Origin of the sequence: Robertmurraya kyonggiensis (assembly GCF_005116465.1) — a bacterium.
GTDB classification, from domain to species: Bacteria; Bacillota; Bacilli; order Bacillales; family Cytobacillaceae; genus Robertmurraya; species Robertmurraya kyonggiensis.
The window spans coordinates 1,669,784-1,727,327 of sequence record NZ_SWBM01000001.1 but is presented as its reverse complement, the minus strand read 5'-3'; the positions used below and the strand labels follow the sequence as shown (position 1 = coordinate 1,727,327).

At 37.6% G+C, this 57,544-nt stretch carries 65 protein-coding genes, 1 pseudogene and 1 riboswitch (2 of these 67 cut by a window edge); of the genes and pseudogenes, 54 read left to right on the top strand and 12 right to left on the bottom strand.

Going from position 1 to position 57,544, the window contains the following annotated elements:
* From FA727_RS08635 to FA727_RS08555, 17 genes are all read left to right on the top strand, one after another.
* Positions 1–168, top strand: partial view of an SCO family protein gene (locus tag FA727_RS08635; RefSeq protein WP_281280872.1) — the 3' portion only. Its footprint begins 438 nt before the window's first position; only the last 168 of its 606 coding nucleotides appear in the window; the start codon falls outside the window, past its left edge; its stop codon occupies positions 166–168.
* A 211-nt stretch (positions 169–379) separates the two neighbouring features.
* Positions 380–1,105: an SGNH/GDSL hydrolase family protein gene (locus FA727_RS08630; RefSeq protein WP_246041756.1), complete on the top strand. Its 726-nt coding sequence runs from the start codon at positions 380–382 to the stop codon at positions 1,103–1,105.
* Positions 1,098–1,676 carry a YpmS family protein gene (locus FA727_RS08625; RefSeq protein ID WP_136830495.1) on the top strand — a complete coding sequence of 193 codons (579 nt, stop codon included), beginning with the start codon at positions 1,098–1,100 and terminating at the stop codon, positions 1,674–1,676. Before FA727_RS08630 ends, FA727_RS08625 begins: the two co-directional genes overlap by 8 nt.
* A gap of 23 nt (positions 1,677–1,699) precedes the next feature.
* The gene (gene msrA / locus FA727_RS08620) at positions 1,700–2,242 is read left to right on the top strand and encodes a peptide-methionine (S)-S-oxide reductase MsrA (RefSeq protein WP_136830494.1); all 543 of its coding nucleotides are present in this window, start codon (positions 1,700–1,702) and stop codon (positions 2,240–2,242) included.
* A complete protein-coding gene (msrB, locus tag FA727_RS08615; protein WP_136830493.1) occupies positions 2,235–2,663 on the top strand; it encodes a peptide-methionine (R)-S-oxide reductase MsrB in 429 nt (142 codons plus the stop codon). The genes msrA and msrB overlap by 8 nt, the downstream gene beginning before the upstream one ends.
* A gap of 211 nt (positions 2,664–2,874) precedes the next feature.
* On the top strand, positions 2,875–2,991 hold the full coding sequence (locus FA727_RS25430; protein WP_136831048.1) for a YjcZ family sporulation protein: 117 nt from the start codon (positions 2,875–2,877) through the stop codon (positions 2,989–2,991).
* Between the two features lie 167 nt (positions 2,992–3,158).
* On the top strand, positions 3,159–3,995 hold the full coding sequence (gene ablB, locus FA727_RS08605) for a putative beta-lysine N-acetyltransferase (protein WP_194138507.1): 837 nt from the start codon (positions 3,159–3,161) through the stop codon (positions 3,993–3,995).
* A gap of 65 nt (positions 3,996–4,060) precedes the next feature.
* Positions 4,061–5,473 (top strand): sigma-54 interaction domain-containing protein, encoded by a 1,413-nt coding sequence (locus FA727_RS08600; protein WP_136830492.1) that lies wholly within the window; start codon positions 4,061–4,063, stop codon positions 5,471–5,473.
* A 375-nt stretch (positions 5,474–5,848) separates the two neighbouring features.
* A complete protein-coding gene (gene kamA / locus FA727_RS08595; protein WP_136830491.1) occupies positions 5,849–7,264 on the top strand; it encodes a lysine 2,3-aminomutase in 1,416 nt (471 codons plus the stop codon).
* Between the two features lie 2 nt (positions 7,265–7,266).
* A complete protein-coding gene (locus FA727_RS08590) occupies positions 7,267–7,545 on the top strand; it encodes a YokU family protein (RefSeq protein WP_136830490.1) in 279 nt (92 codons plus the stop codon).
* A gap of 92 nt (positions 7,546–7,637) precedes the next feature.
* Positions 7,638–7,862: a YozE family protein gene (locus FA727_RS08585; protein WP_136830489.1), complete on the top strand. Its 225-nt coding sequence runs from the start codon at positions 7,638–7,640 to the stop codon at positions 7,860–7,862.
* Between the two features lie 108 nt (positions 7,863–7,970).
* The gene (gene rpmG, locus FA727_RS08580; protein WP_136830488.1) at positions 7,971–8,120 is read left to right on the top strand and encodes a 50S ribosomal protein L33; all 150 of its coding nucleotides are present in this window, start codon (positions 7,971–7,973) and stop codon (positions 8,118–8,120) included.
* Between the two features lie 70 nt (positions 8,121–8,190).
* A complete protein-coding gene (locus FA727_RS08575; protein ID WP_136830487.1) occupies positions 8,191–9,390 on the top strand; it encodes a GTP-binding protein in 1,200 nt (399 codons plus the stop codon).
* Between the two features lie 209 nt (positions 9,391–9,599).
* Positions 9,600–10,310, top strand: a complete 711-nt coding sequence (gene yodN, locus FA727_RS08570) for a germination protein YodN (RefSeq protein WP_136830486.1) — start codon at positions 9,600–9,602, stop codon at positions 10,308–10,310.
* Between the two features lie 349 nt (positions 10,311–10,659).
* Complete coding sequence (locus FA727_RS08565) at positions 10,660–10,833, top strand: YozD family protein (protein WP_136830485.1); 174 nt, start codon at positions 10,660–10,662, stop codon at positions 10,831–10,833.
* 111 nt (positions 10,834–10,944) lie between these two features.
* On the top strand, positions 10,945–11,715 hold the full coding sequence (locus FA727_RS08560; RefSeq protein WP_136830484.1) for a sporulation protein: 771 nt from the start codon (positions 10,945–10,947) through the stop codon (positions 11,713–11,715).
* Between the two features lie 202 nt (positions 11,716–11,917).
* Positions 11,918–12,226 carry a YodL domain-containing protein gene (locus FA727_RS08555; RefSeq protein WP_136830483.1) on the top strand — a complete coding sequence of 103 codons (309 nt, stop codon included), beginning with the start codon at positions 11,918–11,920 and terminating at the stop codon, positions 12,224–12,226.
* Positions 12,227–12,256: 30 nt separating this feature from the next.
* On the opposite strand, the gene yoyE is transcribed toward FA727_RS08555, so the two are convergent.
* Both yoyE and FA727_RS24915 read right to left on the bottom strand, forming a co-directional pair.
* On the bottom strand, positions 12,257–12,385 hold the full coding sequence (gene yoyE, locus FA727_RS24920) for a protein YoyE (protein WP_281280870.1): 129 nt from the start codon (positions 12,383–12,385) through the stop codon (positions 12,257–12,259).
* A 15-nt stretch (positions 12,386–12,400) separates the two neighbouring features.
* The gene (locus tag FA727_RS24915; RefSeq protein ID WP_281280869.1) at positions 12,401–12,529 is read right to left on the bottom strand and encodes a hypothetical protein; all 129 of its coding nucleotides are present in this window, start codon (positions 12,527–12,529) and stop codon (positions 12,401–12,403) included.
* 140 nt (positions 12,530–12,669) lie between these two features.
* Between FA727_RS24915 and deoD the strand changes: the two genes are divergently transcribed.
* The 5 genes from deoD to FA727_RS08530 all read left to right on the top strand — a co-directional run bounded on the left by deoD (position 12,670) and on the right by FA727_RS08530 (position 17,493).
* Positions 12,670–13,371, top strand: coding sequence for a purine-nucleoside phosphorylase (gene deoD, locus FA727_RS08550; RefSeq protein ID WP_136830482.1), 702 nt, complete (start codon positions 12,670–12,672; stop codon positions 13,369–13,371).
* A 174-nt stretch (positions 13,372–13,545) separates the two neighbouring features.
* Entirely contained in the window at positions 13,546–14,388 is an 843-nt protein-coding gene (locus FA727_RS08545; protein ID WP_438646612.1) for a M15 family metallopeptidase, read from the top strand.
* Positions 14,389–14,517: 129 nt separating this feature from the next.
* Positions 14,518–15,999 (top strand): lmo1851 family serine protease, encoded by a 1,482-nt coding sequence (locus FA727_RS08540; RefSeq protein WP_136830480.1) that lies wholly within the window; start codon positions 14,518–14,520, stop codon positions 15,997–15,999.
* 144 nt (positions 16,000–16,143) lie between these two features.
* Positions 16,144–16,542, top strand: coding sequence for a hypothetical protein (locus FA727_RS08535; protein WP_136830479.1), 399 nt, complete (start codon positions 16,144–16,146; stop codon positions 16,540–16,542).
* Between the two features lie 123 nt (positions 16,543–16,665).
* Entirely contained in the window at positions 16,666–17,493 is an 828-nt protein-coding gene (locus FA727_RS08530; protein ID WP_136830478.1) for a hypothetical protein, read from the top strand.
* Positions 17,494–17,512: 19 nt separating this feature from the next.
* Here FA727_RS08530 and FA727_RS08525 read toward each other — a convergent pair whose 3' ends face one another.
* Positions 17,513–17,761 carry a DNA alkylation repair protein gene (locus tag FA727_RS08525; protein ID WP_136830477.1) on the bottom strand — a complete coding sequence of 83 codons (249 nt, stop codon included), beginning with the start codon at positions 17,759–17,761 and terminating at the stop codon, positions 17,513–17,515.
* Between the two features lie 181 nt (positions 17,762–17,942).
* On the opposite strand from FA727_RS08525, the gene FA727_RS08520 reads away from it, so the two are divergent.
* Positions 17,943–18,401 carry a FixH family protein gene (locus FA727_RS08520; protein WP_136830476.1) on the top strand — a complete coding sequence of 153 codons (459 nt, stop codon included), beginning with the start codon at positions 17,943–17,945 and terminating at the stop codon, positions 18,399–18,401.
* Positions 18,402–18,450: 49 nt separating this feature from the next.
* On the opposite strand, the gene FA727_RS08515 is transcribed toward FA727_RS08520, so the two are convergent.
* Together FA727_RS08515 and FA727_RS08510 are read right to left on the bottom strand one after the other, a co-directional pair.
* Positions 18,451–18,906 (bottom strand): Hsp20/alpha crystallin family protein, encoded by a 456-nt coding sequence (locus FA727_RS08515; RefSeq protein ID WP_136830475.1) that lies wholly within the window; start codon positions 18,904–18,906, stop codon positions 18,451–18,453.
* A gap of 108 nt (positions 18,907–19,014) precedes the next feature.
* A complete protein-coding gene (locus tag FA727_RS08510; protein WP_136830474.1) occupies positions 19,015–20,376 on the bottom strand; it encodes an MATE family efflux transporter in 1,362 nt (453 codons plus the stop codon).
* A 113-nt stretch (positions 20,377–20,489) separates the two neighbouring features.
* On the opposite strand from FA727_RS08510, the gene FA727_RS08505 reads away from it, so the two are divergent.
* Positions 20,490–20,642 (top strand): DUF2639 domain-containing protein, encoded by a 153-nt coding sequence (locus FA727_RS08505; RefSeq protein WP_136830473.1) that lies wholly within the window; start codon positions 20,490–20,492, stop codon positions 20,640–20,642.
* 48 nt (positions 20,643–20,690) lie between these two features.
* On the opposite strand, the gene FA727_RS08500 is transcribed toward FA727_RS08505, so the two are convergent.
* The gene (locus tag FA727_RS08500) at positions 20,691–21,251 is read right to left on the bottom strand and encodes a GNAT family N-acetyltransferase (protein WP_136830472.1); all 561 of its coding nucleotides are present in this window, start codon (positions 21,249–21,251) and stop codon (positions 20,691–20,693) included.
* Between the two features lie 363 nt (positions 21,252–21,614).
* Positions 21,615–22,394, bottom strand: coding sequence for an undecaprenyl-diphosphate phosphatase (locus tag FA727_RS08495; RefSeq protein WP_136831047.1), 780 nt, complete (start codon positions 22,392–22,394; stop codon positions 21,615–21,617).
* Positions 22,395–22,557: 163 nt separating this feature from the next.
* Between FA727_RS08495 and FA727_RS08490 the strand changes: the two genes are divergently transcribed.
* The 6 genes from FA727_RS08490 to dapF all read left to right on the top strand — a co-directional run bounded on the left by FA727_RS08490 (position 22,558) and on the right by dapF (position 27,311).
* On the top strand, positions 22,558–22,878 hold the full coding sequence (locus FA727_RS08490) for a DUF4870 domain-containing protein (RefSeq protein ID WP_136830471.1): 321 nt from the start codon (positions 22,558–22,560) through the stop codon (positions 22,876–22,878).
* A gap of 136 nt (positions 22,879–23,014) precedes the next feature.
* Complete coding sequence (locus tag FA727_RS24010) at positions 23,015–23,179, top strand: hypothetical protein (protein WP_158318823.1); 165 nt, start codon at positions 23,015–23,017, stop codon at positions 23,177–23,179.
* Positions 23,180–23,227: 48 nt separating this feature from the next.
* Positions 23,228–24,001: a hypothetical protein gene (locus tag FA727_RS08485; protein ID WP_136830470.1), complete on the top strand. Its 774-nt coding sequence runs from the start codon at positions 23,228–23,230 to the stop codon at positions 23,999–24,001.
* Positions 24,002–24,126: 125 nt separating this feature from the next.
* Entirely contained in the window at positions 24,127–24,702 is a 576-nt protein-coding gene (locus tag FA727_RS08480; RefSeq protein ID WP_136830469.1) for a TlpA disulfide reductase family protein, read from the top strand.
* Positions 24,703–24,812: 110 nt separating this feature from the next.
* The gene (locus FA727_RS08475) at positions 24,813–26,087 is read left to right on the top strand and encodes an EAL and HDOD domain-containing protein (RefSeq protein WP_246041754.1); all 1,275 of its coding nucleotides are present in this window, start codon (positions 24,813–24,815) and stop codon (positions 26,085–26,087) included.
* 234 nt (positions 26,088–26,321) lie between these two features.
* Positions 26,322–27,311: a diaminopimelate epimerase gene (dapF, locus tag FA727_RS08470; RefSeq protein WP_136830467.1), complete on the top strand. Its 990-nt coding sequence runs from the start codon at positions 26,322–26,324 to the stop codon at positions 27,309–27,311.
* 31 nt (positions 27,312–27,342) lie between these two features.
* On the opposite strand, the gene FA727_RS08465 is transcribed toward dapF, so the two are convergent.
* Positions 27,343–29,172 carry a DNA ligase D gene (locus tag FA727_RS08465; protein WP_136830466.1) on the bottom strand — a complete coding sequence of 610 codons (1,830 nt, stop codon included), beginning with the start codon at positions 29,170–29,172 and terminating at the stop codon, positions 27,343–27,345.
* Positions 29,173–29,319: 147 nt separating this feature from the next.
* Here FA727_RS08465 and ku point away from each other — a divergent pair, with 147 nt between their 5' ends.
* The 8 genes and pseudogenes from ku to FA727_RS08425 all read left to right on the top strand — a co-directional run bounded on the left by ku (position 29,320) and on the right by FA727_RS08425 (position 38,384).
* Entirely contained in the window at positions 29,320–30,171 is an 852-nt protein-coding gene (gene ku, locus FA727_RS08460; protein WP_136830465.1) for a non-homologous end joining protein Ku, read from the top strand.
* 86 nt (positions 30,172–30,257) lie between these two features.
* The gene (locus FA727_RS08455; protein ID WP_136830464.1) at positions 30,258–31,178 is read left to right on the top strand and encodes a ketopantoate reductase family protein; all 921 of its coding nucleotides are present in this window, start codon (positions 30,258–30,260) and stop codon (positions 31,176–31,178) included.
* Between the two features lie 40 nt (positions 31,179–31,218).
* Positions 31,219–32,706: pseudogene (gene glpK, locus FA727_RS08450) on the top strand (glycerol kinase GlpK).
* Positions 32,707–32,815: 109 nt separating this feature from the next.
* Positions 32,816–33,709 (top strand): nucleotidyltransferase domain-containing protein, encoded by an 894-nt coding sequence (locus FA727_RS08445; protein WP_246041752.1) that lies wholly within the window; start codon positions 32,816–32,818, stop codon positions 33,707–33,709.
* 171 nt (positions 33,710–33,880) lie between these two features.
* Complete coding sequence (locus FA727_RS08440; RefSeq protein WP_281280868.1) at positions 33,881–35,479, top strand: glycerol-3-phosphate dehydrogenase/oxidase; 1,599 nt, start codon at positions 33,881–33,883, stop codon at positions 35,477–35,479.
* Between the two features lie 874 nt (positions 35,480–36,353).
* A riboswitch (ZMP/ZTP riboswitch) is annotated at positions 36,354–36,437 on the top strand.
* 35 nt (positions 36,438–36,472) lie between these two features.
* A complete protein-coding gene (locus FA727_RS08435; RefSeq protein WP_136830461.1) occupies positions 36,473–37,315 on the top strand; it encodes a bifunctional 5,10-methylenetetrahydrofolate dehydrogenase/5,10-methenyltetrahydrofolate cyclohydrolase in 843 nt (280 codons plus the stop codon).
* A 331-nt stretch (positions 37,316–37,646) separates the two neighbouring features.
* A complete protein-coding gene (locus tag FA727_RS08430; protein ID WP_126408926.1) occupies positions 37,647–37,847 on the top strand; it encodes a cold-shock protein in 201 nt (66 codons plus the stop codon).
* Between the two features lie 135 nt (positions 37,848–37,982).
* The gene (locus FA727_RS08425) at positions 37,983–38,384 is read left to right on the top strand and encodes a cytosolic protein (protein ID WP_136830460.1); all 402 of its coding nucleotides are present in this window, start codon (positions 37,983–37,985) and stop codon (positions 38,382–38,384) included.
* 16 nt (positions 38,385–38,400) lie between these two features.
* Here FA727_RS08425 and FA727_RS08420 read toward each other — a convergent pair whose 3' ends face one another.
* Positions 38,401–38,694: a DUF6509 family protein gene (locus tag FA727_RS08420; protein ID WP_136830459.1), complete on the bottom strand. Its 294-nt coding sequence runs from the start codon at positions 38,692–38,694 to the stop codon at positions 38,401–38,403.
* A gap of 74 nt (positions 38,695–38,768) precedes the next feature.
* Positions 38,769–39,392 (bottom strand): LysE family translocator, encoded by a 624-nt coding sequence (locus FA727_RS08415; RefSeq protein WP_136830458.1) that lies wholly within the window; start codon positions 39,390–39,392, stop codon positions 38,769–38,771.
* Between the two features lie 319 nt (positions 39,393–39,711).
* On the opposite strand from FA727_RS08415, the gene FA727_RS08410 reads away from it, so the two are divergent.
* From FA727_RS08410 to FA727_RS08350, 13 genes are all read left to right on the top strand, one after another.
* Positions 39,712–39,912, top strand: a complete 201-nt coding sequence (locus FA727_RS08410; RefSeq protein WP_136830457.1) for a cold-shock protein — start codon at positions 39,712–39,714, stop codon at positions 39,910–39,912.
* Positions 39,913–40,041: 129 nt separating this feature from the next.
* Complete coding sequence (locus FA727_RS08405; protein ID WP_136830456.1) at positions 40,042–40,890, top strand: metallophosphoesterase; 849 nt, start codon at positions 40,042–40,044, stop codon at positions 40,888–40,890.
* A 198-nt stretch (positions 40,891–41,088) separates the two neighbouring features.
* The gene (locus FA727_RS08400; protein ID WP_136830455.1) at positions 41,089–41,463 is read left to right on the top strand and encodes a hypothetical protein; all 375 of its coding nucleotides are present in this window, start codon (positions 41,089–41,091) and stop codon (positions 41,461–41,463) included.
* Positions 41,464–41,526: 63 nt separating this feature from the next.
* A complete protein-coding gene (locus FA727_RS08395) occupies positions 41,527–41,838 on the top strand; it encodes a hypothetical protein (RefSeq protein WP_158318822.1) in 312 nt (103 codons plus the stop codon).
* 235 nt (positions 41,839–42,073) lie between these two features.
* Entirely contained in the window at positions 42,074–42,295 is a 222-nt protein-coding gene (locus tag FA727_RS08390) for a hypothetical protein (RefSeq protein WP_136830453.1), read from the top strand.
* A 161-nt stretch (positions 42,296–42,456) separates the two neighbouring features.
* Positions 42,457–43,509, top strand: a complete 1,053-nt coding sequence (locus FA727_RS08385) for a zinc-dependent alcohol dehydrogenase family protein (protein ID WP_136830452.1) — start codon at positions 42,457–42,459, stop codon at positions 43,507–43,509.
* A gap of 196 nt (positions 43,510–43,705) precedes the next feature.
* A complete protein-coding gene (locus FA727_RS08380; RefSeq protein WP_136830451.1) occupies positions 43,706–44,044 on the top strand; it encodes an SCP2 sterol-binding domain-containing protein in 339 nt (112 codons plus the stop codon).
* 74 nt (positions 44,045–44,118) lie between these two features.
* Positions 44,119–45,258, top strand: coding sequence for an acyl-CoA dehydrogenase family protein (locus tag FA727_RS08375; RefSeq protein ID WP_136830450.1), 1,140 nt, complete (start codon positions 44,119–44,121; stop codon positions 45,256–45,258).
* A complete protein-coding gene (locus FA727_RS08370) occupies positions 45,255–46,457 on the top strand; it encodes an acyl-CoA dehydrogenase family protein (RefSeq protein ID WP_136830449.1) in 1,203 nt (400 codons plus the stop codon). Before FA727_RS08375 ends, FA727_RS08370 begins: the two co-directional genes overlap by 4 nt.
* Before the next feature lie 34 nt (positions 46,458–46,491).
* Complete coding sequence (locus FA727_RS08365) at positions 46,492–47,280, top strand: enoyl-CoA hydratase/isomerase family protein (protein WP_136830448.1); 789 nt, start codon at positions 46,492–46,494, stop codon at positions 47,278–47,280.
* 131 nt (positions 47,281–47,411) lie between these two features.
* A complete protein-coding gene (locus FA727_RS08360; RefSeq protein ID WP_136830447.1) occupies positions 47,412–48,254 on the top strand; it encodes an SDR family NAD(P)-dependent oxidoreductase in 843 nt (280 codons plus the stop codon).
* Between the two features lie 318 nt (positions 48,255–48,572).
* Positions 48,573–49,715: a thiolase family protein gene (locus tag FA727_RS08355; protein WP_136830446.1), complete on the top strand. Its 1,143-nt coding sequence runs from the start codon at positions 48,573–48,575 to the stop codon at positions 49,713–49,715.
* 58 nt (positions 49,716–49,773) lie between these two features.
* The gene (locus FA727_RS08350) at positions 49,774–51,612 is read left to right on the top strand and encodes an AMP-dependent synthetase/ligase (protein ID WP_136830445.1); all 1,839 of its coding nucleotides are present in this window, start codon (positions 49,774–49,776) and stop codon (positions 51,610–51,612) included.
* Positions 51,613–51,658: 46 nt separating this feature from the next.
* Here the strand turns inward: FA727_RS08350 and FA727_RS08345 are convergent, their stop codons facing one another.
* Positions 51,659–53,137: a response regulator transcription factor gene (locus FA727_RS08345; protein WP_158318821.1), complete on the bottom strand. Its 1,479-nt coding sequence runs from the start codon at positions 53,135–53,137 to the stop codon at positions 51,659–51,661.
* A gap of 487 nt (positions 53,138–53,624) precedes the next feature.
* Between FA727_RS08345 and FA727_RS08340 the strand changes: the two genes are divergently transcribed.
* Genes FA727_RS08340 through FA727_RS08330 form a run of 3 tightly spaced genes read left to right on the top strand, consistent with a single transcriptional unit; the run spans position 53,625 to position 56,350 of the window.
* Positions 53,625–54,209 (top strand): DUF6230 family protein, encoded by a 585-nt coding sequence (locus FA727_RS08340; protein WP_136830443.1) that lies wholly within the window; start codon positions 53,625–53,627, stop codon positions 54,207–54,209.
* A 27-nt stretch (positions 54,210–54,236) separates the two neighbouring features.
* Positions 54,237–54,704, top strand: coding sequence for a DUF6114 domain-containing protein (locus FA727_RS08335; RefSeq protein WP_136830442.1), 468 nt, complete (start codon positions 54,237–54,239; stop codon positions 54,702–54,704).
* A gap of 26 nt (positions 54,705–54,730) precedes the next feature.
* On the top strand, positions 54,731–56,350 hold the full coding sequence (locus FA727_RS08330) for a hypothetical protein (protein ID WP_136830441.1): 1,620 nt from the start codon (positions 54,731–54,733) through the stop codon (positions 56,348–56,350).
* 63 nt (positions 56,351–56,413) lie between these two features.
* Here the strand turns inward: FA727_RS08330 and FA727_RS08325 are convergent, their stop codons facing one another.
* Positions 56,414–57,544: the 3' portion of an NCS2 family permease gene (locus FA727_RS08325; protein ID WP_136830440.1), read on the bottom strand. The gene runs 165 nt beyond the window's last position; the window shows 1,131 of its 1,296 coding nt (coding positions 166–1,296); its start codon lies off the right edge, out of view — the gene reads right to left on this strand; its stop codon occupies positions 56,414–56,416.

Below are 57,544 nucleotides of genomic sequence, written 5' to 3'. Positions count from 1 at the left end.
TTAGACAATTTTAAAACGTTAGTAAAAAAGCCAGAAAATCAAGATCAAGTTATCCATCAATCCTATTTTTTCTTAGTTGATAAGGAAGGAACCATCATGCAGTCTTATTCAGGGGCTAGTGATACTCCTTATGCGGAAATTATTGATGATATAAGATCACTGCAGTAAGTGGACCCTATTTTTTAGGGTCTATTTTTGTTTTTACGCTTCGATGACTTTGTGTATATTTCTATCCTTGTTATAATTAAAGAAAGCTAAAAAAGGGAAGGTGAAAAATATGAAGAGAATATTCACCTCTTTTTTTCTTTGTTTATTCCTTTTAGTTGCTTGCAGTCAGACTAGATCCGCAGAAACTTATTTATCGAATAGGGAACTAAGTGTGGACAAAAAGGAACAAATCCCAGCCGATTTTCTTCCGAAGTCTTATACAATCGTATCTGTAGGTGATTCTCTTACACAAGGCGTTGGAGATAGTACGAAAAGAGGTGGCTACCTTCCATATTTGGAAGAACGACTAGAACAAGAAAAGGGTATTAAGGACGCCACTATATATAACTATGGTGTGAGCGGAAATCGTACATCTCAGGTATTGAATCGTTTAAAGAATCAAGAAGTTAAGGGTGCGATTCAAAAGGCCGATATTGTATTGATTACAACGGGTGGTAACGATGTGATGAAAGTAGTGAAAGAGAATTTTCCAGAACTTAATCTAAGGGATTTTGATCGGGAACTCATTAGCTATGAAAAGAACTTAACTTCCGTTTTCGATACAATAAGAAAAGAGAATCCTGATGTAACAATCGGATTGATCGGACTGTACAATCCATTCTATACTCTCTTTGCAGATGTGAAGGAAATGGAACTCGTTACGGCTAAATGGAATCAAGTGAGCCAAAATGTTTTGGCGAGGTATGACAATTCTCTATTTGTTGGGATTGCAGAAATCTTTAAGGAAAGCGAAGAAAATTTACTTTATACGGATTATTTTCATCCGAATGATAAGGGCTATCAGCTGATGGCGGATAAGGCATTTTCCGTACTTCAAAATGAAGCTCTTGAAAATTTATATGTGGCTGCGCAAAAGGAGAACGAACTAGATGACTAAAAAATGGAAAACTTTATTTTTTCTCCTTTTAGGTATTAATCTTCTAATCCTGTTGCTATTTTTTACTTTAATCAATATTCCGATTAAAGAAGAAGACAATCAGAGTAGAGACAAAGTAAATCAAGAAGACGTTCAATTTCAAATTAATGCAACCAAATCTGATTTAAACCGAATTATCAACCATTATATTGAACAAGAAGGGCTGAAAAGTCCGATTGCATATGAAGTCTTTTTAAAAGATGAAGTTGAGCTTTATGGGACGATGAAAATCTTTACAGAGAATATTGAAATGAAGCTGACCTTTGAACCTGAGGCATTATCGAATGGCGACCTTATTTTAAGGCAAAAATCGATTCAAATCGGAAAAATACAGCTTCCTGTTGCTTATGTAATGAAATTTATTAGTGAACAATATGATTTTCCAGAATGGGTCAACATTCAACCGAATGATGAGATCGTATACGTCGCCCTTCAAAAAATGAAGTTAAAAAGCGATATTAAGGTAAAGGTTAATAAATTTGACTTAAAAAATGACGATATCCGTTTTTCTCTACTAGTTCCAACGAAATAACAAATATTTGGGTGGTGTAAGGAATGGAGAACAAAGAGTACGAACTGGCTACCTTTGCCGGTGGTTGTTTCTGGTGTATGGTGAAACCGTTTGATGAGCAGCCCGGCATCATAAAAGTTTTATCAGGCTATACAGGGGGACATAAAGAGAATCCAACCTATGAAGAGGTATGTAGTGAAACAACTGGTCATTATGAAACGGTGCAAATTACGTTCGATCCCAATGTCTTTCCATATGCAAAATTGTTGGAGTTCTATTGGCAACAAATTGATCCGACTGACCCAGGAGGTCAATTCTATGACCGAGGTCAATCCTATCAAACAGCGATCTTTTACCATACAGAAGAGCAAAAGGCTTTAGCAGAGAAGTCTAAGCAACAGTTGCAAGAGACCGGACCTTTTAATAAACCGATTGCGACAAAAATACTTCCTGCGAAACGTTTTTACGAAGCGGAAGAGTATCATCAACATTTTTATAAGAAAAATCCAACCCGATACAACGCTTATAGCCAAGGGTCTGGAAGGGTAGCATTTATCAAAAATCACTGGGGTGAGAAAAATGAATAAAGAGGATCTGAAGAAAAAACTGACACCGATTCAATACGAGGTAACGCAAAACAATGGGACGGAAAGGCCTTTTCAAAACGAATATTGGAATGAGTTCTCTGATGGGATTTATGTAGATATCGTTTCTGGCAAACCATTATTTAGCTCAAAGGATAAGTTTGATGCAGGATGTGGCTGGCCAAGTTTTACGAAGCCGATTGAAGAAGAAGAGGTTATCGAGAAAGAGGACAGGAGTCATTTTATGGTACGTACAGAGGTTCGAAGCAAAACTGCTGACTCCCACCTTGGTCATGTTTTTGATGATGGACCTGGACCAACTGGTTTACGTTATTGTATCAATTCTGCTGCAACCCGTTTTATTCCGAAGGATAAGCTGGAGGAAGAAGGGTACGGGGAGTATTTGAAATTGTTTGAGGAATAATCAAAAAGGCGCTGCCAAAAGGAATTCAATCCAACCTTTAGGCAGCGTTTTTATATTTATGGGCATATACACATACAGGTCAAGTACCCATCGCATATATTGGCAGTGTTAAGAACCTAATATATGTTTGAGGGAGGAAGCTATTATGGAACAAATTAAAGGCGGCTATGGTGGCCAACATTATGGCTGTGATACTTGCTATGAACAACCAATGTATGGATATGCTTATCCTAGTTATGTAGGTGGAGTTGGTACAGGTGGCGGTTTCGCTTTAATCGTTGTGTTGTTCATCTTATTAATCATTATCGGCGCTAGCTATTGTAAATAAGTCAGTAAAAAGAAATTATCCTTTTAAAAAGGGTAATTTCTTTTTATATTGGACATCGTGCGCGACTCTAATTAATTGTCGATTGGAATTTCTTTTCAAAGAGTGGGAACTTCCTTTAGAATTTAAGTGAATGGTTAAAAAAATATATGAACGGGGAGGAGTAAAATTTGAAATCATTCATAGATGAAAAAAATTATTTTATAGAAGTATACAATGACCCGTTTAATAAAAGAATTCGTATTGATGATCTACGTGGGAATTTGCAGGAGGCTATTCATAAGGCAGAGGAACTTGCCGTCCACTCACAGGTGGAAAAATTGATTATAAAGGGAAGAAGAGAACAGTATATAGCTTTACTTGAAAAAGGATTTCAATGTGAAGCGATGATTGACGACTACTTTTTAGGCTCAGATGGGTATTTTTTTTGCAAGTACTTCACTGCTGAACGTAGAAATAGCGAATATATTTTAAAAGAAAACGAGATAGTCAAAAATGTTCAAGACCTTCCGCAAAACAGCGGGTCCATTTCTCCACCTAAGGAGTATGAGTTAATGCTAGTCTCAGAGGCAGAAGCTTTGATGCTTGCTCGTTTATATAAACAGGTATTTGAAGTATATCCAGCGCCGTTACATGATCCGGAGTATATAAAAAAGACAATGGCGGATGGCACAATTTATTATGCTTTTACATACGGAGATGAAATCGTTAGTGCTGCGTCTGCAGAGATAAGTTTTGTTTATAAAAATGCTGAGCTAACAGACTGCGCCACACTTCCAGAACACCGGAAATTTGGATTGATGAAAATTCTATTAGAAAAGCTAGAAGAACAATTGAAAGCAAAAGGAATCTTCTGTTCTTACTCGATTGCCCGTGGCCTTTCTTTTGGAATGAACGCAGCATTGCATCAGCTTTGCTATCGTTATCGAGGCAGATTAATCAACAATTGCTATATCTTTGATAAGATTGAAGATATGAATGTTTGGGTGAAGAATTTAGCTGAATAATATGAAGCGCCGAATTCTCGCAGAAGAGTGCCGATTTTTCGGCGCAATGGTTGGAGGTGATAAGATTGACGAAAGAAATTGCTATCTCGAACGAAGTCTTGAAAGCAATTTTATCAAGAATAGACGAAGGTATTCATGTCGTTGATACGGAAGGAACGACTATTTATTACAATGAGGTCGCTGCGAGACACGATGGAATGAATGTTCAAGATGTGATTGGAAAACCATTACTCCATGCATTTCCTTCTCTAAACAAAAGCACGAGTACACTTCTACTTGTGATGGAAACGAAAAAAGCCATTTATAATCAAGCGCAGAGCTACACCAACGTTTACGGGAAAAAGATTGAAACAATGAATACAACGCTCCCAATCTTTGTGGATGGGAAGTTAGTCGGAGCCATGGAAATTGCCAAAGACTACAGTTCAATGAAAAGATTATCAGAGCAACTAGTTGACCTACAAAAAAAGCTTCTTTCCAAAAAGAAGTCCTCAAACTCCAAGAGTACAGTTACCTACACCTTAAATGATCTACTCACGAAGAATCCATATTTTATTCAAATAAAAAAAGAAGCTGAAAAATTAGCACTCTCTCGCTCTCCTATTCTTGTTTTTGGGGAAAGTGGTACGGGGAAGGAACTTTTTGTACAAGGGATCCATCACGCATCCACTCGACGAGCTTATCCGTTTATTGCTCAAAATTGTGCGGCTATTCCAGAAAATCTTCTTGAAAGCATTCTATTTGGTACATCGAAGGGAAGTTATACCGGGGCTGTTGACAGACCGGGACTATTTGAACTTGCTGATGGTGGAACGCTATTCTTAGATGAGCTTCATACTATGCCTATTGATCTTCAGGCGAAGCTTTTAAGAGTATTAGAGGATGGAATCGTTCGAAGAGTAGGAGCTACGAAGGATATTCAGGTTGATGTTAGAGTGATTACAGCTATGAACGTTCATCCTAAGAAAGCATTGGAGCACAACCAAATTCGGTCAGATTTATTTTATCGTTTAAATGTGCTGACATTTGAATTAGTCCCATTGCGAGAACGAAAGGAAGATATTCTCTATTTAACAAAAGTTTTTATTGAGCAGTTTAATAACCAAATAGATAAAGATGATGTGTGGATTACAGATGAAGTTCGAGAGTTATTCTTCAACTATACATGGCCTGGAAATGTACGAGAATTAAAGCATACAATCGAGTATATGATGAATGTATATGATGGGACGAAACTTACGATAGAGGATTTGCCGATGATGCTAAAGGAATATATCCATAAACAGAAAAGCCCCCGTAAGGAAGCTCGGAAGTCTATATCTTTTCGAGACAAAGTAGAGGAGTTAGAGATGAAATTGATTGAAGATGCACTCACGACTACGGGTGGAAATATACAACAAGCAGCCCAAATGCTACAAATTCCACGACAAACGCTTCAATACAAGTTGCAAAAATACAAATTCCTGAATGCCGAATAATCGGCATTTTTTTGTTGGAATAGCTCTGTTAAAAGTGGGAGTTGAATTACATTTGCATTGAAAAATAGGCTGAAAAAATCCGGCTAAATCAAGAAATTTACCTATTTCTCTATGAATAACCGGAAATTTTCCGGTTAAGCTATACATTTTCATGATTTTAAGGCTTTTTAGATCAATTAGCGGAAAATCTCCGCCTAATTGACCTAATAAACTATAATTCTTCAAAATTAACGGAATTTCTCCGGTTAAGTAGGTGCAACTTTCGAAAATCTAAAAATCAACATTGAGGGCCAAAACCCGTTCTTACCTTCTCCCATCTACATTGGCACGATACTTGCATAAATTACTACAAATGAGAGTGTAGGGGGATTTGTAGTGAAACAAACCTTATATAAACCGAAGCGCCATTGGAAAGAAATTGAGTTATGGAAGGATGTAACTGAGGAGCAATGGAATGATTGGCTCTGGCAGTTAACAAATACAATTCGAACATTAGAGGATTTGAAAAAAGTCATTAATCTAACACAAGAGGAAGAAGAAGGGGTAAAGATATCCACAAAAACAATTCCACTAAACATCACGCCCTATTATGCTTCATTGATGAATCCAGATGATCCACGTTGCCCTGTTCGGATGCAGTCTGTCCCAGTTTCGAAGGAAATTCACAAAACAAAGTATGATCTAGAAGATCCGTTACATGAGGACGAAGACTCGCCAGTACCAGGACTTACTCATCGCTATCCTGACCGGGTTCTTTTTCTCGTGACTAATCAATGCTCCATGTATTGTCGTTATTGTACTCGGAGGAGATTTTCAGGACAGATTGGGATGGGAGTTCCAAAAAAGCAGCTTGATGAAGCGATAGGGTATATTCGAAACACCCCTGAAGTCAGAGATGTTCTTATTTCAGGCGGAGATGGCCTATTAATAAATGACACCATTTTAGAATATATATTGAAAAATTTACGAGAAATTGACCATGTAGAGATTATCCGCATCGGAACACGTGCGCCTGTTGTTTTTCCACAACGAATTACGGAAAATCTCTGCAATATTTTAAAAAAATATCATCCAATTTGGCTCAACACGCATTTTAACACTTCGATTGAGATCACAGAGGATTCGAAAAGAGCATGCGAAATGCTTGCAAACAGTGGTGTACCAGTTGGGAATCAGTCTGTTATCCTTGCGGGTATTAATGACAGCGTGCCGATCATGAAAAAGCTAATGCATGATTTAGTTAAAATTCGCGTTCGGCCATATTATATTTACCAATGTGACCTTTCAGAGGGAATTGGTCATTTTCGCGCTCCAGTTTCAAAAGGTCTTGAAATCATCGAAGGTCTTAGAGGACACACTTCCGGCTATGCTGTGCCAACATTCGTCGTTGATGCACCTGGTGGTGGCGGAAAGATTGCGTTACAACCGAATTATTTAATTTCACAAAGTGCAGATAAAGTCGTGTTGAGGAACTTTGAAGGGGTCATTACTACTTATCCGGAGCCAGAAGGCTATGTTGCGGGTACGGCAGAAGGTTATTTCCAAAAGGTTTATCCAGATATGGAGGAGAAGCGGTCTAACATTGGTATCTCAGCTTTAATGAATGATAAGAAGTTCAATTTAGTTCCGGAAGGGATTGAGCGTTTGAATCGTCGTGAACAGTACGATAGTGATCCGAACCATCATTCTTTAAAAGACAAACGAGATAAGAGAGATCAGTTAAAGGAGAAGAAGTTCAAATCTCAACAGGAAAAATATGAAAAGTCTTCTTCAGAAACGAAGGAGGCATAAGGATGAGCAAATACTGTGCATGGTGCAATAGTGGTGAAATCCGTCGAGAAGAACAATCAGTCTATTGGGAGTTGCCAGATGGTACAAAGGCTATTGAGATTATTGAGACGCCGACCATCGTTTGTTTGGAGTGTGGAATGATTTATCAAGAAGACTCCATTGTGAAGGAAATTGAGGATCAACTTTTTTTAATCAATACAAAGGATTTGGAAAAAGTCATCTCTTATCGAGAATTGATGGAAAAACCAAGACTCTTAAAAAGGAATTACTTTGATTTCTAGTAGCTTCAATTGGTGGGTGTTGCTAGTAGACGTTTAGTCGGTAGATGGGTTATAGTAATAGTCAAAACATGAGCAAAGGGAGAAATGTTTGAATGCTCAAATCCTTCTACCATTTTCTAATGAAATATAGACATCCAAAACCACAAAATCCTATTAATCATTTCGCCAATTCTGCCTATGAGGATCATAGTTTTCCAAAGAACAGTGAAGATTATGAAGAGTTGAGTAATTACTTGGAATTAAATGGACAGTATTTACCGAGCATGATTGTGTTTGATGATGCATGGGAAATTTATATCGTGACAGAACAAAGATGACGCCTTTTGGCGTTTTTTTTTGTTTTTGGTTCCTTGACAAACGTATTAATTAAAGATAAATTATAAATCGTAATAATTTCGATTTATAATTTTGAGGAGGTGATGTTAATGCGTGTAAAAATAACTCTACAATGTACAGAAACAGGTGATCGGAATTATATTACTACAAAGAATAAGCGCAATAATCCGGAAAGGCTTGAGCTAAGGAAATACTCTCCTCGGCTGAAACGGTATACGATACATCTCGAGACAAGATAATATGAGATTCTATTTTTTTATTGGTTAAATCGTAATGATTTTGATTTATGGACGAAAAGGAGATTTAAATATGACGGACAAACGAATTCCAGTAACAGTATTAAGTGGTTATTTAGGGGCAGGTAAAACAACATTGATGAATCATATCCTTCAAAATCGTGAAGGTTTAAGAGTGGCAGTTATTGTTAATGACATGAGCGAAATTAATGTGGATGCTGAGTTAGTAAAACAAGGAGGAGGCTTAAATAGAACTGAGGAAAAGCTTGTAGAACTCTCAAATGGGTGTATTTGTTGCACATTGAGAGAAGACCTATTGATAGAAGTAGAACGACTTGTGGAGTTAGGGAATATCGATTACATAGTCATTGAATCTACAGGGATTAGTGAACCAGTGCCTGTTGCCCAAACTTTTTCCTATATCGATGAAGAGCTAGGGATTGATCTCACCAAACATTGTAGACTGGACACGATGGTGACAGTTGTAGATGCAAATAGATTTTGGCATGATTTAGCCTCAGGAGATCTTCTTCTTGAAAGAAGCCAAGCTGCTGGAGAAGGAGATGAGCGAACAGTAGCCGATCTGTTAATTGATCAAATTGAATTCTGTGATGTGTTGATTCTTAATAAATGTGATTTGTTGGAGGAAGATGAATTAAAACAGCTTGAGGTATTGTTAAGAAAACTTCAACCAACCGCAAAATTTTACCGTTCAATACAGGGCAAGATTGAGTCTTCAGCGATTCTCAATACTCGCCTTTTCGATTTCGAAATAGCGAGTGAATCAGCTGGGTGGTTACAAGAATTGGAGGCTCCCGAGCATACACCAGAAACGGAAGAGTATGGGATCAGTTCCTTTGTTTATAGAAGTCAATTCCCTTTTCACTCTGAAAGATTTAATACTTGGGTGGGGGAAATGCTTGAGATGGTTGTTAGAGCAAAAGGAATCGTGTGGTGTGCAACTAGGAATGAGCTAGCATTATTATTTTCACAGGCGGGTCCATCTGTGCAATTAGAGCCTGTTTCCTATTGGGTAGCGGCTTTGCCAACAGCTCAACAAGAGCAGTATTTAAAAGAAGAGCCTACATTGAAAGAGGATTGGGATGAGACATTTGGTGATCGTAAGAACGAAATCGTCTTGATCGGAATTGATATGGATAAAGAGTTAGTAAAATCATCTCTGGACCGCTGTTTGCTAACTGAGGACGAGATGCTGCAAAATTGGAAGGATATGCGTGATCCTTTTAATTGGAATATAACATCTGCAGTATGAATTGATAGAGCCTACATCATTTTGTGTGGGCTCTAATTTTTAGTTTTGCTATTAAAATTTTTATACATGAGATTCATAAATAGCCTTATAAACACCATTAAGCAAGAATTGTTGCCAAAGAATGGGAGCGACATATAACGTACGGATTTTCTTGATCGAGCATATAATATCGTATAAATTTCACGACTCATCATTAGGAGCTGGAGGCAATGAAAGAAAGGAAAAAACCTAAATTTAAAATCGGTGATACAGTCGTGATCACAATTTATGGTACGGTAGGAAAGGTAACCGATGTTAAATGGCTAGATGGGATGCATGTGTATGGGGTTAATGGCAGTGAAGGACTATTCATGGAATCCAGTCTTCAGGATATAGAAGAATATGAAGGAAGCATCACGGAAAAAGAGCAAATTGATATTGAATATCGTTACTTTATAGGAGACCTTGTTCAGGTAAGAGGATATGGTGCAGATTTATTTAAAATCGTTGGGTTTCGCACTGAGATTTGGAGATATAAAGAGGATGCATGGGAAGATGTAATTTACGAGCTTGCAAGGGTAAAAGATGGAGAGTGGCTTGAAGCTGGCGATGAGGAGCTAACACTCGTAGCTGATGCAGATAGCGCGGATACCTTTATCCAAAAGCTAGGACTCTTGTATTTGGCCAATAAAAAACAAAACACAGTTGAAGTTCAGGAACCGATGCTTGCTCATCGAAAAGCAGAAAAACAAATTTTAGATGAGAAAAAAGAATTAAGGCAGACGATTGATACGCTGCTTGATATATATAATGATTATTCGGTGTTATATGAACTATTTCAAGATGAAGAATATAAACATATTATGAGAGTTGTTGTAAGGAAACTCCAAATTCTAGTTGGCAATAATCGTTCCCTCAATCAAAGGAAAAGCAACATATAGGTTAGCAAAGGAATACCTAGTATCAAAACCCCTTTAAAAAGTAGCGAGGTTATTTTTTCAAAAATCGCTAGCGTGTGACTTTCTTCAAGCTGTAGATCTTCTCGAATTGTTTTGAATGTCTTTGAATTGGTTATCATCTATATATCCTCCTATTTATCTTATAAATTCATTTCTTGAGAATTGTCTGGTAGATGAGTCTACGCGGTATCTTGATGAATCGCGTGTTTCTTACTATCCATTTCTATGCTTGTCCATCACATAAATATGACTATAAGGAAACATAAAATTTGTCTGTAGAAGAATGAAAATAAGTTCGCCATCATACATTCTGTACAAAGGGGGCGATGCTGTGAGAGAAATTGAAGTATTTATTGATACGGATGAAATTGCAGATTTTTTCTTCCAGGAATTATTACGAAGAGGATACGCACCTTCTGAGGGTGAAGTAGAGGAGCTCGCAGACATTACTTTTGAATATTTATTGGCAAAATGCATTATTGATGAAGAAATGGAAGATAGATAAAAAAATGTTCGCCATCAGGCGAGCATTTTTCATGTTAAATGAAACTATTTCTTTTGGCATTCGTATATTTTTACATAGAAAAATAAAATTTGATTATTGGGAGGAAATGGGATGTCGTTTTTTAATAAGGTGTTTGCTAGTGTAGGAATTGGTGCAGCTAAAGTAGATACAAAGCTTGAAAGAGAAACCGTTGCACCAGGTGAAGAAATTAGAGGTGTAGTTGAGATTCAAGGTGGAAATATTGAGCAAACGATTGATTCGATCTATTTGACGATCCATACAACATACATAAAGGAACGGGATGACAAGAAATATACGAATGTAGGTCAAGTTGATAAATTCAAACTAACAGAACCGTTTACTATACATGCGAATGAACGAAAGGAAATTCCGATTGCGTTTCGAATTCCAAGTGACACACCTTTAACGATTGGAAGAACAAAAGTATGGGTGACAACTGGGTTAGATATTAAAAACGCTGTTGATCCATCAGATAAAGATTTTATAAAAGTCGTTCCTAATCGCTTAATGGAGGCAGTGTTAAATGGAGTGAGTGATTTAGGATTCCGTTTACGCGAAGCGGATTGTGAAGAGGCACCTTATCGTCTCCGCCGACGTCTGCCTTTTGTACAAGAATTTGAATTTGTACCAGTTTCAGGTCTATATCGTGGACGTCTAGATGAACTTGAGCTTGTCTTTTTCCCTACTTCAAGTGATGATATGGAAATCCTGCTACAGGTAGATAGAAGAGCACGAGGGTTAGCTAGCCTATTTGCTGAAGCGTTAGAAATGGATGAAACTAACGTACGTTTTAGAGTATCTTCAGCTGATATTCCGGCTATTAAACAAAAGATACAAAGTGTGATAAATCAATATTCTTAAAAGTTAGACTTTCAGGCTGAGGAAGTGTGGAAAACTTATTTAGATAATCTATTACGATGAAGCCCAAATCAATGTGGCTTCATCGTTTTTTTTGTCAAATTAAAAAGTTACCTTCGACAATAATAGTGAAGTTTTGATGAAGGAATCGACAACAGTAATCTTTAATGTAATAAAGCAAGAAACTTTTAGGAGGGTGAGGTAAATGATTTATGAGTTATATCGAGTAAAGAAGAAAACATACGATGTTACCATTTTTCAAACTCCTGAATTTAGACAAGCGAAGGGATATAAGAAGGTTTATAGAATCGAAGTCGAAGGAAATACACACGACGAGTGCTTAGAAAACGTCTTCCGTCAATTTAATATTGTGGATTGCATGCCAATAGACTATGAAGGAAGGTTTATGTGTACAGGAGATATCGTGTTTATTGATGAAGGGAGATTAGGACAATCCTATTACAAACTCGTCCCTGGTGGTTGGATGAAGATTAATCGCATTCATATTAGATGAGAAAAACCGGGAACATTTCCCGGCTTTTCTTTACGTATTTTTTCGATCCTTAGATGTATTTTCTTTTGCATGAGCTTCATGCTCAGCAACGATTGCTTCAGGTGGAATATGATTATTTTTCTTTGGTTGATTTACTCGATTTCGATGCTTTTTGCCCATGGGAACCTCCAGTGTTTATTGTTTGTGTTGTCTTCTCACAGTTAAAGAAGTGTGCGGTTCTGTATTTCTCCTTGAAGATGGATTAGTTTCATTTGCATGCTGGACAGCCTGCTTAAGCTTCTTGCTCATTTTTTCCTTTGGCATCTTTGTTCCTCCTTTAAAAATGCTACAGATAGTTTTCCCGGATAAAATAAAAAAATCCCTCATGAAAATCCTTCACTCTACAAACAATATATTTCGAGGTATAATAGGACAGAGCTCTAATTTTAAGGAGGAAATACATAATGAGTATACATATTGGTGCAAAGGAAAATGAAATCGCAGAAACGGTATTACTTCCAGGTGATCCGTTACGCGCAAAATATATTGCGGAAACTTTTTTAGAGAATGTAGAGTGTTATAACGAAGTACGTAATATGTTTGGGTTTACTGGTACATATAAAGGAAATAGAATTTCGGTTCAAGGAACAGGGATGGGAGTTCCTTCTATCTCCATTTATGTAAACGAACTCATGCAAAGCTATAATGTTCAAAACTTGATTCGTGTTGGTACTTGCGGAGCTATTCAAAAGGATGTAAAGGTTCGTGATGTAATATTGGCAATGACTGCTTCAACTGATTCGCAAATGAACCGCTTAACTTTTAATGGAATCGATTACGCACCAACAGCAAATTTTGAACTATTGAAAAAAGCTTATGATGTTGGTCAGGAAAAAGGACTTAACCTAAAGGTAGGAAATGTTTTTACAGCAGATATGTTCTACAATGACAATGCTGAACATGAAAAATGGGCACAATACCAAATTCTTGCGATTGAAATGGAAACTGCAGCTCTGTATACCTTAGCTGCTAAGTTTGGACGCAATGCTCTATCTGTTTTAACAGTAAGTGATCACTTAATCACTGGAGAAGAAACAACAGCTGAAGAAAGACAAACAACTTTCAATGAAATGATTGAAGTTTCATTAGAAGCTGCGATTAAATAGGGGTCAAAAGCTTCACTTTTAAAAGTGGAGCTTTTTTCTAATCTTAAGAAACAGTCCAATCCTACCAATTAATTTCCCTGTTATTATAGAAAAAGATATTGTAGAATAAGTTAGTAATTCTATATTGGAATTTAACTGTTAAATATACATGCTACTAATTCTTAGAAAAATTTGGTGGAAAAAATGAAAAAAACTATTGTACTAATCAGCGGAATAAGTTTAACACTGTTTTTAGGTGGATGCAGCGAGTTCGATGGAATTGTAAGCAAAATTCCATTTGTCAATCAAAATGACAATCAAGCGGGGCCAAAGGATACTGTACCTGTAGAAGAAGAGCAAAAGCCAACAGAAGTAACTCAGGAATCACCTGAACCTAAGCTTGAGTCACAATTCTTTAATGAAATTGTAGAAGTGGATGGGAGAAGCATAATTCAAAATCCCTTAAATATCTTATCACTTGTGAATAAGCAATTTGCGTTACCAGACTTTTATGCGCCCGAAGATCTTGTACGTCCAAATGTACCTTTCTCTTTTGGGAATTTGGATATTGAAAAAAGCTATATGCGAAAGGAAGCAGCGAAGCATTTAGAAATTATGCTAGCAGCTGCAAAAAAAGAAAATCTAGAGATTTTCGCAGTGTCAGGCTATCGTTCTTACGAAAGACAGAAGAGTGTCTTTGATGCGAAAGTAAGTCAAGCGGGAGTAGCGGCAGCGTCAGAAGTCGTTGCTGTTCCTGGAAATAGTGAACATCAGACTGGTTTAGCGATGGATGTTTCGAGCCATAGTGTGAACTTAGAATTAATCGAAGAGTTCGGTGAAACGGTAGAAGGCAAATGGTTAGCAAACAATGCTCATAAATTCGGCTTTATCGTAAGATATCCAAAAGGTAAAGAAGATATTACAGGCTACCAGTACGAACCGTGGCATTTTCGCTATGTAGGTGTGCAAGCGGCAACTGTAATTTTCGAAAAGGAACTAACCCTTGAAGAATATTTCGATATCGTGGAAAAAATATAAGTCTCTTCATACTTTGTTAATATTTTGTTAATGGATTGTACATTTTTCTTTGTTAATTTATTTGTAAAAATGTTATTCTAATTAATAAAGGATTTTTCTGAAATCAACAACAAAGTTTTCTCTACGGAAATGAAAGTGGTGACAGGATTGGAAAATGAAGAATTAAATAAGGAGCCGAATGACAAACAATCTGGCTTCGTTCACATGAAAAAATTTCACTTTATCATGCTATTGTTTTTCGTTGTGTTTCTTTCTGCAGGAATCACAACCTTTGCACTAGCATTTGGAGATGAAAAGGCAGTTCCTGTGATCAGTGAAAGAAATGAATTTGACAAGCTGTATACTGCTTTTGATACGATAACAAAAGGCTATTACAAAGAAGTAGATGAAAATAAGCTTGTAAATGGAGCGATTAATGGAATGATCGAATCGCTCGATGATCCGTATTCAGATTATATGAATGAGGATGAAGCGGCTAGCTTCCATCAAAGCATCTCTTCTTCTTTTGAAGGGATTGGAGCAGAAATCCAAGAAAGAGATGGCTTTATTGTGATCGTGTCTCCTCTTAAAGGTTCTCCAGCAGAAAAGGCAGGAATAAAACCAGAGGATAAAGTCTTAACAGTTGATGGAAAAAGTATTCAAGGAATGAGCTCAACAGAAGCTGTAATGCTAATCAGAGGAGAAAAGGGTACAAAGGTTGAACTTGAAATTGAGCGACCTGGTACTGAGTCACCGCTTAAAATTACAGTTGTCCGTGATACTATCCCATTGGAAACAGTATATGGAGAAATGATTGATGAAGGGATTGCAAAAATCCAAATCACATCATTTTCAGAAAACACATCAAAAGAGTTAATTGAAAAATTGAATGAGCTACAAAATCAAGGAATGAAGGGCCTTGTTCTTGATTTAAGACAAAATCCAGGTGGATTATTGGATCAAGCAATTGCAATTTCTAGTCTTTTCGTACCTGAAGGAGACATCCTTTTCCAAATCGAAGACCGAGATGGAAATGTGGAGAAAGTGAATTCCAATAACAAAGATAACCCTAGTCTTCCGCTCGTAGTTGTAATTGACAAAGGGAGTGCTAGCGCATCAGAGATACTTGCTGCTGCCGTTAGTGAATCTGCGAATGTACCTTTAGTTGGTGAAAAGTCTTTTGGAAAAGGGACTGTTCAAAGGGCTCAGGATTTTGAAGATGGCTCAAATATCAAGTTCACTACTGAAAAATGGCTAACTCCAAAAGGAAACTGGATTCATGAAAAAGGAATTACGCCAAATTATGAGGTTGCACTTCCGGACTATTCAACGTTAACTCTTGTTAATCCAGAAGAGGAGTTTAAGCTTTCAAGCTCGTCAACAGAGGTTAAATCGGCACAAGGTATGCTAAAAGCTTTAGGGTATGACCCTGGTAGAGTAGATGGCTTCTTTGATGAAAAAACTGAACAGGCTGTAATCAAGTTTCAAAAAGCAGAAAAGCTTGAAGCAAATGGAATCCTTAAAGGTGAAACGACGTTAAAGTTAATGGAAAAGCTTAGAGAGCTCATTAATAATAATGACACACAAATCCAAAAGGCTGTTGAAGTACTAAAAGAACAAATTAAATCTTAACCTTTAACCCCTCCTAACTGGAGGGGTTTTCATTTGGTTTTGAAGGAGAAAAGGTTATGGTGGTTTGTAAGAAAATTGGAAATGAGATAAAATGACTCCTTAGAGATAGCTTAGTTTTGTTGATGCAGTACTAGAGGTGATAGATTGTTACAGGTGATTGATTTTAATAAACAGCTTAAAGATCAAATTTGGAATTTAGAAAATAGATGTAGCGAAATGTGCAAACAAATGGAAGAAAAATATAGCAGTGCTTTTCAAAATTTAGATGCTCATTTAACGATTGATTGTTTGAGAACTTTAAAAGGTAAAGTCGCAGAACAAACGAATGTATTTGATCCTTCTTATGAATCCTTTATCGAAATCGGATTAGAGAAGGATGACGAGTACTACCCAAATGCATATATTCCAATTTGGAGATGTAAAAGTGAATTATTTCATGAAGTTGGCTATATGACCAAGAATAATCTGTCAGAACTTGAGAGAAAAGTCGACCAAATGCTGAAGGAAATGCTTCAAGAAAGACTGGAAGAAATCGACGAGTAGGGTCGATTTCTTTGCGTTGTGTGTTTTGTACTTGACTTATAGGAAATTGGTTGCATGTTCTCATAAATGTGGGGGAAACTTTTCATATGTAAATTTCGAAAAATATGGAAGTGTACTTAGATTATGAGAATGGTTATCTTGTTCCTTGTTTCTTTATTATTTGTCGGAACTACATCCAATGTATCGGCTGGAAAAAAAAATAATGTCAAAATTAAGACAGAGATGCTCGAATGGGATGAAGTGAATCTTCTCTTACCTAAGTATTCAAAGTTTACCGTCAAAGATGTCATAACAGGTAAGGAATTTCGAGTCCAAAGAAGAGCAGGGAGTAGGCACGCTGATGTTCAGCCCCTTACTAAAGAAGATACGGCGATTATGAAGGGAATCTATGATGGAACATGGAGTTGGAAGCGAAGGGCGATTATTGTTTTACATGAGGATAAAAAAATCGCTGCGTCCATGCATGGTATGCCTCATGGTGCTGGTGCATTAAAAAATAATTTTCCTGGTCATTTTTGTATTCATTTTTACGGTAGTACAACCCATCGACGAAATTTCATGGACTTGTCGCATAAGCTTATGATTCTAAAAGCTGCGGGAAAATTAGATGCTCAGCTACAAAAGGCAAACCCATATGAATTGATTAGTGCTTTAATTGCGGGTTTTAAGGAAGACGATGAGACAATTATTGATGATGTAGGTCTCCAGGATTTAAAATGGGCAAAGGTTCTCAAGAAAGTGGATAATGTTGCGATCACGAATATGCCTCAATTGCCTGACGAGGATTTAGTTGGGAAATTAACGCTTGCAGTTCCAATTGAAGTGGATTGGCAAATGCAAGGGGGAAGATGGCAAAAATATCGAGGTGAAATCCAGTTGGTGAGATATACACCTTTTGATAGTTGGAAAATAGATGTAGAGAAATTTAGAAATGAGAACTTTAGTGAATAATGCTTGAGAGGATATCCTCTCAAGCATTACTTTTTTCTCCAAATTTAATAAATGTCCGTTCATCTTCGATTAATCCACAAACAGCACATTGGACACGTATCTCTGGTCCGTTATAGGCCATATGAAAAGGACTTAATTGGTCATTTGTATATTCTTCCATAATTTCACCCGTTTGAGGATTCATTTTTACGGAATGTGGTTCCTGATTAATCACATTGAAACGGGTTCGATTCGTTTTGCAATTGGGGCAACAATAAGGTCCACTCATTTTCATTCTCCTTTCGAATAGACTTTCTCAAATTATTTTTTGCATATATCCTTTTAAATATGTAATGTGAAAAAAGTAAGGAATTTGTGAGCATTTCGTTAAATCATGGGACCTATTATCAACTATTTGAAAATCTGTGATAAGATAGCTTTGGACCGAAAGTCAAAGGAGAATACATAAAATGAAAAAAAATTTACTTATTCTATTAATTACTTTTATAGGTGCGGTGTCCATTACTGGTTGCGCACAACAAGATGAAAAGTCAGAAGAACCTTTTTTTACGGAAGTAAATCTTTCAGTGAATCCTCAAAAAGGAGAGGTGAATGAACCTGTAATCATTGAAGCAAAAGTAACCTATGGAGATGAAGAAGTAACTGATGCAGACGAGGTATTATTTGAAATATGGCGTGCTCATGATGAAGAGCATGAAAAAATGGAAATCAAGCATGCTGAAAATGGCATCTATCGTTTAGAAAAAAGCTTTGAGCAAGAAGGGACCTATTATGTTATTTCGCATGTAACGGCAAGAGAAATGCATAATATGCCAAAGACGGAGTTTGTGATTGGAGAAGCAAGTGAACCTGAGGAAGATTCCACTTCTCAAATGAACATGGAAGAGCATGAAGAAGGAGAGCATTAATCTAATTCTTGAATATAATGAGCATCCGGATGAATTCGAATGCTCATTTTTAATACTTCTCTGTGATATCAATCTCAGAGTATTGCATATCGATATTTTTCGGTATTTTAATTTCGAGAATCCCATCCTTATAGGTAGCTCTAGAACCTTTTTTCCGAACAATAGCGGGAAGGGTGATAGTTTGTTTATCCTCAGATTTTGGAATATGTTCTATAATTAGTTGATTGGACGTATAATACAACTTCATCTTTTGTAACCAATCTTCGTCGTCAATTGGTATCATCACATATACATAGTCAAGAGTTTCGAACACTTTTGCAGATAGTGCATTCGTTGAGTCTTCTGATGAAGAGTTAAAGCCCTTCGCAAAATTCATTCCTTGCATCTCTGGTGGGAACATTTTTCCCATTACTTCGTTTACATAGTTTTGGACTTCTTCAGGTTGCATCCGTTTAAGCTTTTGCATCGTCTCTTTATTAAATGGTGAGAAATTCCATGGGGACATAATGTTCATCCTTTCAAGCCGTACGATAAGGATATTCGCATGATAAAAATGGATAGTAGAATTCAATGATATTCTATGCGAAAAAAGGATGAATGGTTAAATGCAAACTTAAGCTTTGCTGTCTTGTAACTTCTGTCTTTTTTGAACAGAAACCAGCCTTGATGCTAAGCTTGTCGCGCCAACAGCTAGCCCACTAATCAAGCCGATCCAGTATCCATATGGACCCCAATCTGTATAAGTAGCTAAATAGTAACCGAGCGGGAGTCCGATAATCCAGTAGGAGACCAGGCACATCACAAACGTAACATTTACATCCTTATAGCCTCTTAAAGCACCTTGAATAGGAGCCTGTATGGCATCAGAGAGCTGGAAGAAAATTGCGTACAATAAAAAATGTGCAGTCAGCTCTAACACACGGTTATCTGTTGTATAAAGTCCAGCGATTTCGTGTCGGAATAACAATAAAATAACCCCGCATACAAACGCCATAAATACGCCCATTGCTACCCCGATCCAGCTATATTCCTTGGCATCTTTTAGTCGATTTGCCCCAACTTCAAATCCCACTAAAATCGTTAAGGCCATGGAAATGCTAAGTGGGATCATATACATGAATGATGCGAAATTGATCGCAGCCTGATAAGAAGCAATGGTAATCGTATCAAACACACTCATTAAAAGTGTTACCGCTGAAAAAATACTCGTTTCAAAGAATATCGCTAGTCCAATTGGGACCCCGATAACCATTATTTCTTTCCATTTTGAGAAAGAAAAACGATAAATCTTCGAAAACAAATCGTAGGAGGCAAAAGGCTCCTGTTTTAGGATAATAAAAGCGGCAATTCCTAAGATTATCCAGTAAGTAATCGCAGTTGCGTATCCTGCTCCTACTCCACCGAAGCTAGGGAATCCAAATTTACCATAGATCAGGATATAATTAAAAATCACATTAATTGGAAGTGCTGATATGGTAATGAACATGGATACTCTTGTTTTGCCTAGTGCGTCGATAAAGGAGCGAAGAACATTATAAAGAAACAATGGAATTACACCGAATCCTAATGCGTACAAATAATCATGAGCAATCTCTTCGACAATTGGTACTAAGCTCATGACATTCAATAAAGGATCAAGAAAAAATACGCCGGCGAGGATGATTATAACAGCCATTAAGATGCTTAAGTACACGGCTTGAATAACGTGAAATGCCACTTCATTCTTCTTTTTAGCTCCAATTAATTGAGCAACGATCGGGATGACTGCCATTAATATCCCGCTAAGTCCTGTAAATATAGCCACCCAAATAGAGGAGCCAATTGCAACTCCAGCTAAATCATTTGGGCTATATTTTCCTGACATCATTGTGTCAAAGAAATTCATTGAAAACATCCCAAATTGTGTGACAAGGATAGGAAGTAATACGTAAAGAAGTTGTTTGATTTTCTGCTTTTTTCCGTAAGTCTGGTCCATATATTACCTCTTCAAAAATTTTGCAATTGAATGCATTATACCACAGGAAACCGTCATAATGTCAGCATTCATGCATATAGTGTACGGACATGCATTTTGAGAGGAGAATGAAGGTGGCTTATCAAGGTTCTAAAGGTTGGTATGTTCAAAAATTAAAAGAGCTAGGGGTCCATTATCATCCGGTAGAAAGAAAAAAATTAGAAACCTATAAATCATATGTACTGCGTAATCTTTACTTAGAAATAATCGAAAAGAAAAATAATTAGAAAAGCAAAAAAAAAACACACCAACTTCAGCGATTGGTGTGTTTTTACTTAAGCTTCTAACAAGTGACTTTCTTCTTGTTGCTCGTGTCCATTGCGTAATACATGTAAAGTATATAAATCTTTTGGGATTTCATATAAGTTATAGATTTTTTCTGTAGGATTGAGTCGAGCGAATAAATCTTTTCTTGTTTCATTGGCTTGGATAACGTAGGGGAGTTTTTCAGCAGCTTTTTGAGAGCGAATGTTTACCGTGCGGATACGCATGAAGACTGTTTCAATACCTAATGTATAGAATAATTCTTCAAAAAAAGCATCCTTCGCTATCTTGTTGTAGCCTTTCCCATGATACGGCTTTCCTAACCATGTTCCTAAAAATCCAGCTTTATCTTCTATATCGTACAAATTAATGGTACCAATCGGCTGACCCCATTCATCTAAAATCGTTCGAGATATTAGTTCACCGCGGTCTTCAGCTTCGATTGTTTGCTTTGATAAAAAGAGAAATTCCTCATAAGAATGGGCTTTTTGGCGCACGAAAGGGAAGACATCTGGGTGCGTCATCAGCTCGTATAAAGCTTGGCTATCTTGAAGTTCTCGTTTTTTAAGCATGAACATTCCCTCCATTCTGAGGACAGTCCTGTTCATACATAAAAGAACTAGACCCACCCTCGAAATTTTTTGTGATGTAGCTAAAAAATTTCGGGGTGGGAATCGAACCCACTAGAACCAATAAGCATTTATTAAGTCAGCCAGGAGAATTTTCTTATCGCTGAACTAATAAATACTTACTGGTGGCGCACCATTTGCCTTCCCTATTGCTTTTACTTTTTTGATATTTCCATTCTGTATCATACAAAAAAAAATGAGAAAAAGAAATAGTTTTTTCGTAAAAATTTTTCACCAAATTTTTCATCATTATTTTACAAAATGCTACATGAAATCAACAATCAAAATTGAATGAACGTTATATTGCTAAAATACTCCCGTTAACTGCAAAGTAAGGATTGCGAAGCCTAAAATCCAAACGTATACTGCGAAGATTTTGAGCGATCTTTTTTTCAAGAAGTTAATCATCCATACAATGGCGAAATAGCCAAATAGAGCAGAGGAGAGTGTGGCAACAAGCAAGCTTCCTAATGTTACAGCTTCTATGTGACTAGACGCTATTTCACCGACCTCAAAGACGATTCCACCTGCAATCGCGGGAATTGACAGTAGAAAAGAAAAATAAGCCGCTGTTTCTCGGTCGAGTTTGCAAAATAATCCAGCTGCAATCGTTAATCCTGAGCGAGAAACGGCAGGGAATATTGCTGCTGCTTGAAAGGTGCCGATAAATAAGGCATCTCCATATGTGATACTGTCCATATTTTTATGGCCTTTATTCACACCATCAGCCACCCAAAGAATGAAACCGGTGAATAGAAATTCCCATCCAATCGTCATTCCAGTTTTGGAAATAGAATCAAACAAGTCATTCAAAAGTAGACCGACAATGACTGCAGGAATGGTCCCAATAATCAATAATAGAGAGAGTTTTCCAAATGGGTTCTTTATGATTTTGATTAATTCATTTTTATAAATGACAAGTACGGCTAATAGTGTTCCAACATGAAGCATAGTATCGAGAAAAAGTCCTGCTTCATCTAATCCAAATAAATGGCGTCCCAAATACAGATGACCTGTACTAGAAATTGGGATAAACTCAGTTAACCCTTGAATAATTCCAAGTATAAATGCTTCTAGTTTTGACATCATTTTTATCACCCTTCATCAAGTTGTCCTATATAATATGTATTCATATTGTGCATTTCAAGAACAATGAGAAAGGATGATAATGGGGGGATTTGAATCTTTTGTTCATCTATTTCGTATATGTATAATAAGAAAGTATTTTATTTTTGGGAGGAAAAAAGAAATGCCGAGACATGATGATCGAATATTTGCCGCTGCTATATATATTATTAGTGTTTTCACTGTATTTGTAGGTCCATTAGTGATTTGGATTATTAAAAAGGACTCACCGTATGTGAACTATCATGGGAAGGAGTACTTCAATTTCTTTATTACCTATTTGATTTATTCATTTATTAGCGTCTTATTAATGGTTGTTCTCATTGGTTTCCTTACGATTTGGATTGTCGGAGTCCTTTATTTTATCTTCACGATTATCGCAGCAATAAAAGCCTACGAAGGGTCAACATACAGAATTCCGTTCATTATTCGATTTATTCGATAGGGTGGCAGCTAGAGTCTAGGGGGAAATCCTAGGCTTTTTTTTTTAATAGATAGCCTATTTATAAAAAGTAGAATGATTAGTAAGTAAGAGAATATAGTAATAACAAAGGATAGTTATGATAGAGAGGGGTTTTAGCATGTGGCCGTGGTTAATCATTGTTCTTGTCGTCATTCTAATTTTAGCAATATTAGAAGAAACCACTCAATTTTTCGTGAATCGCTATACTTTTGGTCCGGCCCCATGGGAAAACAAGCTTAAAAAGCTGCTCGAAAAATGGACGAGGAAAAGAGCAAACAATTAAATCGGTTGTACCTTAAAGGTTTTATCTAAATATTTGAGGAGATTTATTATGAATATACACCAATATTATCGCCAAGCAGCATTTACAGCTCTAAATAATAGTCTGGCTGCACTTGTACCAATAATTATTATGATTCTCCCTTTATACATGTTGTTTACAAACAGTAAAATCTTGCTGTTTTCAATTCCATTTCTAGTTTATAGCTTTATTGCGTATCAATCCTATATTCTTCATCGTGAACGTTCATCCGCAACAGCGAATACCTTCAAAATTGAAAATAATCTAGTTCCATTTGAAAAGAACCAATACCTCTTGGTTTTTATGCCAGCTCCATCCTTACGAATGCTTCTCTTTAATCCAAATGGGACAATAAAAGGAGAAATCCGTGATTTACGCTTTTCAAAATTACGCTGGTATCTTCCTTATTTCATTGATCGAATGATTCCAGCAGAGTACGGCTTTTTTAATAGAGAGAAGAAGTTGCAGCTGACAATGAAGTGGTCAAAAGGGCAGTGTGAAGTCAGAGACCGCAAAGGAACATGTGCGTTTACAATTGAAGAGACAGGGACAAATGAATTTCAGTTGAATGATAACCTATTCATTCGTCTAGATTCGAAAACCCTGTATACGGATGTACAATTTGTTAATGGGGAAGGGAGTGTCATTGCTCGCGTCAGAAAGGGCTGGATGCCTCTGGAATGGTCTCCATATATTAAAGACGCGAATACACCAGTTTTATCATTTGACGAAGGGCTCTCCAAGCAAGAGCAGCTTTTTATTTTTGCTATTCTTATTAAAATATATCGCTATCGAAATCACTAATATAGCTTATGTAAGGTGATTAAAGTAAAATAAATACCGGGTATATTTTGCGAAACAATGTACATTGTCCATTTTTTTGCAAAATACACCGAGAAAGCAAGAATAACGCAAGGAGATTTCCCGGTATGAAAAAAATTCTGCTCATTGTGGCAATTATTATTGGTTTTTTATTTATCATTGATATGACTCTTTTAAAAGAAAATGGGCTCGTTGAAAATACAACCAATGAAGAAAAGTATGACAAACTTGAAAATCCGAACGACTTACCAGTCGGACTGGACATTGAAGAACGGCCACCTTTCTTTGAACTGACTACTCTAGCAGGAGAGAAAATCTCTTCTGAAGAATTGAAAGGTAAGAGAGTCCTGCTTAATTTTTGGGCAACTTGGTGTCCCCCGTGTAAAGAAGAAATGCCGGATATGCAAAAAATGTATGAGGAATATAAAGATGAAGACGTCGTTGTAGTTGGTGTTAATGTAACAAGCACGGAAAAAAATAGAGAAGACGTCCAGGAATTTGCTCAAAAACATCAATTGACGTTTCCCATACTTATGGATGAAATAGGAGAGGTCACTCATCAATATGAAATTCTTTCGTTTCCCACAACATATTTCATAGATTCTGATGGAGTTATTCGCAGCAAGGTGATTGGAGCATTAAGTAAGGAAAAAATGTACGCTGAGATGAATCTTCTACCATAATTCAGTAAATATTTTGTCAATTTTTATGTATTTTTCAAAAAAAATATAAATTATTTACAAACTTCGACAGCATTATCAAAATAAATTGATTAAAATATGTGTATTCCAACATGAAAGAAAGAAAACGGGGTGAAGGGATGGAGGTATTTGTTGCAAAACAACCTATTTTTAATAGGGAGCAAGAGGTTTATGCATATGAACTTCTATACCGTAGTAGTACGGAAAATTCATTTCCAGACATAGACGGTGATCAAGCAACAGCCGATGTCATTATTAATAGCTATTTAAATATTGGAATAGAAGAGCTTTCGAATGGAAAGCCTTGCTTTATTAACTTCACGGAAAAATTACTCCAGCTACGTCTACCGACATTTTTTACACCAAGGGAGATTGTAGTAGAGATTTTGGAATCTATTGAGCCTTCTGAGGAACTTGTTTGCATTTGTCGAGAATTGAAGCAGTTAGGCTATCAAGTGGCACTTGACGATGTTGTCCTAAATGAAGAAAACCCTTATTCATATCAATTATTTCAGTGTGCTGACATGATTAAGGTTGATTTTCTTTCAACGCCAAAGAAAATCCGTAAAAGAATAGAAAAGATTGCGAAAGAAAATTCAATCAAACTAGTAGCTGAAAAGCTTGAGACAAAAGAAGCTTTTGCAGAGGCTAAACGCATTGGTTATGATTATTTTCAAGGTTATTATTTGGCGCAACCCACAATTGTGTCTACATACGATGTCCCCACCTATTTTTATTTTGATTATAAAAATATTGAAGAGCTCGCGATGACAGAGTCGAGTATGGATTCTATTACTGAATTAATTGAAAAAGATCTTTCTCTGTCTTATAAACTCTTAAAGTTGGTAAATTCACCGTTTAATCGAACAAAGCAAAAAATAAATTCAGTGAAGCAAGCGGTCATGCTACTAGGTTTAATAGAGATTAAAAAATGGTTGTATATCTTTTCGGTCCGAAACAAAGTTCAAAAGGACTCTGATCTTTCTAAGCATGTTGTCCAACTTTCTCTGACAAGAGCAAAAATGTGTGAGTCAATTGAAAGAATTGCCAATTACAAAACGGCACCATCTGCTAGTTTTACGTTAGGAATGTTCTCAATTATGGACAAGCTCACTGGAGTTCCGATGGAAAAAATTATTGCGGAACTACCATTTGAAGAGGAACTTAGAGACGCACTTACAGGAGTGCAAAATTCCCTAAAAGATGTTCTTGATTTAGTTACGGCCGTCGAAAAAGCTCAATGGGGCGTCATTCGAAAAAAATGTGAAGTTCTTTCAATTGAAGAAACGGAAATATTTAAGATTTATGCCGAATCCTTAAGCTGGTCAAATCAATTGATGGAAACCGAACGATTAGAGATTATATAAACCTGACATATTATAAAAATATATCTCCAGGCTGATTGAAAACGTTTGTCTTTCGAGGCGCGAAGTCTTGGGAGGAGCGGAGTTACCAATGTAGGTAATGAGCACCGGACAAGGCGAAGCAACGAAGAAAGCGAGCGTTTGTCAACAGCCTGAAACCTGACGAGAGCAATCGTCAGGTTTTTTTGATAAAATAAAATAACAATGAAATTCTAAAGTAATGTGGAGGTAAGAAAAGTGGAGATCGAAATTATCAAATGCCATGGTTCAGGAAATGACTTTTTATTAATAGATGAGATATCAAATCATTATTCCTTCACAGAAAAACAGCGTAGAGATCTAACTATAGCACTTTGTAATCGTGAATCTGAATTAGGTGCCGATGGAATCCTTTTTGTCATGAATAGTGACAAAGCAGATGGTAGAATGCGTGTGTTTAATTCTGATGGTTCAGAGGCTTCGATGTGTGGAAATGGCTTACGCTGTGTGGCACGTTATGTATGTGAACTTAAAGGTACGTCAGAAGCTGTCATCGAAACGATGAAGGCAGACCTAGCCGTACGAAAAGACGAAGAAATTTTTCCAGAGATCCCAACATATTTGGTTGAGATTTCACCAGTTTCTTTTAATGTAAAAGATTTGCCATTGCAAATTGATAAAGAAACGTTGTTAAATGAGGAAATTCCTTCGTTATCTAAGAAACTAGCATTTACGGCTGTCGCGGTTCCAAACCCTCATTTGATTACAATCGTGGAAAATGAAGTGATTCGTTCAGATGTTCAAAAGGAAATTAGCCAATTTGTTAATGGACCAAATGAACTTTTCCCAGATGGAGTGAATGTGAGCTTTGTTAAAGCATTAAATCCTGGTAAAATTTATGTTCGTACCTTTGAACGTGGAGTTGGATTTACGAATGCTTGTGGTACAGCAATGTCTGCCTCTACTTTAGTAAGTTGCTTAAACGGACTTAATGAAATTGAAAAGCCAGTTGAGGTTTTCAACAATGGAGGAAAAGTGAGATGTGTCGCTCATAAACAAAACAACACTTACAAAATAGACTTAATTGGTAATGCTACTTACGTGTATCAAACAAAAGTACAAGTGGATATTGATTCCCCAGAGAATTTTACATGTCTAGGCAAAGAGCCATTCGTGCAAGAAACGGAGCAATACGCGAAACTTCAGGAAGAAGTGAAGGGTTATCTAAATGAAGCGTTAAATGCTTAAATAGCGAAAAGGAGCCGGATTTTCAGGCTCCTTATTTTTTTTGCTTCAAAAATGCCAAAACTGCATCAAAATTTTGCTCTTCTTTTGACTGGAAGAAGGTACGAAATGGATCACCCTGTTTTTCAATTTTTTTTAAGATGTTTGGTATTTGAAAATCTTCTATTCTTAAGTTATCGTTTACTTCTTCCCAATAAAGTGGCGTAGCAACAGTTGCTTCTGTTTTTCCTCGTGGTGAATAAGGAGCAATAATTGTCTTTCCTTCAGAATGCTGTACATAATCAACATACAGTCGGTTACCTCGGTTTTTTTTCATCCTTTCAATGGTGAAATCATCTGGTTCCTTTGAAACCAAATATTCTGCGATAAAACTAGTAAATAATTTTGTGTCGTCAAAGCTGTAGCGATTCTCAGGTAAGGGAATATACACCTGCAGGCCTTTACTGCCAGAAGTTTTCACAAAACTAATTAAATGCAAATGATCCAGCACTTCTTTAATAAGGAGGGCTGCTTTGATGGCTAAATGAAAATACTCTCTTGAAGGCGGGTCTAGGTCAAAGACAATTTCACTTGGCCCTTTACTTTTAATTGTTTGAAATGGAATATGGAATTCAAAAGAAATTTGATTTCCAAGCCAGAGCAATGTTTTAAGATTGTTACAAACGATATAATTGATTCCATCATCGAGCTTTGTCTCGACGTATTCAGGTGCATAATCTGGACAGTTTTTTTGATAAAAGGCTTCACCAAAGATCCCATGTGGATAACGAATGACTGTTAAAAGACGATTTTCTAAAAAGGGCAGAAAATAGGGTGAAATATCTCTTAAATAATGAATGTAATCCATTTTTTGAACAGGTGGCTGCTCCCAAAGTGGTTTATCTGGATGAGAGATTTCGACGTCACTCGGTAAATTCATTTGTTGTCCTACAAAACGTTCATACGTACAGTCTTGAGGAGTGAGATCGAAGCGAAATCGGTCAAAATGAGGTTCTCTCATTTGCTCTTCGTATATTTCTAAGTACTTAATCTCTACACAGATGGCAGGCTCAACATAAATAAATTGTTGATCTTCGTTTACCTTATTGTCTTTGATGATTTGAAAAAGAGCTTGTTTCTCTTCGGGCTTTATCCCAAATAGAAATTGACCGATCGGTACAATGTCCTTCCGATTGTATACTCCTACATAGAAATAGCCATTCGATTTTTCATATGCGGTGACAAAGCATGAAACATACTTCCAATTTTTAAACTTCACCCACGTGTTTGTGCGCCTTCCTTCCTCCCATCGATTTTGAACATGCTTTGCAACTACACCTTCCCCATTAAAAAGGGTCACTTTATCCCAAACCTCGGAAAAGCTCTCATAGGGTGGAATCATTTGCAAAAGCGCATTGTTTTTTTCATCAGGAGTCGTTGGTAGTCCGATTTTCTTGAAAAATGAAATTAATAATTCCTTTCTCTTGAGATAATTTTCTGACATGACATTTTTATTGTTCAAAACTAGCACATCAAAAATTAATAAGTAGCATGGAGATTGTTTGGCTTTTTCGGCAATTCTTATATCCGACCTCATTCGCCCTCTAACTTGGATGTTTCCGAAGTTTGCTTTAAATGGATTTTCTAAAAAAACCAACTCCCCATCAAGGCTTAGAGGTAAAAATGGCTTTATTTTTCCTTCATTTTGTAGTAAAAAGGCTTCGATTTCAGGAAAGAGCTCAAGAAGGGATTTCCCGTTTCGGCTAACAAGGCTGGGCTTTTGATTCCATGTTAGAAGTGCACGGAATCCATCATATTTCACTTCGTACCTCCACTCGTCACCTACTGGTATATCAAAGGTAAGACTTGGTAGCATTGGCTTCATGACCATCTCTCCCCAATTTCTCGATATCATTAGTTTTCCTTTCTTTCACATAATTAGCAGAGCAAATTATCCAACTTCCAAATCTTTTACAGAATGACCTAATCGTAGCCACACAAACTAAGCATAAAAAAGATTGGAGATAATTTGATGCATACGATTTGGAAAGGCAGTATAAGCTTTGGGCTCGTCAATATTCCAATCAAGCTCCATACAGCTACGGAGGATAAGGACATCAAACTCAGAAATTTGCATAAGAAATGCCATTCTCCGGTCAAATATGAAAAGGTTTGCCCGGTATGTAATGTGGAAATATCGAATGAAGATATTGTGCGAGCATATGAGTACGCTAAGGGAAAATTTGTCGTCCTCGAGGATGAAGAACTGGAAGGTTTAAAAAAAGAGAACGAGGAGAAGGCAGTTGAGATTCTCGATTTTGTGAAAATGGATACGATTGACCCGATCTATTATAATCGAAGCTATTTTATGTCACCGAATGAAGGAGGAAGCAAGGCTTATTCCTTGCTTCGAAAAGCATTAGAAGAGTCTGGAAAAGTTGGATTAGCAAAAATCATTATTCGCTCAAAAGAACAAATGGCCGTCATCCGGGTTTATGAAAACACACTTGTGATGGAAACTATCCATTTTCCAGATGAAGTTCGTTCGGCTGGCGATGTTCCGAATGTACCAGCAGAGGATAATATCACGAAAAAAGAACTTGATACAGCTATTCTTCTAATTGATCAGCTAACAACTGAATTTGAGCCTACTAAATATACAGATGAATATCGCATTGCTCTATTCGAATTAATTGAATCGAAGAGAACGGGTAAAGAGGTAGTGACACCTACCGCTGCAAATGAACCAAAATCAAATGTAACGGATTTAATGGCAGCTTTACAGGCTTCGATTGACAGAACAAAGCCGGATGATGCTTTAGCTCCTGTAAGGAAAAAACGGGCAGTTACAAAAACAAAAACTAAAGCAAAAAAAGAAGCTTAAAACGTAATCGGTATTGTGAGCGGACAATACCGATTTTTTTGAGTATTGTGATAAACTATATGCAAAAGGGAGTCGGGGGGACTACATTGAAAATATTAGTCGTTGGGGCAGGTGCTATTGGCGGATATTTTGGTGGACGTTTACTTGAAAAAGGGGAAGATGTCACTTTTTTAGTTCGTGAAGGAAGAAAGACGCAAATTGAACAAAATGGACTTCATATTGAGAGTGTTCATGGAAACATAATTCTGGAGCCGAAATTGATTCTTCGAGAGGAAGTAAATGAAACTTATGATCTCATTCTTCTTTCTACTAAGGCCTATCATTTACAAGCTGTCATTAAAGATATTCGTCCATATGTAACAGAAGAAACAATGATTTTACCACTTTTAAATGGAATTTCTCATATGGACACTTTAGTGAATGAATTTGGAGACATGCATGTTCTTGGTGGACTTTGTTTTATCGAAACCACTTTAGCTGCGAATGGAAATGTCGTACAAACGAGCCCAATACATAATTTAGTTTTTGGAGAAAGAAGTGGCGAGAAAACGGAGAGAATCCAAAAAGTTAAAGAAGCGTTTTCTCACACAAAAGCGAATTTTATTTATTCGGATCAAATCATGAAGGAAATGTGGCATAAATACTTATTTATCTCATTGCTTTCTGGAGCAACAACGTTAATGAGAGCTCCAATTGGACCGATTCGTGAGGTAGAGAGTGGTTATATGGCATTAACAGAAGTCGCTACAGAGGTTGTGACAGTGATGGAGAAAAACGGTGCACCTGTAGGTCAGGAATTAATTGAAGCTCAGCTAACTAGAATAAATGAGATGGGATATGAAATGAAATCGTCGATGCAACGCGATATGGAAAAAGGAATGCCTACTGAGGCCGATCATTTTTTCTTATATCTATTAAAGCATGCTAAAAGGCACCAAATTAAAACACCATATTTACAGTTAATTTATGCGAATCTGCAAGTGTATGAAAAAATGCTTCAGAATTGAAAACTCCAAATGAAATTTCGATATGAAGGAGACATGCAGGTTGGAAAAATATATTCTTGCTTTGGACCAAGGAACGACAAGCTCTAGAGCAATTATTTTTAATAAGCAGGGTGAAATTGTTCATATTGCTCAAAAAGAATTCACACAATACTTCCCGAACCCAGGCTGGGTTGAACATGATGCAAATGAAATATGGGGGTCGATACTCTCTGTAATTGCAAGCGTTTTATCAGAATCTGGAATTAAGGCGAAACAGATTGCAGGGATTGGGATTACGAATCAACGAGAAACGACTGTTGTTTGGGATAAAGAGACAGGGAAGCCTGTTTATCATGCGATTGTTTGGCAGTCAAGACAATCAAGCGGAATTTGCGAGGATTGAAGCAGGGACATAACGAAGTATTCCGCGGTAAAACAGGTCTTCTTATTGACGCTTATTTCTCAGGTACGAAAGTCAAATGAATATTAGATCACGCTGATGGAGCACGGGAACAAGCGGAACAAGGGAGAAGCTTTTATTTGGAACAATTGATACATGGTTAATTTGGAAGCTAACTGGTGGAGCAGCCCATATTACGGATTATTCGAATGCGTCCGTACGTTAATGTACAATATTTATGATTTGCAATGGGACAAAGAACTTCTAGAAATATTAACGGTTCCTGAATCAATGTTGCCAGAAGTTCGACCATCTTCCTCTATTTATGGTAAAACGATTCCTCATCACTTTTTTGGCCAAGAGATTCCCATTAGTGGTGTTGCGGGAGACCAACAAGCAGCCCTATTTGGTCAAGCGTGCTTCCAAGAAGGAATGGCGAAAAACACATATGATACGGGTTGCTTTATGCTAATGAATACCGGGCAAAAAGCCGTTAAATCAGAGCATGGATTATTAACGACTCTTGCATGGGGGATTGACGGAAAAGTTGAGTATGCACTTGAAGGTAGTATCTTTGTGGCAGGCTCAGCGATCCAATGGCTGCGTGATGGGCTAAGAATGTTCAAGGATGCTAAGGATAGTGAGAAGTATGCGAAAAGAATCGAGTCAACCGATGGAGTCTATGTTGTCCCAGCATTTGTAGGTTTAGGGACTCCGTATTGGGATAGTGATGTTAGAGGTGCAGTCTTTGGCTTAACTCGTGGAACAACAAAAGAGCATTTTGTTCGTGCTACTCTAGAGTCGCTGGCTTATCAAACAAAGGATGTGTTGTCTGAGATGGAAGCAGATTCAGGAATGGAGTTAAAAAAGCTTCGTGTAGACGGCGGTGCGGTCAATAATAATTTTCTGATGGAATTCCAAAGTGATATATTGAATGTTCCCGTTGAGAGACCGCACATAAGTGAAACAACGGCACTAGGTGCAGCAAATTTAGCGGGTCTTGCAGTAGGTTATTGGGGAAGCCAAGAAGAAATCTCGAAGCAGTGGGCAGTGGATCACTCCTTTGAACCTTCCATGTCCGATGAACAGCGAGAAGAGCTATACGATGGTTGGAAAAAGGCCGTTCAGGCTGCAATGGTATTTAAGTAATAAATGGGAATATTTGTGTGATTTGAAGTTTAGCGTGTTAAAATGGATGTATATTTATTCCAAAGAGATCATGGAACAGTTTTGTTGTGATCTCTTTTTATTTGGCCTCATGCCAAGAGAAGTAATTGAACTTTTTGAATTTCAGAATGGAGCAAGAAGTATGAACGTGCAAAATACAATTTCGAATATTGTTGACAGTTTAAAAGAGATCAATGGAGTAAGCGCTCTTGTTCTAGGTGGTTCAAGAGCTAGAGGGACTGAAAACCCCAGCTCTGATATTGATATTGGGATCTACTACGATTCGGAAAAAGAGTTGGACATTACACAACTTCGTCGGGTTGCTACTCAAATTGATGACGACCATAGAGAAAACATAGTGACAGAAATAGGCGGCTGGGGACCATGGATTAATGGTGGCGGTTGGTTGAAGGTTAATGAAACACCGGTCGATTTTATTTTTCGTGATCAAAACAAAGTGTCACAAGTAATTGATCAATGTGTGATGGGGAACATCACAATTGATTATCAACCAGGACATCCCCATGGATTTGCCAACTCGATCTATTTTGCTGAGATTGCTTTGTGTAAAGTGCTATGGGACCCATCTGGCATTATAAGAAAATTGAAAAGTAGAACAATCCCTTATCCGTCCGTTTTTCAAAAGACAATCATCGAAAAATATTTTTGGGAGGCTAACTTCTCTTTCGAAAATGGATATAAAGGTATTTATAAAAAAGATCTATCCTATATTGCTGGATGTTGTTTCAGAACAGTATCTTGCTTAAATCAGGTTTTGTTTACTATTAATGAGTCCTACTTGATGAATGAAAAAGGAGCAACTGACATTGCCAATTCATTTAGCATAGCTCCAAGCAATTACTCCCATAGAATAAATGAAATCTTCACCTTAATTAAAGAGGATGAAGCTTGTTTAAAGACCGCTCTTAACCTGATGGGTGATCTGATTCAGGAAACAGAAAATCTATTGAAAACCAAAGCATAGTTGAATTAACTGGTAAATTTAGTTATGTTTGCGCCTTATCGCAAGGCGTTTTTTATCCATTTCATATTCAATAATGAACTTTAATAGATCCTTCATGACAAGGAGTGTTTCAACTTAAACTTTTCTAACAAGAATAGGCAGGTTTTTATCGAACAGTTAAAATCAAGAGATTTGGATGTGCTTATAATTGGTGGCGGCATTACTGGAGCGGGGATTGCTCTAGATGCGTCTTCTAGGGGAATGACTGTCGGGCTTGTAGAAATGCAGGATTTTGCGGCAGGAACATCGAGTCGTTCGACGAAATTAGTACATGGTGGTCTTCGTTACCTAAAGCAATTTGAAGTAAAATTGGTTGCCGAAGTTGGGAAGGAAAGAGCCATCGTCTATGAAAATGGGCCTCATGTAACGACTCCAGAATGGATGCTCCTCCCTTTTTATAAAGATGGAACTTTTGGTAAATTCACAACATCTCTTGGGTTACGAGTCTATGACTTTTTAGCCGGTGTAAAAAGAAGTGAGCGGCGAACGATGTTGAGTGTGAATGAAACGATTCAGAGAGAGCCACTTTTAAAACAACAAGATTTACTAGGAAGCGGATTGTATGTGGAGTATCGAACTGACGATGCAAGTTTAACGATAGAAGTCCTCAAAGCTGCGGTAGAACGAGGAGCACAAGCCCTCAATTATTCGAAGGTAGAAGAGCTTTTATATGAAAATAAAAAAGTGGTTGGAGCGCGGGTTAACGATAAATTAACAGGAGATTCATATGAAATCCGCGCCAAGAAAGTGGTAAACACAACTGGCCCGTGGGTTGATCGGCTTCGAGAAATCGACCACTCGAAAATGGGTAAAGTGTTAAAACTGACAAAGGGTGTTCACGTTGTCATCGATCAATCCAAATTTCCTTTGCAGCAAGCTGTTTACTTTGATACCCCAGATGGAAGAATGATTTTTGCCATTCCACGAGATGGTAAAGCCTATGTCGGAACAACGGATACTTTTTATGAACAAGACCCAGGGATTCCTAAAATGAAAAAGGAAGACAGTGATTATTTGTTAAAAGCGATCAATGAAATGTTTCCAAATGTAAAAGTAACGAAAGTTGATATTGAGTCGAGTTGGGCTGGGGTGCGACCGTTAATCTGGGAGGAAGGAAAAGATCCGACCGAAATCTCCCGCAAGGATGAAATTTGGGAATCCAGCAGCGGTCTCATTACAATTGCAGGTGGTAAATTAACAGGGTATCGAAAAATGGCTGAAACGATCACTGATTTATTAGCAAGAAAATTACAGGATGAGTACAGTCAAACATTTTCTCCTTGTCAGACAAGGACTCTACCAATATCGGGAGGAGATATTGGCGGTGCTGAAAAGTTCAAGGAGTTTGTATGGGAACAAACAAAAATTGGAAAAGATGTAGGGTTATTTGTGAACGAAGCTACCCATTTGGCCGCAACATATGGTTCAAACGTGTCCGTTTTATTTGATATGGTAAAAAACGTATCAGCGAAAGCAGCAGAATATCAATTACCTATTCTTCTTTTGGCGAAACTCGAGTATGCATTTGAGCATGAAATGATAGCAACACCAATCGATTTTTTCAATCGTAGGACAGGTGCTTTACTGTTTGATATAGCTTTAGTAAAAAGGTTCAAAGGGCCGGTAATACAATATATGGCTGACTATTTTTCGTGGGATGATGAAACCCAAGAGAGCATAGTCAAGGAACTGGAATTAGCGTTGCAAGATGCTTCTGGATATGAAGAATGAAATGAGTTCGAGGGCAAATTAAGTATCAAATTTGTCCTCGAAATAGTAAAATATTAACTTTTTTCGAATGCGGTTTGACAGAAAATGTAATCTGTTATACAATAAGGACTCGTCCTTTGAGGCAGAAGAGTGAAAAGGTATACTCTATACGATTTTAGTAAATTGGTTAATGAAAAGACATTATGTCTTTAAAAAAGGTTTTCCCCAACAATTCCTTCTTTTTTTGAACTTCATCAAAAAAACTTTTCCAGAGATTATCTTTCCACTTAGAACTATGAATATCCTAATTCACACCGGCGCGGTCTCGGAACCGTAATGACGAGAGAGAGGTAGGGCTTTCGTTGTTTTAGGTCGACTACATCATTAATTGCGCCTCAAATAGGAGCGACATAAAGACAACAGATACTGTTGTCTCATACTGTAGGCAAACTCGAATAAGATTTTCGAGTTTGCCTACAGTTTTTTTATTTAGGATCCGTTAAAGTTGGGTGATAAATTTGTTGCATTAAAAAATAGGCGAAAAAATTCCGGCTAAATCAAGAAATTCACCTATTTCTCTATAAATAAGCGAAAATTTTCCGGTTAAGATAAATATTTTTTATGATTTTAAGGGCTATTAGGTCAATTAGCGGAAAATCTCCTTCTATTTCACCTAATAACCATTCTTTTTTCAAAATAAATGGAATTTTTCCGCTAAAGTGGATTCACCACCTTTCGAAGGTCAAATTAAGCGATGTGAATAAAATGTCTTTTTCGTAAAATTATCAATAACATATACAATTTCATATTTGGACATACTAATATGAAATTAACGAACGTTCAGATAGATATCACATTGAATTATATGTGTTTTTTGCTATAATAGTGGTGGAAATGAGTACGTAGTAACTGACGACAAGCGTGGAATAAACCACAGTGGAGCTACGTCTATGTATAGCCGGTCGTCTGGGCGAATAGAAAGCAATAATGATTTATCTCAGGGGAGGTATATACATGGATAACAAGATTATTTTAGACGGACAAAAGGTTTCAACACACATCAGAGAGGAACTAAAGCCAAGAATTGAAGCTTTAAAAGCAAATGGAGTGACACCGAGCTTAGTTACGATTTTAGTTGGTGATGATCCTTCTTCAGCTACATATGTGAAAATGAAAGGGAATGCTTGCGAACGATTAGGGATTAAGTCGCAAAAAATTCATCTTCCTAAAGAAACAACTACAGAAGAGTTGCTTCATACCATTTATGAATTAAACAATGACACTACTGTTCATGGAATTTTACTGCAACACCCAGTACCTTCACAGATTGATGAACGTAAGGCATTTGAAGCGATCGCGCTTGAGAAAGATGTTGACGGTGTAACAAGCTGGGGATACGGGCAAACAGCATTAGGTTTTGGATTATATCCTTCCTGCACACCTGCTGCCATTTTAAACATTATTGATTATTATAACATTCAATTACAAGGCAAACATGCAGTTGTCGTTGGAAGAAGTCCGATTTTAGGTAAGCCTGTTTCAGCGCTTCTTCTGAATAGAAACGCGACTGTTACGACATGCCATTCTTATACAAATAACCTGCCAGAGTTATTACGACAAGCAGATATTGTTGTAGCTGCGGTTGGAAAGCCTGAATTCATTAAGGGAGATTGGTTGAAGGAAGGTGCTGTTGTACTGGACGCTGGTTATAATCCAGGAAATGTCGGAGATGTAGAATATAATAGCTGTTATGAAAAAGCAGCAGCAATTACACCAGTTCCTGGTGGTGTAGGACCGGTGACTATTTCAATGCTGTTGAAACATACTGTGGATGCTGCAGAAAGAACTTTAAGTTAATATAAAACCATAAGCCTTCATTTTTTTATGCGCTGTTTTCTTTTTGATTGTTGTTTTTTTCGTAAATGTCCCAAAGCCGACATTTACACTACCTACATGGTTCAGTGCTACATATGATTTTTGCACGGCACTTTTCGCTAGCTGTCACTGTTTTTAAGATAAAATATTGCTATTCATTGAATTAATTATTATCTAAAAGCAACAATCTTTGCGAAAAGAGCCTTTTTATAAAAAAATAGTGAAAAAATGATTTAAAAGTTAAATTTTTGGCAAACTATAGATGTGATACATAGGTATCATCAAATGTTTTCGATTTTTAGGAGGATTATGAATGGCAACTGGTAAAGTAAAATGGTTTAACTCAGAAAAAGGTTTTGGATTTATTGAAGTTGAGGGTGGAGAAGATGTTTTTGTACACTACTCAGCTATCCAAACAGAAGGGTTTAAAACCCTTGAAGAAGGTCAAGAAGTTACTTTCGACATTGAAGAAGGTCAACGCGGACCACAAGCTGTTAATGTGAATAAGGCATAACAGTAAAATATGAAGGAGTCCAAATTACTGGGCTCCTTTTAAAATTCTTTAAAAATACTCCAAATGTAGAATTCTAGGAACTTTATCTAAGTTATGGTATGTTTGTTAGTGATTATTTATAAGGAGTTGTCGATAATGAAAGCTTTCACGGTTAATTTCCACAAAGAAGATCAAGTAGATTCCATGAATGTACAAAAATTATCAGAAGAAGATTTTTCAACGGTTACAGAGGGTGGCACGAGACATTTATTCGAGTTAGATACGAATGTTGGCTTCTTTGTTTATTTTGATGCTGTTAATAATGAAGGTGTAGAATCTTATCTTGTTCTACATTATGAGGATGAGCAGGAAGAGCCAAGTGGCTGCTATGCTTTCGAACTTAAGGATTTCTACCAGTTCGCGGCACTACATTTAAATGATTTGGAGTTTCAGGATGAGGTAGAAGTAGATCAAGAGGAAGAAGAATATGGTCCAATTCATCATCTTGCGCATTTGATGTACCATATTATTGAAGAAGGAAAGAATATTCAAGAATAAAAGAGCCTTGGCTCTTTTATTCTTGGTCCTCTTTTAGCTGTTCACGGCAATAATCTAGAATTAATTGTTCCTCGTCTTCCTCAAGTTCTAAATCTAAAACTTTTTCTGTTGTATTTTCGATAATATGATAATGAGACATATGGATTCCATTCTCATCTTCTATTATTAATACTTTTACTTTTAATCCTTTTTCTGAAAAAAGTTCATCATCTTCTGGCACTTCTATATGTAAGAAAAACTCAAAACGATTTCCTGATAATATGCCAAATGGATCTTCGATTAGTTCTAGTGTGTGATCTGTAATCTCCATTTTGTTCATCCTCTCTATTATATAAAGCCACTCATATTTTACCCTACAATTTACCCGAGTAAAACCCTGAAGTCTTAAAATAGTACTTTAATGGCTTCGTATCCAAAATAAATCCCAAAGCCAATAAGTGAAATTGAGGATGCGATAGTAATAGAGGTTAACAATTTGGTCGTTAATAATCTTCTGGCACTGCTAGCAACAAAGGCCATTGTAATATCCCAGATGACCAGTCCCAATATAATCGCACAACTGTAAATCAGTAATTGCTCCTTATCATACATAGTTGATGTTTTTGCTAAAACAGAACCGTAAATTCCAAGCCAAAAAAGGATCGTTAATGGATTGGAAATGGACATAAGAAACCCAGTGAAAAAAGATTTGGATAAGGATTCACTTTCGCGCTTGTTAGAAAAGATGATATTCCTTGCTCCTATTAAACCTTCGAAGCCTGTATACACCAAAACAAAAAAGCCGAATAACCACAAAAAAGCTTTTACGATCGGGATTTCTATAAATTGGGCAAGTCCTAAAAAAACTGCAAACATATAGAACAAATCGGCAAGTACTGAGCCCAGTCCTAGTATCCAGGCATTGAGGAATCCATGTTTGATTCCTTTGTCCATTTGGGCTGCATTCACCGGTCCAATAGGAGCAGCGAGTGACAGCCCAAGAAAAACATAACTGATGAATATCCCCATGAAAAGTGGCCTCCTCATAACAAATGACAACTTGTACCCATTTTATTCAGAGGGGGTGGCCTGTACCACTATTCAACTAAAAAGTTTTCTTAGAAAATTTCAGTTTTAAATCCCAATTCTTGTGAAGTGCTATACATTTTGACAAAAATGTGGTATTCTAATAATAGATATTGCATATTATTTGTAATTCACGTATTATAAAAAGTTACATGTGTTTTTGGAGCTTTTTATAATAGTGATTTTTTTATTTTTAGATACTTTTCCCGTTGCTTATCGTCGTCAAAAGGGTCTATATATATCACAATTGGGAGTGGATAGAATGGGTTTTGGTAGAAGAAATCAAGAAGAAATCGTTACAGAAGAAACAAAGATTTGGGTTTGTAAATCAGAAGATTGCAATGCTTGGGTTCGAGATAATTTTAAAAGCAGTGAAACCCCAACATGTCCTATCTGCAAAAGTGAAATGGAGCAGACAACGAGGGTTCTTGAAGTCATTAATAATCCTGGAAAACACTTCTAAACACATAAAGAAAACGTACAAACACTATTTGAAAAGAATAGTGTTTTTCTTTTCTGGTCGTATTCCATGAATTACCGGCAGTATTCATTTCTATTTCCTGTATAATTTTTGGGAGAAGGAGTGATGTAATTGAAACTATTATTCATAAGTGCATTGCTTATTATCATTGTTTATTTTTTCAAGAAAGCATACCGCAATACTAAAGATATTGCGATTAATAAAATTGAAATCAATCAAACTGAAATGCATCAGCCAACACTGAAAATATTGCATTTATCCGATTTGCATTTAGAAAACATTTCAATAACACCTGATGAGCTTTATGAGAAATTGAAGGATGAACCAATTGACATGATTGCTCTTACTGGTGATTTTTTAGATAGAAAACGAACGATTCCAAAATTAATTCCTTATTTAGAAATTTTGAACCAACTAAATCCAGCTTATGGAATATATGCTGTGCTTGGGAATCATGATTATGTGTTAAAAGGTAAAAATCTAAGCAAGTTAACACAAACGCTCGAACAATATAATTGTAGAGTTATGAGAAACGAAAATATAGGAATTTTTATTCATGGAACACAAGTTAATATAATTGGGATTGATGATTTTAGCACAAAACGAAGCAATCTTGAAATGTCCTATAAAGGTCTAAAAGAAGGCTATAATCTGGTGTTAACACATGACCCAAATTTAGTCCTGCATATGAAGAAGTATCATTTTGACTATTTATTAGCAGGTCATTTTCACGGTGGCCAAATTTGCTATCCGAAAGCTTATCATCTCGTTAAAATGGGGAAGCTTGTCCGTATGAACATGATTAAAGGATTACAGAGACATGATGATAAACCATTCTATATTAGTGAAGGCCTAGGACAAACGGGTGTAAATATTCGAGTTGGAAGCCGACCGGAAATTACCATTCATGGAATTGGACTCGCTAAGGCAACAAGTAAAGAGATACGTTCGGTTATTTAAAAGCTGCTACTTGCAGCTTTTTTTTTGCCCTTTTTCTCTCCTTTTTAATGTTCACGAAAAATGATCTTGCTATGAATGGAAAATAATAAAAAAGCTAATTTACATAAAAAACATGGTTGCAAATCAATCTAAACGAGAGAGAATGATTTCTCTCGAGAAAGATTTACTGTTTGACCCTTTGTTTGAGGAGGAAGTTAAATGAATGGCAATCAATTGGCCAAATTTTTTTCAAAAAGCATGGACGGAAAAAGAATGCTTCGTGCTATGACGAAAAAAAGTGGTAGAGGAAAATCAAACTGGATGCTAGTCGCGGTTAGTGGAGCTGTAGCTGCATTAGCATATATGTTCCGCCGAAACTCCAACGGGGATTTGATGAATAAGGCGAAATCTGCTCTATTTAAGCCCCAAAACGGAAGGCCGAGTGGCATGAACTTTCCAGTAAATCAGCAATTTGCTGCTGAAATCGCAGAGGAATTCTCTCAGGCGATTAAAGATACACCAAAAGAAGAAACAAATAGTACGAGTACCCCAAGTAGTTCAAAGGCTCATACAGAGAATAAAGAACAACACTAAAATTGCAGGAGGTACCACATGAATAAAAAGCTTCTTCTAACTGCGGTTTCAGCTACTTTGTCATTGGGAATACTCGGCGCTTGTGGTGTCGATAATAACAGAATGAATAACGATGATGATAACGATGTGAATTACAGTCCGGTTCGCTATGATCGCCAGGATAACGGGATCTTCGATAATCGAGACAATGACGGATTTGAACCGGTGCGATTTGATAACAATGATAATAATTATCGTAGAAATGATAATGTGGATCGCGATTTCAATACTGATTTAATTGATAATAACCGAGGCTCTAACGGCATTGATCCTGGGACGAATGGGCGAACAAATGAACCGACTGGTACGCGTGGTACGATGAGGAGCGGAAGCTAAGTTATAAAACAGGACACTAACAACTTCGTTAGTGTCCTGCTTTATGATTCGAAAGCCCTATTTGCGTTTTCTGAAAACCTTTTAATTGTATTATTCGAATATACGATATATAATTCTGAATAAAGATACATATGATATCACATTAAACAAAATTAATCTTTAGTTTTATATATATTTCACAGTATCGTAATAAATATTTTACAAAAATATGAACGAAGTGGGAGGAGGATTGTTCATGATTCGAATGACTGTTGCAGGAATTGGGGGATTTTTGCTCGTATTTTTAGAATCATACATTGTGATGCTTCTTAAGGGCTACTACACAATCGAATTTGGAGGAATGGCGCCGTTCGTTAGCGTTTGGGCAATGAATTTCTTTTTCTTGTTCGCTATTTTTACTCATATTCAACTATGGTATAAAGAACGTGTTGCTACTCGAGAAGAAACTTTAAATTAAATCTATACTTCTAAGTGCTAAATCACAATTGATTTAGCACTTTCTCTATTTTTGGGTGTAATTGCTGAGAAAATCCTTTTTGTATCTTTTTGTAAGCATTTTCATATAGCAACATGAATATGTTTTACTAGTTTGATATTGGATAAAAAGGGGGAAGAAAGATGAGAGCTGCACAAATAATAGAAAACAGAAAACCACTTCGGATCGGCAATGTTCCCGATCCAACGCCAGGACCTCACGACGTAATTATTAAAATTGAGGCCAGCGGTGTTTGCCGAAGTGACTGGCATGCATGGATGGGGGATTGGGCGTGGTTAGGACTGGCACCTGAGCTTCCGATCATACCAGGTCATGAAATGGGAGGAGTAGTAGAGGTAGTTGGAAATGAGGTTAAGAACTTTCGTCCAGGAGATCGAGTGACTACTCCTTTTCATGAAGGATGTTCTCATTGTTTAAATTGTTTAAGTGGCCATTCAAATCGCTGTGATAACCTGCAAATATTTGGATTTGGTTATGATGGAGCCTATGCAGAATATGTGAAGGTGCCGAATGGAGATTTCAATCTAGTAAAATTGCCAGATGAAGTAGATTTCGTCACTGCTGCGGCGATTGGCTGCAGATACATGACTGGTTACCATGGTGTTGCCCGGGCAAATGTTAAACCTGGAAATTGGTTAGTCGTTCATGGTGCTGGTGGAGTAGGGCTTTCTTCGATTCAAGTAGGGAATGCGGTTGGTGCCCAAGTGATTGCAGTTGATGTGGATGACGCAAAGCTTGAGATGGCGATAAAAGAAGGGGCAGTTGCAACAATTAATGGGAGCAATGAAAATGTCATCGAAGCTGTTAAGGAAATAACAAAGGGTGGAGCGCATGCATCTATTGAAGCTCTAGGCATTCAGGAAACGATTTTAAATTCCGTTTTATCCTTACGAAAAGGTGGGCGTCATGTGCAGATTGGCTTAACGACCCACAATGAATCAGGGGTTGCGGGAATCCCAATTGACGCTGTAACTGCTCAGGAGTTAGAAATTGTAGGTAGTCTCGGAAACCCAAAAACGGAGTATGATGGGTTATTATCCTTAATCGCACAGGGCAAGCTCAATCCGCGTTCTCTTGTTTCAAGAGAAATTGCATTGGATGATGTGAATGATGTGTTAAATGACATGACGAACTTTAAAACCTATGGATTCAACGTAATCACTAGTTTTAAATAACTTAACTTTAGAAGCTGACTCAAAAGGATCGACTCGTCTTTTGATCAGCTTTTTGTTTGTTTTACATACAAAGCTAGGGACTAACATAAAAACCTTTTTAAAAATCCCTACATTTTTAGGAATTTATTATTGAATTATCAGAATTTAAGATTGAGATATATAGCAAAAATTATGTAATTGGAGGAGGAAATGAAGGATGACAGAATTAAGAGAAATTTTTCGTGAAATTGATGAAGCTTTGAGTGCGGACCCTAGCCGTCTAAATGGTCTTGAGGCAGTTTACCAATTTGATCTACATGGTGAGGAATCAGGTTCCTACCAGATTGTTTTAAGAGGTGAAAATAGCTATGTAGCTGAAGGTGGAGATGAAAAACCTGATTGCATTTTAAAAATGGCAAGCGAGGATTTTGAGAAGATGGTTGAAGGAAGCTTAAATGGGACACAGGCATTTATGAGTGGAAAATTAAAGCTTCAAGGGAACATGGGTCTTGCATTAAAGCTTCAGGGTGTGTTGGCAGCCTATAGAACAGCTTAATTTTGAATTGAAATGAAGAAAATAGGAACTTCCGCATTTAGTGGAAGTTTCTGTTTTAAAGAGGGGGAAAACTTGTGACATCCTTTTTACCAACTGATGAAGAAAAAGAGTTTATTCATGTGGCAAAAGATATTGCAATCGATAAGATTCGACCGGTTGCTAGAGAAGTAGAAAAGAACCAGGTAGTCGATGCTTTTCTTGTGGGTGAACTAGATGAACTTGGATTTCTAGCCTTAGAAACACCAGAGAACTGGGAAGGAATAGAACTCCCTTTGATCACTCAGGTACAAATTTTACAGGCTTTAAGTTATGGAGACTTAGGTGTCATTCAAGGATTGCCTGGACTAGGTGATGCAGCAACTTTATTTCGGTTATGTCCTGATCATCCTCTGCTAGCCACATATAAAGACGACATTATTCATTCGAAAAAAACTGTGGCACTTTTGGATTTGACTGGAAATGCAACCGTAACCATAGAAAATAAAAATGATGGGTGGTTAATCAATGGTATCACTCAACCTGTTAGATTAGCATCCTTCGCCGATTACATAGTCGTGTTGGGGCGGGATCTTGATGGTTTGCCCTTAGTGATGTGGGTTGAAGTAGCTGAACAACAAAACTTAAAAGTAGAATTTGGGGATTATCGATTAGGTCTACTTGCATCAGGGTTAGGCAAGTACGAATTTGAGAATGTATATGTTGCTGAAGAGCTAATCCTTGCTAGTGATGAAGAGGCTCTTCAGCTAATAGAAAAAATTCGACCTAGAGTCCAGCTTTTACAAGCCGCAAAGGAAGTTGGATTAATGGAAGCTGCCCTTGACTATGCAACAGAATACACTGCAGGACGAAAGGCGTTCGGACAGGAAATTGCAAAGTTTCAAGGTGTTTCATTCCGAATTGCGGATATGGCAATGGAGACTCGTATTGCCAATCATCTCGTTTGGCAAGCTGCACTTGAAGTAGATGAGGATAAAGCATCAGCAGGAGGCTCCGTGATAAGGGCACTCTATCGTGCCCATCGTTCAGTCAGGTATGTAACTGATTCAGCGGTGCAACTCTTAGGAGGGCATGGTTATGTTCAGGAATACCCCGTTGAAAAATGGATGCGAGATGCCCAAGCACAAGTGAGTTTATATGGTCGTGAAAAAGAGTTATTGATTCAAAGAGGAGAGCAACTTATTGGCGGCGGGACGATAGGGGTGAATGTCAGGTGATAACGTACGAACTAACTGAACAACAGAAACAAATAAAGGAATTAACACATTGGTTTGCTGAGAATGAAATTAGACCGATATCGCTTGAGGCAGACCGATTAGGAAAAGTACCTGATGAGTGGCTAGATAAAGTAAACAAGATGGGGATTCAACTAAATACTTCTTCCTTTGGTGGAGATAATGCTAACAAAAAATTAGCAAAAAAAGAACGACAAGGCAATCGTTTAGGGGTCATTGCCACTGAGGAAATTGCATGGGGAGATCCGGCAATTGCATTGTCATTACCTGGTGCGGGTCTAGGAGGACCGCCTATCCAGAGTAGTGGAACAGCTGAACAAAAACAAAGGTTCTTGTCTATTTTTACAAAGGATGAGCCACGTTGGGGAGCTTATGCTCTGACCGAACCAGAAGCAGGCTCCGACGCTTCGGCTGTCCAAACGACAGCACAAAAGGTAGATGGAGGGTATGTCTTAAATGGTCAAAAAATCTTTATTACCAATGGGGGGCGTGCCTCATGGGTTGTTGTATTTGCAACCTTAGATAAATCACTCGGGCGAGCTGGACAGCGAGCGTTTGTTGTTGAAAAAGGAATGAAAGGCTTTAGTTGTACAAAGCTTGTAAAAAAAATGGGATTAAGAGCCAATGAAACAGCGGAGCTTCTATTTGAGGACTGTTTTATACCCGATGAAAATTTGCTCGGTGGTGAAGAGTTGTATCAAACAGCTGCTTCAAAGCCATCTGGGTTTCAAGTCGCGATGAAAACTTTTGATAGTACGCGCCCAATTGTAGCGGCAATGGCCATCGGAATTGCGCGTGCTGCCTATGAATATTCGATTGATTTAGTCCGCAAAGAATATCCGAAAATTGGACGGTTATATACGATTGCTGCTGAACTTTTGGCAGAAGCTGAACAGAATATAGCAGCTGCTAGATATCTTACGTGGGAGGCAGCGTGGAAAGCCGATATTGGAGTAGCCAATGCGAAGGAAGCGGCGATGTCTAAAGCGTTTGCAGGGCAAATGGCATTAGAGGTTTGTGTGAAGTGCCTTGAGATTCTAGGGCCAATTGGTTTGGATGGTCATTTGGTAGAAAAATTATATCGTGACGTAAAAGTGTTCGATATTTTTGAAGGGACCAACCAAATCCAACATTTAGTAATTGCTAGGCGGCAATATGCTCCATACGGAGTTAGAGTGTAGTCCATTATTTCACCTGATGAAAGGAGGAGACTTAGTGAATTATCAAACGCTAATGGTAGAAAAACGTGTTAAGGGAGTGGCTTGGGTTACGATAAATAACCCTCCAGCAAATGCGATTGGCGATGATTTAATGTATGAGCTCGAGCATGTTGCAAAGGTATTGAAGGATGATCCATCTGTTCGTGTCATTGTTATCACAAGTGCTCATCCCAAGAGCTTTCTAGCCGGTGCTGATTTAATGGGGATTATTCAATCTGTGGACCCGCAAGCGATGGATGATGATCCAATTGCTAAATTGAGTACTAGAATGCAAACGTGCTTTCAAACATTTGCTACTTTGCCAAAACCAGTAATAGCAGCCATTAACGGTCATGCTCTAGGAGGTGGCTGTGAATTTGCTCTTGCCTGTGATTTTCGAATTATGTCAAAGGGACGCATTGGACTTAGTGAGCTCTCGCTGGGGATCATCCCTGGGGCAGGAGGTACTCAAAGAATGACGAGATTGCTAGGTAGAGCAAAGGCAATCGAATTAATTTTTACAGCTAAGCAACTAGAACCGAAGAAAGCAGAAGCGATTGGTTTGATTAACAGGGCTGTTGCTCCAGAACAATTGGAATCAGTTACAACGGAATTTGCTGAACAGCTGGCAGAGGGGGCCATTCATGCAATGGGTCTAGCGAAAAGAGCGATTAACGCGGCAGAGTACCCGATGGATGAAGGGTTAGCAATTGAAGCGAAAGCATTTTCTGAAACGTTTCTAACAGAAGAACCAAGCATAGGAATAGCAGCTTTTTATCAAAAAGAAAAAGCGAAATTTATATAAGTAGACTCTGTATAGAGGGATATTAAAATTTTGTCGCCAATTTTAACGTAGAAGTAGTTATTTTGTGCTATTTACTGAGTTTGCTTGTTTATTTTCTTCGAAAAAAACATTTATTTAATAGAGGTGAAAAAATGTCTTCTTGGAACGAATTGTTAAAAGGCAAGGTGGCGATTGTCACCGGAGCTTCTCGTGGGTTAGGCAGAGCGGACGCAATAGCACTTGCCGAAGCTGGTGCTGATGTGGTGATTACGGATATTTTAATAGAATCAGATTCTCATAATGAGGAGGAAGCTCTTAAATATGGACCGATTGCTCAAATTATGCAAAGCACAAATGTTATGTATGCAGACAAAACAGCAAAAGAAATTCAAGACATGGGGAGAAATTCCTTCGCCTGTAAAATGGATGTGACTGATAAAGAACAGGTGGAAGCCGTATTTGCCAGAGTTAAGCAGGAATTCGGACGCATCGATATTTTGGTAAATAATGCAGGTACTCTCGACCATGTTTCAAAAATTGAAAATCAAAATGATGATTTTTGGGAGAGAGATTTAAAAGTAAATTTGACCGGTGCTTATAATTGCACGAAAGCTGTATGGCCCTATATGAAGGAGCAGGGCAGTGGAAGTATTATCAATATGTCTTCTGTTGCTGGTACACTCGGAGGCTTTGGGCAGGCTAGCTATTCGGCGACGAAGGGTGGACTCTTAAGCTTTACGAAGAGCATGGCTTTAGAAGGTGCGAAGCATGGGATTCGGGTGAATGCTATTGTGCCGGGAATCATTGGAACTGAAGCCTTTAAAATGGGGAATCCCTCTATGAATGAACGTATGATTCAACGAACGGCTATGAAGCAACCGGGCGAGCCAGAGGATATTGCAAATGCAATAACTTTCCTCGTATCAGACAAAGCGAAATACATTACAGGCATCGGCTTAAACGTATCAGGTGGGATTGAATTATTTACTTTTTAGGTGGGTGTTGAATTTATTACATGGAAAAATAGGCGGATAAATTCTGGTTAAGTCAAGAAATTCACCTATTTCTCGATAAATAAGCGTAATTTTTCCGGTTAAGCTATCCATTTTCATGATTTTAAGGCTCTTTAGGTCGTTTAAGCCAAAAATCTCCGTCTATTTCACCCGATAACCTTAAATTTTTCAAAATAAACTGAATTTCTCCGGTTAAGTTGCTACACCTTTTGAAAATCAAAAAATCAACAATGTACAATAACAGCGCCTTGAAAAAAATCAATAAGAATACTGTGTAGTAAAACAAGGGAGAGACATATTGTGAGAGAGGTTGTAATCGTTGATGCCATTCGAACGGCAGTTGGACGTAAAAATGGAGCTTTATCCCATACACACCCTTTAGATCTCCTCGTTCCAGTGTTACAGCAATTAGTTGAGCGAAATGGAATAGAGCCTGCAGCTGTGGAAGAGGTCGTCACAGGGTGCGTCACCATGACAGATGAACAGGGCGGCAATATTGGGAGAATGGCGGTACTAGCTGCAGGCTTTCCAGTTGAAGTACCTTCCTTTTCACTAAACCGTATGTGTGGATCGAGTCAACAAGCCATCCATACGGCTTCGCAAATGATCCTTTCAGGGGATGTGGATATTGCTATTGCCTGTGGCGTAGAGAATATGTCGCGGGTACCGATGGGAAGTGATTTAGGGAGTTTTAGCAATGAGTTAGTAAGTCGTTACAATATTGTCCCCCAAGGATTTTCTGCAGAAATGATTGCGAAAGAATGGGGGCTCACACGAGAGGAACTAGATGAATTCGCGTTGGAAAGTCATCGAAGAGCAGAATTTGCGGCTGATCAAGGTTTGTTCAAAAGAGAAATTATTCCCCTTAAGTTAAAAGCTGAAGGTGGAGAAGTTAGCTTAACAGGTGATGAGGGAATTCGCAGAGACACATCTATTGAAAAATTAGCTGGATTAACACCGGTTTTTATCCCAGATGGTGGGGTAGTTACAGCAGGAAACTCAAGTCAAATTAGTGATGGGGCAGCAGGACTTTTGCTGATGTCTAGGGAAAAAGCAGAAACCCTTCACGTAAAACCTAGGGCTAGAATCATTGCACGTACCGCTGTCGGTATGGACCCTGTCATGATGCTAACAGGCGTGATCCCTGCGACAAGGAAGGTTCTAGAAAAAGCGGGACTTAGTTTTGAGAAAATGGATGTGATAGAAATAAATGAAGCTTTTGCTTCAGTTGTGAAAGCGTGGGCGAAGGAATTCAATCCGAATATGAACAGGGTTAATCCTAGAGGGGGGGCTATTGCCTTAGGGCATCCTCTTGGAGCAAGCGGAGCTAGATTGGCAACAACTTTACTTCACACCCTGGAGGATACAGATGCAAAATATGGTCTTCAAGTCATGTGTATTGGGTTTGGGATGGCGACAGCGACTATTATTGAAAGACTTTAATGTCGAGATTATGAGATTACAAGAAATGGAGAAGTGATTACATGCAAGGGGGCTTCTAATGAAACCGAATAATCTGGTTGAAATGCTTTGGAACACCGTGAATAGGTTTCCAACAAAAATAGCCTTCATGTGGAAGGTTAACGGAACCTACCAAGAGATGACTTATGCGACTCTTTGGAACAATATTTATGAAGCTGCAGCAGGATTTGCGAAATTGGGTATTAAAAAAGATGACAAGGTCGCAATTCTGTCTAATAGTAACCCTATGTGGGGAATTACGGACTTTGCTATTGCTAGTCTAGGCGCAGTTACGGTTCCGATTTATCCTACGTTGCCAACCGAGCAAGTTAGATTTATTTTAAAAAATGCGGATGTCAAAATGGTTGTAGTGGAAAATGAAGAGCAGCGTCAAAAAGTCGCCTTGAATGATACCTTGGAACACTGTATTATGATGAATCCCTCAATAGAAAATATGGACATCAGTTTCACGGAATTAATGGCGATGGGTGCTGACAATCCGTTATCCAATTGGGAAGATAATTGGAGAGAGATTGAAAGAGATCAGTTATCCACGATTATTCATACTTCTGGCACGACTGGGAAACAAAAAGGAGTTATGCTTTCCCATGGGAACTTCCTTGCTAATTTGGAAGGGGTACAGTTTTGGCTAATCGAATTACTTCCAGAGGATGTAACTTTATCGTACTTACCATTATCGCATGTGTTTGAAAGAATGGCGGGACATTATATGCCTCTATCCGTAGGTTGTACTATTGCTTACGCTGAAAATATTGAAACCATTCAAGAAAATATGCTTGAAGTGAGACCAACTGTCCTTACCAGTGTTCCAAGATTGTTTGAAAAGGTATATATGAAGGTTATCGATGAAATTGAGAGTGGCTCATCTATTAAGAAAAAAATCTTTAATTGGGCAGTATCCGTTGGAATCGAGCGTTACGAGAATTATCTCAATCTTTCCATTCAGGATTTGATCCTCAGAGACTCTATGCCAAAATCATTGCAACGGAAGTGGAAAATCGCAGACCGGCTTGTCTATCAAAAAGTGAAGTCTAAGTTAGGTGGTCGATTAAGAGGAATGGTTTCTGGTGGAGCAACATTAAATCCGGAAGTGTCCAAGTTTTTCTGGGCGCTTGATCTACCCGTGCTGGAAGGATATGGGCTAACTGAAACGTCGCCAGTTATCACCACAAATCCAATGGTAAGGACGAAGACCGGTACGGTCGGAATGGTTCTTCCAAATTTAGAAGTGCGAATAGCTGAAGATGGAGAAGTCCTCGTTAAAGGTCCCAGTGTCATGAGAGGTTATTATAAAGATGAAAAATCGACAGAAGCGGCTTTCGATGGAGAATGGTTTCGTACAGGAGATATTGGTCAGGTAGATGAGGAGAAATATTTGAAAATCCTTGATCGGAAAAAACGTATTCTCGTCCTGTCGACGGGTAAAAACGTGGCTCCGCAACCGATTGAAAGTGCCATTAATGAAAGTAAATATGTTCATCAATCCGTTATTTTTGGCGACCAGCAAAAGTACATTATTTGTTTAGTTAATCCAGATTATGAGGAATTGATTCCGTGGGTAAGAAATAAGGGTTTAGAGATTCCTTCTAGTAAAGAGATTTGTCTAAATCCCATTGTTCAACATTTGTATGAAACAGAAGTGCAACGGTTAACAAGTGGGTTTGCTAAATTTGAACAGCCTAAAAAAGTGATTATCATAAGTGAACCATGGACGATTGAAGGTGGAGAGTTAACGCCTAAATTATCCATTCGAATGAAGGAAATCGAAGAGAAATATAAAGAGCAAATTATGCGAGGATTTCAAGAAACGATCGATCAAGAATCCTTATTAGAAGTGGTAGCATCCATGGAAAAATAAGTGCGAGAAAAGACATGAACTGCTTCTCTCGCTGTCTCGGGCACTATTAAATAAAGCCTTCACGAATCGCTTTTGCAACGGCCTCTGTCCGATTTTTTGCATCCATTTTCTGCATAACCGTAGATACGTAGTCACGAACGGTATACTCGCTTAAATTGAGTTTACTAGCTGCCTCATAAGTAGAAGCACCATCAGCCATAAGTTTTAGCACTTCAATTTCTCTTGGTGAAAAATGCTTCGTTCCAGCTTTTTGCTGCTCATTCGTGGTCGAGTAGAATCTCGATAACAATTCGCCAGCACTTTGACCAAATTTAAGAAGAGCGGAGAACGTTTCTTTTGGAGCTTTGAAATATTTACCCGGACCTTGATCAAGAATTGCTGCTCCTAATAGCTTGTTTGTTGAAGTCGTGAAAATAGGAGCAATAACGATGGAACCGAGTTGGAATTGTTCAACGTATGCTTTTGGAAAACCGGCAACCGCATCTTTGATAAAAATCGGCTGAATAAAATTAATATTCCTACCGAAATGTTCAAGTAACTGGATATAGTTTTGGATGATTGGAAGATTGTTAATGTCCTCTGTAATACTTTGAATAGCTTTATTATCTAGATGTTTTCCAAACAGGCCAAATCCCATTTGCTCGTTCATGGAATAGGAAAAAAGTGCACAGCGTTCAAACGGTAGAAATTTTATAAACCCAACGGAGATTTGTTCAACAGCTTCTGCCAAGGTTTTGGAACGCATAATATTTTCATTGAACATGATCACAAAATCTTTCCACATGATTTCCTGTTGTGTAATTTTTAGGGTCTCCCTTCCCTTTTGAAAAATTTGCAGTGAATAGCTTAAAAAAGGAAGTATAATAGCTGGATTTTCCGTTGTGTAAATTAATATGGTTCGGTCCTCGTGAGGAATCGGAAAAACACTCCCAATTCTCGCTTTATCCGTTGAATTTAATCGGATAAGTGCTTCAGACAATGAATAAATCGAATCCGCTTTCAATTCATCTGTTTTGAAAAATAACAATTCATCTGACGAATCAAACCATTTTTCAACAGTGAAAGTATGATCGCTTTGCTTAACGATTGCTGCCCAGTTAATCGGCAATTGCTGAGATTGAACAAGGTCCTTTAGAAATATATCGATTTCAAAAGGGATGAAAATTTTCTCGTTAATAATCGAGAAAACAAATTGGATCGCATGATGATATTCGTGATATTCAGGTGCAATTGCTTGAATCACTTGAAGGGTAGAGTTTTCTAATAAGGTGCCAATAAATTTATTGCTGTTATAACTGGGTAGCGTGATCGCATGTTTAGCATTCGCCAAATCCAAAAGAGGTTCGTGATCGTCGAAGTTCTTTTTAAAAAGAATCGTAGAATAAAATTCAACCATATCTTCAGCAATATGTACTGAACTTTTACCAGTATTCCGTAAGTGAAATATAACTTCTTCCCATTCCTTTAAAATTTCTTTTTCACTAGCTCGAATTTGTGTGATACCACGCAGGAATATGGAATTCATATGGTCATTTACCGAAAGGGACATGAGCGTTTTCCATCCTTTCAAAGTAAGTTAAGTCGAGTGAATATATTCATTTTCTACAGAGTTGTTAGAATACCTTTAAATAGAGGTTGATTAGACAAAAGTTCTAACTATCTGCGTCAATTCGACATAGTAAATGGGATGTGACTTGCCTACTTCATGGTTATTCGTTGACAAACTTTTTTATGTTTTTCCACGTAAGTACGGTAAAAAAATAATTTGTACAAAAGGGCTAAAAAAGGAAACTTTAATCGAATCTATGTAAAAAGAGCCAAATTTTCATTTCACCTAGAGGTTTGACATACGAAAGTAGGGGGAAATGATAGCTAAATTGAAAAAAATACGAAGAATTTCGGAATTGGTTAAATTCGTCTTTCTAACTAGAATGAAAAGAAAGCGCTTTAAAAAAGAAGGAGGGAATGTTTTAAGAAGTTTTATAGTTAAAATCAAAGATGAGGTGAGAAAGATGGAAAACAGTATTACTGTAAGTAAGACCATAAAAAAGAAATTCTCTATCGCATTGGCCTCTGGATTGTTAGCACTAGGTGTGCTAATTTCGGTATTTGGATTCACAGGAAGTGCATTTGCCGTTCCGCTTGGAGGAATCGGGGATTTTTATGTGGAGTTCGATGAGCTTCAAGGTACACAATTTCAGCTATTACCACATGTCGGTGAGACAGGAAACTCCAATGCAGAACCCATGGTCCGTAATAAAATGGATACAGCAAAGATCACAAACTTACACATCTATAAGGATCTAAAATTACCTACAGGGAATTGGGTGCGTTTTCATGTTCGAGCAGGGGAAACGACCATTAAAGGATTAATACATGATGCACGCTTTATTGATGCGGATTTCAATTTTTCTGAGTTGGCCATTAAAGAAACCAATACATCAGATTTTACTAAGAATTGGGGTCAATCCGCAACATCTATTACAATTACTAATGCAAAAATTGTAACAGATTACTTGTTTCAAAGTATGGTTAGCTTAGGAGGAGCAAAAATCTCAGTTGAAAAAATAAGCCAACCCGATATGACAAATCAGTGAGTACAAAGTTAGAACGGAGGTACTTTTATGGATAGGAAGGAAAGACGAAGGCAAAAGAAAGAAGAGAAATGGAAAAAGAAAACTCAAAACGTTGCACAATCAGGGAAATTTAAACAATGGAGAAATAAGCGACCATTTTGGGGGGCAACCTTAACTATTTTGGCTGCACTCATCATTTTGTATATTCCACTGCAATTATACGCAATTGCTTTCATACCAGGTAGCCTAGTGTTCATTGGATTTCTATTTAGTGGCATCCTTTTAATTATCGGAATATTCTCATTTATATATCCGCAGTTTTCTAGCATTTTTGGCGTTCTTACCATATTTCTATCGGTCCTTTCCATAATGGGAGCCTTAGGAGGATTTATTATCGGAACGATTATCGGCATCATTGCCGGTGCGTTATGCATCGCTTGGGATAAGGAAGAGGTAGCAATACCGGAAAAGTTGCCTTCTGAAAAAGATGATTCACAGTATTCGATTCAAGCATAAATGACTATTTCATGAGGAGAATTCGCATGAAAAGAAAAAGCAAAAAGAAAGTTACGATGTTATTAATTGTATACCTCATGCTGGGATGCGTCTTTTCCTCTTCCTCTTTTCGAGCCAATGCGGAAGGCTCTTCAGAAGATAGTGGTGGTTTTATTATTGAATCCGAAAAGGTCGATGGAGTACTGGATCTAGTCGGAATTGTAGCTGGTAAAATCACAATTTATGAAGGGGAAATCTATGGTTTAACCATTACTAAAAAAGTCAATCGGGGAGGAAATCAAGAACCTATCGTGATCCGGGTTAAATCTCCAGGACCGATCCCAGTTAAGCAGTTAACTGCCTCAACAAAAGGAAGTTCGATCCCAGAATTTACGGGCCTTTGTACACCTGGAAAGCCTGGTCGGATTTGTATGGAAAATGTCTCAATGACGGTAACGGCTCAACAGGCCGCAGCGATTACACTTCCGAATGCAACGGTTGAGACTTGTTATGCAAGTCAGTGCGGTACAATCGCAGAAGGTGGCTCCATGAGTGAAGAGGAATTGAAAAAGCTTATACAACAGTTTGAGGATAATGAATCAACTTTAAAGGACATTCTCGAGGGGATAGAAAAAGATACTGCACAGCTCCCTATATTAAAGGATTTATTGGATTTGGCAAAGAATACATTTGAAACGATTGATCCAGAGCAGGTAAAATCTCTCGAATCATTACTTCAGAGCATCACGACTACTCTAGAACGGGCAGATACTGAAACCATCAATACGGAAGAATTAATCAATAAGACGAATGAATTATGGCGTCAAGAGGACAGCTACTTGCAAGTTGTTTCACCGTTTTTTGAGAGAATGAAGAATGCAGGAGTCCTGACGGATGAATTAGAGAATAATCTACAAGGAATGGAAGAAACCTTAGGAAATATTGAAGCGTTTGAAGAGAAAGCCAAATCTGATAAAAAGATTCAATTGGCCAAAAATTATGCTGAATTAATTCAAGTAGCAAAGAACATGAAGGCAGCAGAACAAGCAAGTGATGAGAATACACAGATTGAATCTACAACAGTTCGAATGAAATTAGAAGAATACAAGAAAATGGTTCTTCCTCTGATAAAGGAAATTCGAAATCTCCAGTTGAACATGGATGCACTTGGTAAAGAGAAGGAAGCAATAGAATCACAGACGAATGAGGCAAAAGAAACCATCAAGAAGCAAAAGGGGATATTCAGTGAAGAGGAAATTGAAAGACTATTAGGTAAGCTCATTTCGATTCCAAGTAAGCTCATTAACAATGGAGTAGAGAAAGTCAAAGACAAACAAGACCTGATCCAAGATTCAAAAATTAAAGAAGAAGTGAAAGAAAAAGTAACAGAAGTGATAAAACAACTTCCAAAAGAAGAATTAACCGAAGTGAAAAAAGTGATAAATCAACTTCCAACAGAAACATTAACTGAAGTAAAAGAAGTGTTGAATCATTTACCAACAGACAATTTAACTAATGAAATTCCTTTACCTGTAATTGAAGAAATCATTGAATCGATGACGGAAGAGGAAAAAGAAGAGTTACTGGAGGATGATGAAAATGTCCTTGAACTCCTGCTTGAGAAATTGAATCCGAACAATTTAAAAGATCTCTTAAAACACCCATAAAAGTAGGAGAAGAAATTGCTAGGTTAGCCCTAACGATTTCTTCTCCTTTTTAACTTTAAGCTATTAAGCTACGAATATATAATACAAACAGAAGAGTACACAAAGTAAGTACATAATTGGATGAATCTCTTTGAAACGTTTTTGTGCCATTAGTGTTAATGGATATAAGATAAATCCAAGTGCGATCCCAGTTGCAACACTATAAGTAAGTGGCATCATGATAATTGTTACAAATGATGGAATAACAATCTCAAGTTTACTCCAATCAATTTTCTTGATTTCCATTGCCATTAACGCTCCGACAATCATCAGTGCAGGACCGGTTACTTCAGGTGTGATCACGGAAAGAATAGGTGAGAAAAATAAGGCAATAAAAAAGCAAGCTGAGATAATAATCGATGTGAATCCGGTTCTTCCACCTACTGCAATACCTGCAGATGATTCTACGAATGATGCAGTCGTTGAAGTTCCTAAAACAGCTCCGACAACTCCAGAAGTAGAGTCTGCTAATAAGGCCTTCCCAACGTTCGGAATTTCGTTGTTTTTGATTAAACCAGCTTGGCTCGCCACAGCGATAAGGGCGCCAGCAGTATCAAAAAATGCAACAAATAGAAACGTGAAAATAACTGTTAATACTTTCACTGTGAAAATGTCACCAAGATGAGTGAAAACTGCACCAAAAGTAGGTCTGAGGCTTGGTACGCTTCCTACAACAGAAGAAGGGATCTCGATTAGTCCGAAGATCATCCCGACAATAGTTGTGATCACCATCCCATAAAATATTCCCCCGTGGATTCCACGAACCATTAGAATTACAGTTATAACAAATCCTAAAACAGCCAGAGCAGTCATTGGAGAAGTCAGGTCGCCAATTGAAACGAAAGTGGCTTCGTTACCAACAATGATTCCTGCATTTTTCATTCCCACAAAGGCGATGAAAAATCCAATTCCAGCAGCAATCGCAAATTTTAAATCCTGAGGAATGACATTTATGATTTTCTCACGGATTTTTAATAAGCTTAAAATCATGAATATGATTCCAGCTATGAATACACCGGTTAAGGCAACCTCCCAGTCAATCCCCATTCCGATACATACAGAAAAAGTAAAGAATGAGTTTAACCCCATACTTGGAGCAATTCCGATTGGGTAATTTGCTAGAATTCCGATTAAAAGTGTTCCGACAATCGATGC

Coding starts and splice junctions, on each gene's coding strand:
- FA727_RS08625 (WP_136830495.1), top strand. CDS start 1,098: ATGACTAAAAAATGGAAAACTTTATTTTTTCTCCTTTTAGGTATTAAT.
- msrA (WP_136830494.1), top strand. CDS start 1,700: ATGGAGAACAAAGAGTACGAACTGGCTACCTTTGCCGGTGGTTGTTTC.
- msrB (WP_136830493.1), top strand. CDS start 2,235: ATGAATAAAGAGGATCTGAAGAAAAAACTGACACCGATTCAATACGAG.
- FA727_RS25430 (WP_136831048.1), top strand. CDS start 2,875: ATGTATGGATATGCTTATCCTAGTTATGTAGGTGGAGTTGGTACAGGT.
- FA727_RS08590 (WP_136830490.1), top strand. CDS start 7,267: ATGAGCAAATACTGTGCATGGTGCAATAGTGGTGAAATCCGTCGAGAA.
- FA727_RS08585 (WP_136830489.1), top strand. CDS start 7,638: ATGCTCAAATCCTTCTACCATTTTCTAATGAAATATAGACATCCAAAA.
- rpmG (WP_136830488.1), top strand. CDS start 7,971: ATGCGTGTAAAAATAACTCTACAATGTACAGAAACAGGTGATCGGAAT.
- FA727_RS08575 (WP_136830487.1), top strand. CDS start 8,191: ATGACGGACAAACGAATTCCAGTAACAGTATTAAGTGGTTATTTAGGG.
- yodN (WP_136830486.1), top strand. CDS start 9,600: ATGAAAGAAAGGAAAAAACCTAAATTTAAAATCGGTGATACAGTCGTG.
- FA727_RS08560 (WP_136830484.1), top strand. CDS start 10,945: ATGTCGTTTTTTAATAAGGTGTTTGCTAGTGTAGGAATTGGTGCAGCT.
- FA727_RS08555 (WP_136830483.1), top strand. CDS start 11,918: ATGATTTATGAGTTATATCGAGTAAAGAAGAAAACATACGATGTTACC.
- yoyE (WP_281280870.1), bottom strand. CDS start 12,385: ATGGGCAAAAAGCATCGAAATCGAGTAAATCAACCAAAGAAAAATAAT.
- FA727_RS24915 (WP_281280869.1), bottom strand. CDS start 12,529: ATGCCAAAGGAAAAAATGAGCAAGAAGCTTAAGCAGGCTGTCCAGCAT.
- deoD (WP_136830482.1), top strand. CDS start 12,670: ATGAGTATACATATTGGTGCAAAGGAAAATGAAATCGCAGAAACGGTA.
- FA727_RS08540 (WP_136830480.1), top strand. CDS start 14,518: ATGAAAGTGGTGACAGGATTGGAAAATGAAGAATTAAATAAGGAGCCG.
- FA727_RS08530 (WP_136830478.1), top strand. CDS start 16,666: ATGAGAATGGTTATCTTGTTCCTTGTTTCTTTATTATTTGTCGGAACT.
- FA727_RS08525 (WP_136830477.1), bottom strand. CDS start 17,761: ATGAGTGGACCTTATTGTTGCCCCAATTGCAAAACGAATCGAACCCGT.
- FA727_RS08520 (WP_136830476.1), top strand. CDS start 17,943: ATGAAAAAAAATTTACTTATTCTATTAATTACTTTTATAGGTGCGGTG.
- FA727_RS08515 (WP_136830475.1), bottom strand. CDS start 18,906: ATGTCCCCATGGAATTTCTCACCATTTAATAAAGAGACGATGCAAAAG.
- FA727_RS08510 (WP_136830474.1), bottom strand. CDS start 20,376: ATGGACCAGACTTACGGAAAAAAGCAGAAAATCAAACAACTTCTTTAC.
- FA727_RS08500 (WP_136830472.1), bottom strand. CDS start 21,251: ATGCTTAAAAAACGAGAACTTCAAGATAGCCAAGCTTTATACGAGCTG.
- FA727_RS08495 (WP_136831047.1), bottom strand. CDS start 22,394: ATGTCAAAACTAGAAGCATTTATACTTGGAATTATTCAAGGGTTAACT.
- FA727_RS08490 (WP_136830471.1), top strand. CDS start 22,558: ATGCCGAGACATGATGATCGAATATTTGCCGCTGCTATATATATTATT.
- FA727_RS24010 (WP_158318823.1), top strand. CDS start 23,015: ATGTGGCCGTGGTTAATCATTGTTCTTGTCGTCATTCTAATTTTAGCA.
- FA727_RS08485 (WP_136830470.1), top strand. CDS start 23,228: ATGAATATACACCAATATTATCGCCAAGCAGCATTTACAGCTCTAAAT.
- FA727_RS08480 (WP_136830469.1), top strand. CDS start 24,127: ATGAAAAAAATTCTGCTCATTGTGGCAATTATTATTGGTTTTTTATTT.
- FA727_RS08475 (WP_246041754.1), top strand. CDS start 24,813: ATGAAAGAAAGAAAACGGGGTGAAGGGATGGAGGTATTTGTTGCAAAA.
- FA727_RS08465 (WP_136830466.1), bottom strand. CDS start 29,172: ATGAAGCCAATGCTACCAAGTCTTACCTTTGATATACCAGTAGGTGAC.
- ku (WP_136830465.1), top strand. CDS start 29,320: ATGCATACGATTTGGAAAGGCAGTATAAGCTTTGGGCTCGTCAATATT.
- FA727_RS08445 (WP_246041752.1), top strand. CDS start 32,816: ATGCCAAGAGAAGTAATTGAACTTTTTGAATTTCAGAATGGAGCAAGA.
- FA727_RS08435 (WP_136830461.1), top strand. CDS start 36,473: ATGGATAACAAGATTATTTTAGACGGACAAAAGGTTTCAACACACATC.
- FA727_RS08430 (WP_126408926.1), top strand. CDS start 37,647: ATGGCAACTGGTAAAGTAAAATGGTTTAACTCAGAAAAAGGTTTTGGA.
- FA727_RS08425 (WP_136830460.1), top strand. CDS start 37,983: ATGAAAGCTTTCACGGTTAATTTCCACAAAGAAGATCAAGTAGATTCC.
- FA727_RS08420 (WP_136830459.1), bottom strand. CDS start 38,694: ATGGAGATTACAGATCACACACTAGAACTAATCGAAGATCCATTTGGC.
- FA727_RS08415 (WP_136830458.1), bottom strand. CDS start 39,392: ATGGGGATATTCATCAGTTATGTTTTTCTTGGGCTGTCACTCGCTGCT.
- FA727_RS08410 (WP_136830457.1), top strand. CDS start 39,712: ATGGGTTTTGGTAGAAGAAATCAAGAAGAAATCGTTACAGAAGAAACA.
- FA727_RS08400 (WP_136830455.1), top strand. CDS start 41,089: ATGAATGGCAATCAATTGGCCAAATTTTTTTCAAAAAGCATGGACGGA.
- FA727_RS08390 (WP_136830453.1), top strand. CDS start 42,074: ATGATTCGAATGACTGTTGCAGGAATTGGGGGATTTTTGCTCGTATTT.
- FA727_RS08385 (WP_136830452.1), top strand. CDS start 42,457: ATGAGAGCTGCACAAATAATAGAAAACAGAAAACCACTTCGGATCGGC.
- FA727_RS08380 (WP_136830451.1), top strand. CDS start 43,706: ATGACAGAATTAAGAGAAATTTTTCGTGAAATTGATGAAGCTTTGAGT.
- FA727_RS08360 (WP_136830447.1), top strand. CDS start 47,412: ATGTCTTCTTGGAACGAATTGTTAAAAGGCAAGGTGGCGATTGTCACC.
- FA727_RS08350 (WP_136830445.1), top strand. CDS start 49,774: ATGAAACCGAATAATCTGGTTGAAATGCTTTGGAACACCGTGAATAGG.
- FA727_RS08345 (WP_158318821.1), bottom strand. CDS start 53,137: ATGAATTCCATATTCCTGCGTGGTATCACACAAATTCGAGCTAGTGAA.
- FA727_RS08340 (WP_136830443.1), top strand. CDS start 53,625: ATGGAAAACAGTATTACTGTAAGTAAGACCATAAAAAAGAAATTCTCT.
- FA727_RS08335 (WP_136830442.1), top strand. CDS start 54,237: ATGGATAGGAAGGAAAGACGAAGGCAAAAGAAAGAAGAGAAATGGAAA.
- FA727_RS08330 (WP_136830441.1), top strand. CDS start 54,731: ATGAAAAGAAAAAGCAAAAAGAAAGTTACGATGTTATTAATTGTATAC.